We start from the raw sequence: 57,671 nt of genomic DNA on the forward strand, positions 1-57,671 counted from the left end.
TCGCCGGAACCGCCCTGGACCGGCCGGACTGGCGTGCCGACGCGGAGGCCGCGCTGCGCGGTGCGCTGACGGTGGCGAGCGACGAGTCGATCCGCGACTCCGCGCTGTGCCACGGCTGGGCCGGGCTCCTGCAGATCGCGCTGCGCACCGCCGAGGACACCGGCGACCCGGAACTCCACGCCACCGCCGACCGGTTGGCGGCCCGCGTGCTGGAGGGATTCGACCCCGGTTCGCCGTTCGGCTTCCGCTACGCGCACGCGCTCGCGCGGAGACCGCTCGACCGCCCCGGCTTCCTGGAGGGGGCGGCGGGCATCGCCCTGGCCCTGCACACGTACGCCACCGGCCGTGCGCCGGTCACCTCCTGGGACAGCGCCCTGATGCTGAGCTGAGCGCGGTCGTACGCCGGTGCGATAGTAGGGGCCACCCCGTCAGGCCCCGACCGGAGGAATCGCCCGTGCACTACGAACTCGCCGACCGGCTGGTCATCGGGATCGCGTCCAGCGCCCTGTTCGACCTGTCCGAGTCGGACGCCGTCTTCCGGGAGCAGGGCGAGGAGAGCTACCGCGCCTACCAGGAGAAGCACGTGGGCGACCCGCTCCGCCCGGGCGCCGCGTTCCCCTTCATCCGCCGGCTGCTGTCGCTGAACGACCTCGGCGAGGTGAACGACCCCTTGGTCGAGGTGATCGTCCTGTCCCGCAACGACCCCGACACCGGGCTGCGGGTCATGCGTTCCATAGAGAGCCACCACCTGCCCATCAGCCGGGCCATCTTCACGCAGGGCCGCTCGCCCCACCGCTTCATGCCCGCCCTCAACATGTCCCTGTTCCTGTCGGCGCACGAGGGGGACGTCCGGGAGGCGGTCGCCGCCGGACTGCCCGCGGGCCACGTCCTGGGCGCCCCGTACGAGGACGACGCGGACGACCACGACCTGCGGATCTCCTTCGACTTCGACGGGGTCCTCGCCACGGACGCCTCGGAGCAGGTGTTCCAGGAGGGCGGGATCGAGAAGTTCCGCGCCCACGAGGTCGCGAACGCCGCCGTCCCGCACGACGCCGGGCCGCTGCGGGACTTCCTGGCGAACGTGAACCGGATCCAGCACCGGGAGGAGCAGGAGCGCCGGAAGGATCCCGACTACCGGATCCGCCTGCACGTCTCCATCGTCACGGCACGCAACGCGCCGGCGCACGAGCGGGCGGTGCAGAGCCTCAAGGGGTGGGGTGTGACCGTCAACGACGCGTTCTTCCTCGGTGGCATCGACAAGGGCCGGATCATGGGCATCCTGAAGCCGCACATCTTCTTCGACGACCAGCAGGGTCACCTGGCCAGCACCTCGCGGACCACCCCGAGCGTGCACGTACCGTTCGGCAAGCTCAACGAGCCCGCGGCCACCGCGGTCCCGGACGCCTGAGCGCGTACGGGACCGCCGGTACGTGTACGGGACCGCCGCCCGCCCTCAGCGCGGCGACCCCCGCCACAGGTTCCGCACCCGCAGCCACACATCGCGCGCCTGGCGGCCCGCCGCCGTCCGGCTCCGCGCCACCAGCTCGCGGGCCTGCTCGGGCGTCTCCACCATCGGGCCCGAACCGCGCAGCGGCCGCCCCGCCGTCTCGTGCAGGAAGAAGGTGGCCACCAGACCGATCACCCCGGCCACCATCAGGTAGTAGGCGGGCACCATCTCGTTGCCCGTGGCCTCCACCAGACCCGACGTGAACAGCGGGGTCGTACCGCCGAACAGCGACACCGAGATGTTGAAGGCGATCGACAGCGCCCCGTACCGCAGCCGCGTCGGGAACAGGGCCGGCAGCGTCGAGGCCGCCGTTCCCGCGAAGCAGACCAGCAGCAGCCCGAGCACCGCGCACCCGAGGGCGGGCAGCAGGATGCCGCCCTGCCGGATCAGCAGGAAGGCGGGCGCGGCCAGCGCGATCAGGGCCACGCTGCCCGCCATGAAGACGGGTCTGCGGCCCCACCGGTCCGAGGTCCGGCCCACGGTGGTGATGAGCAGCACCACCAGCAGCATCGTGCCGAGCACCAGCAGCTGCGAGGTGGTCTCCGGCTCGCCCAGGGTGGAGGACATGTACGTGGGCAGATAGGACGTCACCATGTAGTTCGTGACGTTGTACAGCAGCACCAGACCCATGCAGATGAGCACGGCCTCCCAGTGCTTCGTGAAGATCTCCTTGAGCCGTCCCTTGCCCGACTGCCGGGCCTCCTCGACCGGATCGTCCCCGGAACCGGAACCCGAGCGCTCGGCGGCCTGATAGGCCTCCTCCTTCTGGAAGGCGGGCGTCTCCTCCAGCTTCAGCCGCATGTACAGCCCGATGATGCCCATCGGGCCCGCGACGAAGAACGGGATGCGCCAGCCCCAGTCCGTCATCCCGTCCGTGCCGAGAACGGCGGTGAGCACGGTGACCAGACCCGACCCCAGCGAATAGCCGACGAACGTGCCGAAGTCGAGCCAGCTGCCCAGGAACCCGCGCCGCTTGTCGGGGGCGTACTCCGCGATGTACGTCGTGGCGCCCGCGTACTCGCCGCCGGTGGAGAAACCCTGCACCAGGCGGCAGACCAGGAGCAGCAGCGGGGCGGCGAAGCCGACGGCCGCGTACGTGGGCAGGAACCCGACGGCGAAGGTGCTCGCCGCCATCATGATCATCGTGAGCGCGAGAACCTTCTGCCGCCCCACCCGGTCGCCCAGAGGACCGAAGACCAGACCGCCCAGCGGGCGCACCAGGAAGGCCGCCGCGAAGGTCGCGAACGTCGACACCACCTGGGCGCCCGGCGAGCTGGAGGGGAAGAAGACCTTGCCGAGCGTGCCGGCCAGATAGGCGTAGACCCCGAAGTCGAACCACTCCATGGTGTTGCCGAGGGCCGCCGCCGTCACGGCCCGCCGGACCTTCGGCGGATCGGTGACGGTGACGTCGTCCTCCTGGTACGACTTCTTCCGCCGCCGGATGAGGGTGCGGACCATGCGCTCCACGGCCACGTTGTCACGTTCGCGCCGGGGAGTACGCCCCCGGCGTGCAGGTCCCGCCATCGGTCCGCCCTCTCCGCCCGCGAGGACGGCCGCCGCGGTGGGGCACGGGGCGTCCCGGAGCTCAGCGCCTCCGATTCTGGCCCCGCCGCCGCGACCCGGCCTCCCGGGCGGTGCGCATGGGTGAGGGGTGCGGGGGAGAGGAGCGGCGACGCGCCTACTTCACGCTGCCCGCCGTGAGCCCCGACCGCCAGTACCGCTGGAGCAGCAGGAACGCGACCACCAGCGGCAACAGTGCCAGGAGCGAACCGATCACCATCAACGGGTAGTAGTCGGGGTTGATGGGGGCGGCCGCGTTCCAGCTGTACAGGCCGAGGCTGAGTGGATACAGCGACTCGTCGGACAGCATCACCAGCGGCAGGAAGAAGTTGTTCCAGATCGCGGTGAGCTGGAACAGGAAGATCGTCACATAGCCGGGGGCGATCATCCTGAGACCGACCGAGAAGAAGCTCCGCAGCTCGTTCGCCCCGTCCACCCGTGCTGCCTCCAGCACCTCGTCCGGCACGTAGGAAGCGGAGAACATCCGGGCCAGATAGACGCCGAAGGGGTTGAAGAGCACCGGGATCAGGACCGACCACACCGTGTTGGCGAGGCCCAGGTCGGAGGCGAGCAGATACATCGGCAGCGCGAGGACGGTCGCCGGGACCATGACGGAGATCAGGATCAGCGCGAACAGCGGACGCTTCCCGGTGAACTCGAACTTGTCGAAGACATAGCCGGCGGCGGTGCTGATCAGCGCCCCGACGGCCGCGCCGCCGACCGCGTACAGCAGGCTGTTGCCGTACCAGCGCAGATACGCCCCGTCGTCCTGGGCGAGCAGCGTCCCTATGTTGTCGAACAGCGCGAAGTGGGACAGGTCGAAGAATTCGGAGGCGAACAGCGCCTCGGAGTCCACCGCGGAGGCGACGAGCAGCCACAGCAGCGGCAGGAGCGCGTAGAGGGCGCTGACCCCGACCACGAGGTTGGCCGCCGCCGGGCCGTACCAGCCGGTCCGGCGCGGGCGGCCCGGCGGACGCCCGGTCGCGGGCGAGGAGTCTGCCGACGCGGCCGGCGCCGGCGGGGTGGTGCGGACCGACGTACTCACGGGCGGGCCTTTCTCGAAGAGGTGACACGTGTCTTCCGTCGCGCCGAACCGGCCGAACCACGCGTCACGGCGAAGGACAGGGCACAGCAGACGATGAGGAGGAGGACGGAGGCGGCGGAGGCCAGGCCGTAGTTGTTCCGGGTGAACGCCGCGTCGAAGATGTACATGTTGGGCGTGTAGCGCGGGCTGATCAGCGGGGTGGCCTTCGCCAGCAGCATCGGCTCGGTGAACAACTGGAGCGCGCCGATCGTCGTGAAGATCGCGACTGTCGAGAGCGTGGAGCGCACCAGCGGCACCTTGATGGTCAGCGCGGTGCGCACCGGGCCCGCCCCGTCCATCGCGGCGGCCTCGATCAGCTCCCGGGGAATGGCCTTGAGCGCGGCGAAGAAGATGACCGCCGTGTAGCCGAGGCCGCTCCACAGCGCGATGTTCACCAGCGACGGCACGATCATCGTCAGGCCCAGGAAGTTCACCGTGATGTCGACGCCCTGGAGGGCGTCCAGCACGGGGGAGATCCCCGGGGTGTAGAGGTACAGCCAGATGACCGTGGCGATGATGCCCGGCACCGCGTGCGGTACGAACAGCACCGTCTGGGTGAGCTGCCGCGCCCGGATCAGCCCCGAGTCGAAGAGCAGCGCGAGGGCGAGGGCGCCCACCAGGACCAGCGGGATGAAGACCACCGCGTAGAGCAGGGTGATCCCGACGCCCCGGACGAAACTCGGGTCGGACAGGACGGCGGTGTAGTTGCGCAGCCCGGCGAAGGCCGTGCGGGCGTTGCCGAAGCCCAGGCCGCTGTGCGAGGTCGAGAAGAAGCTCAGGTAGACGGCGTACAGGGTCGGGACGACGAACACCGCGACCAGCAGGACGCCGAACGGACCGAGAAGGGTGGAGACGGCCAGCCGCTGCGGGCGGCGCGCAAGGCGGGAGTCGGTGGCTGTCATGCCTTCGGTGGCTGTGCTCATACGGTCGGCGGCGGTGCTCATGCTTGCCTCACAGAAAGACCCAGGCTGCGCAGGTCGGGCAGCGTCTCGGATTGGGCGGTGCGCAGCGCCTCGGTGATGGTCGTGCCGTACTCCAGCCGGGCCAGCCCCTGGTGCAGCGAGGTCGCGGTCGCCTGCATACGCGGACCCCACGTCCAGCCGGTGCGCAGCAACCTGGCTTGCTGCTCGACGAGTCGGTAGACGTCCTGGCCGCCGTAGAACACCGTGTCGAACTCGCGGGAGGCGTTGGCCACCAGACCGGCGTCTGCCGGCAGGATGCTGGAGCGGCCGCCGGAGAGGCGGGCGGTGATCGCTTCGGGCGCGGTGGTCATCCACTCCAGGAACCGCATCGCGCGTTCCTTCTTGTCGCTGTCGGCGGTGATGGCGTGCACGGAGACCCCGTCGGTCCCCACGATGTCCTCGCCGCCCTCCCAGCGGGGCAGCGGGGCCACCCGCCAGCGCCCCGACGTGCCGGGCACGGACCGGACGAGGGCGGCGAGCCCCCACGGCCCCACGAGATGCGAGGCGACCGCGCCCCGGGCGAGCGCGGACAGCCACTGCTGGCTGGAGCCGGGGGCGAACATCAGCACCTTCTCGTCGACCAGGCCCTGCCAGAACTCCGCGACCCGCCGGCTCGGTCCGCCGAGGAAGTCCAGCACCCAGGCGTCGTCCTCGATGGCGAACCACTGCCCGCCGCTCTGCATGGTGTGCCCGGCCAGCACGTTGTACGCGTTGGGGTGGAAGGTCGCGAGGTCGACGCCCGCGTCCCGCTTCAGCCGGCGGGCCGCCTCCCCGAACTCCTCCCAGGTGGTGGGTGGTTCGATACGGTGCCGGGTCAGGATGTCCTCGCGGTAGGCGAAGAGCATCGGCCCGAGGTCGACCGGAATGCCGTACGTCCGGCCGTCCAGCACCCCGTTGGTCCACGCCTGCGGACCGAGCCGTTCACGCAGCCGGGGCGTGACGAGACCGGTCAGGTCCGCACAGACGCCGTCGATGGCGAAGGACGGCAGATCGGCGTCGACGAGCGTCACGATGTCCGGCGCGTTCCCGGCCCGCGCGGCGTTCGACAGCTTCGCGTTTCCGCCCGCGAGCCCGGACGTCATCGGGGAGAAGTCGACGGGCTCCTCCGGGTGCAGTTCGTTCCAGGCCGCGACCAGGGTGTCCGTGCCGCGCAGTGCCGACCACAGGGTCAGTGGGCCGTCGGGGCCGCTCGGCCCCGCATCGGATCCACCCCCGCACGCGGTGGCGGTGACGCCGGCCAGGGCGGTCCACAGCCCGGCGGAGAGCAGGCGCCGTCTGCCGAGCGCCGGGCTAGCCATGACGGACCCCCGGCGCGAGAACGGCGACGATGGGACAGGAAGAACGCATGGGGGATCCCCTTTTCGTGGGAATGGGAAGGGAGATGAGGACGGAGACGGGGGTACGCGCGCCGTCAGGCGGCGTCGAGGACCCGGTGGAAGGCGGGGAGCGCCTCGGCGAGCGGAGCCGCCTCGGGGTACCAGGCGCGCTCCCATTCGAGGCTGATCCAGCCGTCGTAACCGAGACGGCGGAGCTGTTCCAGTACATCGCCGAGCGGGAGCACACCCCGGCCGGGCAGGACCGGCCGCAGATCGGTGGGCGAGGCGACGTCCTTGAGCTGTACGTGGCGGAGCCAGGGCCCCAGCAGTTCCGCGGTGCGCTCCGGGCTCTCGCCCGCCCGCCACGGGTTGACCGCGTCCCACACGGCCCCCACGGCGGGAGAGCCGACGGCCTCCAGCACCTCGGCCACCTCGGCGCCCGTCAGGAACTCGTCGTGGGTCTCCAGCGCGATGCCGACCCCGGCCGCGGCGGCGAGAGGCGCGGCCGCGGCCAGATGACGCACCGCCCGCTCCCGCCGTCCCCTCGGCAGCCCGGCCCCGCCGCCGAAGACCCGCACCTGGCCCGCGCCGAGCCGGGCCGCGAGGGCGATGTGCCGGGCCAACTGCTCGACGATGTCCGGCCCGTCGGCGGCGACCTGGACGTACGAGGCGAGCACCGGCACCGCGAGATCTGCCCGGCGCAGCGCCCCCGCGATGCGGTCCGCCTCGGCCGGATCCGAGTCGGGGTGAATCAACTGCCCATCGGCGCAACGGAGTTCGACTCCGGAGCAGGGGCCGGTACGGGCCAGTCGGACCACCTCGTCCAGGTCGGCGCCGGGGCAGCCCAGGGTGCTGAACGCCCGGGGGTTCACGGGGCCACCCGCTCGGCGGCCACGTCGACCCGTTGTCCCCGCTCCGCGGAGTCGTACACCGCGAGGGCGGCGGCGACGACACCGCGCCCGTACGCGCCGTCGACGTAGTGGCCGGGGCCGCCGCGTGCCGCTGTCACGAAGCCGTCCAACTGGGCACGGAAGGAATGTTGTTGGTGGCCCGGGTCGGCCTTGAGGAGGTGCGTGGCCTGCCCGTCGCGGAGGACGAAGAGCCCCTCGGTCGCGGATATGCGCAGCGTGGCCTCGTCGAGCACGACCTCGGTCTCGTCGAAGTACGGCATGCCCCGGCTGGTGAGCGCGATGCTGGCGTTGATGCCGTTGTCGAGCTCCACCAGCGCCAGGGCGTCGGTCTCCACCTCCAGTCCGGGGCGGCCCCGCACGACCCCGCTGACGCGGCGGACGGCGGAGTCGGCGAACAGCTGGATGCGGTCGAGACCATGGGTGCCGACGTTGAGGACGATGCCCCCTCCGGCGACCGCCCGGTCGAAGAACCACGGAGGGCGGGAGCCGGGCTCGTAATGGGAGGAGCGCCGGTGCGTGATGAGCAGCGGCCGTCCGTAACGCCCGGAGGCGATGAAGGTCCGGGTCTCGCGGACGACCGGGTCGAAGTGGATGACATGGGCGACCGCCAGCAGCACACCGGCCGCCTCGCACGCCTCTGCCATCAGGGCGCAGTCCTCGGTGGTGGTGGCCATCGGCTTCTCCACCAGGACGTGGAGTCCGGCCCGCGCGGCCTCGACGGTCATCGGGGCGTGCAGCGCGTGCGGTGCGGCGATCACGACCGCGTCGAGACCGGCCTCGGCGAACATCACCCGGTGGTCGCTGTAGGCCGGCACGGCGGCTGACTCCGCGAGTGCCTGGGCCGCCGGGCGGTTGGTGTCGCAGATCGCCGCGATCTCGTAGTCGGGGGCGCCGGCGGCCGCGTGCACATGCGCGGCGCCGACACCTCCCGCGCCGAGGACGCCGATACGGAGCCGGCCGGCGGACGGGGCGGGGGGCATGGGGATCTCCAGGTGAGGTGAGGTAAGAGGCAGGTCGGAAGAAGGGGGAGGCGGGGTCAGCGGTCGCCCGGCGCCGCGCCGCAGGAGGCGCGGACGATCAGGCGCGGCTGTACGTCGACCCGGTGGGACACCGCGCCGGACCCGAAGTCCATCCGGCTCAGCAGCAGTTGGGCGGCCAGCGCTCCGACTTCCTCCTTCGGCGGGGAGATCGCCGTCAGCGGGATGTCGCCCACTTCGGTGACCTCGTCGTCGTACGCGACGACGGCGAGGTCCTCGGGGACCGACAGGCCGTGCCGCCGGGCGGCCACCACCAGGGCCGCCGCGTCCCGGTCGCCGTGGCAGAACACCGCCGTGATGCCCGCGTCGACGCAGTGCCGCGCGTAGGCGGCGATACCCTCGGCGGACCAGATGTCCGCGCGGGCCACCGCGCCCTCCACCACATCAGCGCCCAGCAGTGCCGCGGCCTCGTCGAACCCGCGCGCCACGGCGTCCGACGTCCCGGTGCGCAGCCGCCCCAGATGACCGATCCGCTCATGGCCGAGCGAGCGCAGATGGCGGACGGCCAGAGCGACCCCGCCGGGGTGGTCCGTGGCCACGTAGGACGTGGGATCGTCCGGTGCCGGAGAGGGCGGACGCCGCTCGACGAGGACGTACGGCACGGTGAGCCGCCGCAAGTCGTCCACGTACTCCTGCGGTTCGTCCAGCAGATGAAGATTCGGCACGAGCAACAGCCCCTGCACACCGCTGTCGAGCATCGCCCGCACCTCGTCGCGCTCGATGCCGAGGTCGTATTTCGAGGAGGCGAGGACGACTCCGACGCCGGCGTCCCGCAGCACCCGCTGGATGCCGTCGACGACCCGCGGATAGTAGTACGTCGTCGACGGGACGAGCACGCCCACCAGACGGCGGCCCTTGGGTGAACCGGCCTCCGCGGGAGCGGCTTCCGGCAGCGGCGACACGAACGTGCCCGCCCCCTGCCGCCGTTGCACGATGCCCTCGTCGACGAGTTCGCTGACCGCCCGACGCAGCGTGTTGATGCTGACCGCGAGCGTGTCCGCCAGCTCCCGCTCCACGGGCAGCTGCGCCCCGGGCGCCCAGGAGCCGCTCGTGATCTCCCTGCGCAGCCGCTCGGCGACTTGCAGGTATTTGGGCCCGCGAAGGAATGAATCCTTCTTCTCTGCCGATTTCATGCCGGTGAGATTGCAGCAATCAATCTCTTGCGTCAAGCACTTGGCGGTGCTTTTGTAACCCCAGCGTCAAGAAATGCAGAAATTCATTCCTTTTAAGGGAATGAATTGGGCGGGAGAATGCGATGAAGGAAATCCGGATCGGCGTCCCGGACCTCGAAGAGGAACTGGGCCGCCCGGGACCGGCGCTGGCGGCCGAGGCCGCCGACTGGTCCGGTGACGTGGTGGTCCTGGGAGCCGGCGGCAAGACGGGGGCGGGCATCGCCTCGATGGCCCGCCGGGCACTGGACGCGGCGGGCCGCGAGGAGGTCCAGGTGCTGGCGGTGTCCCGGTGGACGGACGCGCGGGGCCGGGCCGGACTGGAGAAGCTCGGCGTACGCACGGTCGTCGCCGATCTGTCGGACCCCGCCGCCGTGGACGCCCTGCCGGACGCGGCGGTCGTGATCCACCTGGTCGGCGCGAAGTTCGGCACCGCCTCCGCGCCCGAACAGGCCTGGATGACCAACACGGTGCTGCCCGCCTTCGTGGCCCGGCGCTACCGGAGCGCCCGTGTCGTCGCGCTCTCCACCGGCAACGTCTACGGCATGACCGCCCCGGTCACCGGCGGCTCGCGCGAGGGCGACGAACCCCGCCCCGTCGGCGACTACGCCGTCACCTGCCGGGGCCGGGAACAGGTCTTCACCCACGCCGCACGCACCGAGGACACCCCCGTCGCCCTGATCCGCCTCAACTACGCGGTGGAGCCCCGCTACGGCGTCCTCGCCGACCTGGCCCGCACCCTGCTCGCCGGACAACCGGTCGACCTCGGCGCGGGCGCGGTGAACGTCGTCTGGCAGCGGTACGCCAACGAGGTCGTCCTGCGCAGTGTCGGTCACGCGGCCGCACCCGAGCCGTTCGTCCTCAACCTGACCGGGCCCGAGACGGCGGGTGTACGCGCTCTCGCCACCAGGCTGGCCCACCACCTCGACGTCGTACCGGGGTTCACCGGCGAGGAACCCGCCACCAGCCTGCTCGCCGATGGCACGCTCTGCCACACCCTCTTCGGCTACCCGGACCGCACACTCGGCCAACTCATCGAACTCCAGGCCCGATGGATCACCGAGGGAGGCGAACTCTGGGACAAGCCGACCAAGTTCGAGCGACGGGACGGGTGGTTCTGATGCCCGCCCCGATGGCTCCGGCGACCGCCGCACTCCTCCACCGGGGAACCGTCATCCCCGCCCACCCCCTCGCACTCACCGCCGACCGCACCCTCGACGAACGGCGGCAGCGCGCCCTCACCCGCTACTACCTGGAGGCGGGCGCCGGGGGAGTGGCGGTGGGCGTGCACACCACCCAGTTCGCCATCCGCGACCACGGCCTGTTCCGGCCCGTCCTCGAACTCGCCGCCGAGGAAAGCGCGTCGGCCGCCGCGAGCCGCCCCTTCTGCCGGATCGCCGGAGTCGCCGGACCCGTCCGCCAGGCCGTCGAGGAGGCCGTCACGGCCCGCGCACTGGGCTACGACGCCGTCCTCGTCTCGCCCGCCGGGCTCCCGCACGCCACGCTCGACGACCTCCTGGACCGCAGCGCCGCCGTCGGTGAGATCCTCCCCGTCATCGGCTTCTACCTCCAGGAAGCCGTCGGCGGCCGCGAACTGCCCCGCGCCTACTGGCGAGCGCTCGCCGACCAGGAGTCCACCGTCGCGGTCAAGGCCGCCCCCTTCGACCGCTACCGCACCCTCGAACTGGTCCAGGGCATCGCCGACTCCGGCCGGGGAGCCGAGGTCGCCCTCTACACGGGCAACGACGACACCATCGTCGCCGACCTCCTGACCCCGTACCACGTGACCACCCCCACCGGCCCGGCCGTCCGCCGCTTCGTCGGCGGGCTGCTCGGCCACTGGGCCGTCTGGACCCGCTCGGCCGTCCGGCTGCTCGCCGATGTCCACGCCGCCGACGCCGGGGACGAAGCGGCCCGGCAGCGGGCGCTGGCCCGGCTCGCCGGGGACACCGACGCCAACGCCGCCGTCTACGACGTCCGCGGCTCCTTCGCCGGAGTCATCGCGGGCGTCCACGAAGTGCTCCGCCGCCAGGGCCTGCTGAACGGCGTCTGGTGCCTCGATCCCGCGGAAGGCCTCTCGCCCGGACAGGCGCGGGAGATCGACCGCGTGCACACCACCTACCCCTGGCTCGCAGAGGAGGACATGTTCGTCGCCGGCGCCCTGCCGCGCTGGCTCGCCTGACATCACCCCGCACCCACCCACGGGGAGACGCCCGCCCCACCGGGCATCCCCACCCCACAGGGAAGAGGAACGATGAAGACGAAAACCCTGCTCCTGACCGCCGCGGCCGCGCTGCTCGTCCCCGCCGCCGTCCTGGCCCCGCAGGCCACCGCCGGACCCGCCCCGGCGGCGAAGGCGCCGACGTACAAGGTCAACACCTTCGAACGCCCCGCCGCCGGGAACGGCTACCCGCTCGGCCAGTGGGCCACCGACGGCTGGACCGCGCCCTGGCAGCAGGGCATGGAGACCCGGGCCCGCATCGACAACACGACACCCGCGCACGGCGGTTCGAAGTCCCTGCGCATCCACTACCCCAAGGGCAAGATCGGCCCCGAGGACTCCGGAGCACAGGCCCCCTTCGCCCTCACCAAGGCACGCGAGTACTACCTCTCGTTCTGGGTGAAGTTCAGCGGGGACTTCAGCTGGGGCACCACCGAGTACGCCGGCAAGGTCGGGCTCGGACTCGCCGGCGGGGCCTCCTGCTCCGGCGGACAGGTCTGCGACGGCACCAACGGCTTCAGTTCCCGCATGATCTGGCGGCAGAACAACGGCCAGGCGGCCGTGTACTACTACCACATGGGCCACGCGGGCCAGTACGGCGACTACGCCGTCCTCAAGAGGAACGGCGCCGACATCCACTGGCCGAAGAACCAGTGGGTCAACGTCGCCCAGCGCGTCAAGGTCAACACCGTCACCGGCGGCAACGCCAACCCCGACGGCGAGATCGAGGTCTTCTACAACGGCCGGTCCGCCGCCAAGGTGACCGGCCTCCGCTTCGTCACCAACAACGACCAGGTCGACCGCGCCTACTTCTCCAGCTTCGCGGGCGGCGCGACCCCCTCCTTCGCCCCGAACAACGACAACAGCTTCATCTGGTACGACGACCTCAAGGTCTCCACCGACCGCAACGACATCTGCGAACTCAGCTCCTGCACCTGACCCGCACGTCGTCGGGTGGCGCGGGGCTCCGGCCCCGCGCCACCCGGCCACACCTCCCGCCCCAGCACCCCGGAGCCCCACCGTGCCCGTCACCCCCTTCCCCGCCCCGCGCTCCCTCACGACGACCCCCGGCGGCGCGGCCCTCGACGCCCCGGTCCACGTCACCGCCGACCCGGACCTCCCGCCCCAGGGATACCGCCTGCGCACCGGCCCCGATGGCGTCACCGTCGACCACCGCGACGCCCTCGGCCTGCGCTACGCCCTGCGCACCCTGGACCAGCTCCGCGCCGGACACGACTACACGTCCACCGGCTACGACATCAGCGACCACCCCGACTTCCCCGTACGCGGCTTCCTCCTCGACATCAGCCGCGACCGCGTCCCCACCCGCCGCACCCTGGCCCGCTGGATCGAGATCCTGGCCCTGGCCCGCTTCACCCAGCTGGAGCTGTACGGCGAGCACACCTACGCCTTCCGCGGCCACCGGGACGTCTGGCAGGACGCCTCTCCGCTCACCGCCGAGGATCTCCGCTGGCTCGACGCACGCTGTGCCGCCGCCGGCATCGAACTGGTCGCCAACCAGAACACCTTCGGCCACATGGAACGCTTCCTGCGCCACCCCCGCCACGCCCACCGCGCCGAGAACCCCGAAGGCTTCGAACGCGGCGGCGCCCACCGCCCGCCCAGCACCCTGCAACCCACCGACGACAACGCCGCCTTCGCCACCGCCCTGGTCGCGGAGGTCGCCCGCGAGGTCCGCTCACGGCGGCTCAACATCGGCGCCGACGAGCCCTTCGAGCTGGGACGCGGACGGTCGGCGGAGCGGGTGGCCGAACAGGGTGTCGGCGAGGTCTACTTCTCCTTCGTCACCCGGCTCATGGCCCCCTGGCTGGAGGCCGGGTACACCGTCGAGTTCTGGGCCGACGTCTTCGCCGAACACCCCGAACTGATGGACCGGGTCCCGCCGGGAGCCGTCCCCGTGGTGTGGCAGTACGACGGGCCCCGGCTGCTGTCCGAGGTCATCGACGGCGACACGCCCGAGGCCCGCACCTGGCAGCGGCTCGGCGCCGACCTCGACAACCTCCGCGAGGGCTTCCGTTCGCGCGGCAAGCTGCTCTCCGAGGCCGGAGTGCCCTTCTGGGTCGCCCCCGGCGCGAGCAACTGGAACTCCCTCCTCGGCCGGATCGACAACGCCGTCGACAACATGCTGGACGCCGCCGAGACCGGCCGCGAGAACACCGCCCAGGGATTCCTGCTCACCTCCTGGGGCGACCACGGCCACTGGGACGCGCCCTCGGTGGCGTACGGCCCGGTCGTCTTCGGCGGGGCGGTGAGCTGGTCCCTGGAGGCCAACCGGGACCTCGACATCGCCGCCGTACTCGACGACCACGTCCTGCTCGACGAGGCCCGTCTGACGGGCGGCGTCCTGATGCGTCTCGGCCGGGTCCACCGGGACCTGGGGGTGCCGCTGCTCAACGGTTCGCCGATCGCCCGCGCCCTCTTCCCCGACCCCGCCGTCCCGCTGCCGGCCCTTCCGGCGCCCGATGCGTTGGACCGGGTGGCCGTGACGCTCGCCGCCTGCCGGGACGACCTCACCGCCGCCGACCCGGCCGCCGCCGACGGCGACGTGGTGCGGCGCGAGCTCCACCACGCCGTCGCGCTGGCTCAGTTCGCCCTGGACGTGCTGCGCGCCCGCGCCGCCGTAACGGCCGACGCCGGCTCCGTGCCCGACGCCGACGCGATCGACCCGGCGACCGCGCGCCGCCTGCTGCGCCGGATCGAGCCGCTGCTCGCCGAGCAACGCGCCTGCTGGCTGCTCAGGTCCCGCCCGGGCGGCCTCGACGACAGCATCCGCGAGCTGGACCGGCTCCGCCACCAGCTCACCGCGGCGGCCCACGCATGACCGGGCCCGCGGAACGTCCCGCCGCCCCGGAAGCCGCCGCAGGGCAGTGGCTGGCCACTCTCGGCGGACAACCCGCCGTCACCACCGTCGCCGACCCGACACCGCCGACCGGTGCGGAACTGGCCGAGCGGATGGACCTGCTGGCCGTCCCCGCTCAGGACCGGGAGCCCGTGGCCGCCGGTCTGCCGGACCCCGCGCGCGGCCCCGCCCGGTGGGAGGCGCTCGTCCGCTGCCACCAGCAGCTCTACGCCGATCCCGGCCCCGACGCCCCGTCGACCGTGCCCGACTGGCCGACCGCGCCGGTCGCCCTCGGCAGCGCCGGCCGGTACTTCTACGTCCACCTCTATCTCCTGGCCCTCCCGCACGCCCTGGAGCTGCAACGCCGCCTCGGCATCCCGGACGACATCGTCGCCGCCACCTTCGCCGACCTCGGCGCGAAGCTGACCACGTACCGGCTCGGCCACGGCACCGGCGGCTTCGACCGCCAGGGGTGGATGGTCCGCCACTTCCGGGGCACCCTGCACCGGCTCGGCCGCCTCCAGTTCGAGCGGGGCGTCCTCGACGCCGGCGCCTCGGGCGGAGACGCGGCGGCCGCCGGGGGCCCCGCCCACGGCGACCCGGTCCTCCAGGTGCACATCCCCGGCGACGGCCCGCTCGACCCCGCCGGCTGCGAGGCCTCCTTCGCCGCCGCCAGGGAGTTCCAGGCCCGGCACTTCCCCGGCGCCCCCCACCGGCACGCCACCTGCCACTCCTGGCTCCTGGACCGGCAGCTCGCCGACCACCTCCCCGCGGGCTCCAACATCCTCGCGTTCCAGCGCCGCTTCACGGCCTTCGGAGCCCGGCCGGTGGGCGACGACGACGTGCTGGAGTTCGTCTTCCACACACCGCCGGGGACGGCCGACCTCGACCGCCTGCCGCAGACGACGACCCTGCACCGCGCCCTGGTCCGCCACCTGCGAACGGGAGACCACTGGCGTACGGCCCACGGGTGGACCGAACTGCCGTGAGCCCGCTCCCCGGCGGCCCACCCGGCTCGACCGGGAGGAGGCCGGCGTGGGAGATTACCTCCCTGCGGAACCGGGGGGTTCCGGGTACGGGGGAGGGGTGGACCGTGGATCTGTTCGACGGGGAGCTGGGCGGTCGGGACGACCAGGGGCTGGACACCGGAGGCGGCTGGTCGTGGTGCGGCGTCATCACCGTCGGGATCTTCATCCTGCTCGCGGTGCTGATCAGCTGGATCTTCGGCCTTGTCGGCCGGATCTTCTGAGCGTCCGCCCTGCTGCCCGCTCGCGGGTGCGCCGCCCCACGAACACCGCGTGACGGAGCGCGAGGTACGGTCGCCGGCAGGGGGCCGGTCGTCGTACGTCCGGCCAACCGCCAGGTATGGCAAGCGGGTAGAGGAGAACCATGAGCGTCGACGACGAATTCCGCCGCAGGATCCGGTCCGACATTCCCCACTCGGCGCGCGTCTGGAACGCGTGGCTGGGCGGCAAGGACCACTACCCGGTGGACCGGGAGCTGGCCGAGGTGGTGAGCGCGGCCTACCCGCAGATGGTCGATATCGCCCGTGCCTCCCGCGCCTTCCAGATCCGTGCGATCCGCTATCTCGCCTCGGTGGGGGTACGTCAGTTCCTGGACGTCGGCACCGGGCTGCCGGTGGCGAACAGCACCCATGAGGTGGCGCAGAGCATCGCGCCGGAGTCCCGGATCGTCTACGTCGACAACGACCCGATCGTCCTCGCCCACGCCGAGGCGCTCCTGACCAGCGCGCCCGAGGGGCGTACGGCCTATGTGGACGCCGACCTCTCCGCGACGGACGCGGTGGTGGACGAGGCGGCGAAGACCCTCGACCTGTCCGAGCCCGTCGCCGTGCTCCTGCTCTCGACCCTCGGGCATCTCGTTCCGGCCGAGGGCATCGAGGTCGTCCAGCGGTATCTGGCCCGGATGCCGTCGGGAAGCCATCTGGTGCTCTGCGACACGGTGAAGACCCCGCAGACGCTCGCGGCGCAGGAGGCGTACGCGTCGGGCGACAACCCGCCCTATCTCGTGCGGGAGCCGGAGGAGATCACCGGCTGCGCCGAGGGCCTGGAGCTGGTCGAGCCGGGCTTCGTCCCGATCGACCGCTGGCGGCCCGAGGAGGACGGCGCGGTGCCGGTCGACCAGTGGGGGCTCGTCGCGCGCAAGCCTTAGCCGGCAGCCGTACGGCTGTTTCTCGCCCAACTGCTGGACTGAGGCCAGGACCCGGGTATGACTTGCCCTGCGGCGGGCATGCGAAGAGCACCTGACCTTGATCCACCGCTGTCCGCCCCCGCGCCCGCTCGACGACGAGCCGCGGGGGCGAACAGCGTGTCGACACGAGCAGTACGGACGAGAAGGGCTGCCGCCACGATGACCCACGAGCCTCGGAACGCCGGCGCACCGATGGACACGACTTTTGGCCTGCTGTTGGAGAAGATCCGGTACGAGGGCGCCTACCCGACGCGCGAACGCGCCGAGGAGAGCCTGCGTGCCGTACTGGGCGCGCTCGGCCGCCAGATCACCGGCGACGAACGCGTCGCCCTGGCCGCCGCCCTGCCCGAGGAGGCCGCCCGCGTCTTCACCGCGGACGTCCCGGCCGTGAAGCAGCTCGCCGGGGCCGCCTTCGTCGGCGAACTCGCCGAGCGCACCGGCGGCACCCAGGCGACCGCCCGGTGGGACGCCGGGGTGGTTCTCAGCCAGATCGCCGCCCTGGTGGGCGACGACCTCGCCGCCGAGGTCGTCGGATGCCTGCCGCCCGGCTACGCGCTCCTCTTCGGCCGTGCGGAACTCCTCGCCCAGGCTGCCTGATCCGACCGTACGGGCCCGCCCGCTCCTGCTCGGAGCAGGCGGGCCCAGGAACGTACCGGGGACCAGAGGACTACTTGAGACCGTTGTTGATCGCCGTCACGAGTTCGCCGTTGGCCGTGTCTCCGTTGAACTCCCAGAAGAACGCGCCTCCCAGGCTCTGGCTCTTGGCCCAGGCCATCTTGGTGCCGACGGTCGCCGGGGTGTCGTAGCTCCACCAGTCGTTCCCGCAGTGGGCGTACGCCGTGCCCCCGACCGTGCCGGTGGCCGGGCACGTCGTCTTGAGGACCTTGTAGTACTGGTTGCCGGGCTCGATTCCGGCCGCCGGGCCGGTGGCGGTACCGCCGGGAGCCGACTGGGTGACTCCCGTCCAGCCACGGCCGTAGAAGCCGATGCCGAGGAGCAGCTTGGAAGCCGGGACGCCCTTGGCCTTCAGCTTGGCGATGGCGTCCGCCGAGTTGAAGCCCTGTGCCGGGATGCCGGGGTACGAGGTCAGCGGGGAGTGCGGGGCGGTCGGGCCCTGCGCGGCCCAGGTGCCGAAGTAGTCGTACGTCATCACGTCGTACCAGTTGATGTACTGGGCGGCGCCTCCGTAGTCGGCGGCGTCGATCTTGCCCCCGTTGGAGCCGTCCGCGGTGATGGCGGCGGTGAGCAGGTTGTTCGGGCCGAACTTGGCCCGCATGGCCTGCATCATGTTCTTGATCGCGGCCGGGCCGCTGGTGTCGCAGGTCAGACCACAGGCGTTGGGGTACTCCCAGTCCAGGTCGATGCCGTCGAAGACATCGGCCCAGCGGGGGTCCTCGACCAGGTCGTAGCAGGACTGGGCGAAGGCGGCGGGGTTCTGGACGGCCTGGCCGAAGCCGCCGGACCAGGTCCAGCCGCCGAACGACCAGAGGATCTTGATGTGCGGGTACTGCGCCTTCAGCTTGCGCAGCTGGTTGAAGTGGCCCCGCAGCGGCTGGTCCCAGGCGTCTGCCTTGCCGTCGACCGACTGGGCGGCGGTGTAGGACTTCTCGTAGTCCTCGTACGCGTCGCCGATGGTGCACTTGCCGTTCTGCACATTGCCGAACGCGTAGTTGATGTGGGTGATCTTCTCGGCGGAGCCGGAGGTCACGAGGTTCTTCACCGTGTAGGAGCCCCAGTTGGTGAAGTAGCCCAGGTTGATCTTCCCGTTGCCGCCAGGGTTCTCGCCGCCGCCTCCGCCACCGGTGGTACGGACCGTCGTGGCGGCCGAGGCCGGTCCGGTCTGGTCGGCGGTGTCGCGGGCCACCACGGAGTAGCCGTAGTCCGTGCCCGCGGTCAGGCCGGTGTTGGTGTACGTGGTGCCGGTGACGGTCGCGACCGTGGCGCCGTCGCGCTTGACGTCGTAGTTCTTGATGCCCTTGTCGTCCGTGGCGGCCGCCCAGGACAGCTTCACCGAGGAGTTGGTGATGTCGCTCGCGGTGGGCTTGCCCGGAGCGGAGGGGGCGTTGTCACCGGGGTTGGTGGAACCGCCGTCGCACGGGCTGCCGTTGAGCTTGCAGCCGGAGGGCGCGCCGGAGCCGGAACCGTTGAACCCGAAGGAGACGGACGCGCCGGGGGCCAGGGTGCCGTTCCAGCCGAGGTTCTTGGCGGTCCAGTGGTTCGCGGAGTTGGTGACGGTGGCGTCCCAGGCGGAGGTGACCTTGGTGTTCGCCGGGAAGTCCCACTCGACGGTCCAGGTGGAGAGAGTGGTGGTGCCGGTGTTCTTCACCGTCCACTTCCCCTCGAAGCCGCTACCCCAGTCTGATGCCTTGGTGTAGGTGGCGGTGGCCGAGGCGGCTGCCTCCGCCGGGGTCGCGAGTCCCACCATGGCGGCCAGCGGCACGAGAAGCGCAGTGGCTCCCGCGACGAGCCTGGACCGCTTGCCGGGGGAGGCGCTCTGCGGAGATCCGGTACGGCGCCATCGTATTTCTGTACTCAAGGCTGCTCCATGAATGGCTCCATGGGGAACAGGGGAATCCCTGGCCCGTCAACCCTGCGGGCCCATGAGTGCAGGACTCTGTCCAGCAACCGCGCAGTGTTGCCGTGACCCTAAGAAGGCCTAGACCAATCGTCAAGAGGTCTGTACCAAAGAAAAGTTGGGTTCTGGGTATGGGCCGCAGTGTCACCGGGGCCTCTCGTTCGACCTGAACGAGAGGCCCCGGTCGGGCGACTACTGGCGGATCGTCACCGGCTCGATCTCCGCGTTGTTGTGCCGGCGCGCCCAGTTCTCCAGGGCGACCCGGCAGGCGTGGTCGAGATGGCGCAGTCCGGTGAGGTCCAGCTCTATGGGCTGGTCCTGCGGGAGCTTCTCCAACTGCTCCAGGATGCGGGGCAGTCGGAGGAAGGTGGCGTTCCCCGTGAGGGTCACCACGACCCGGCCGCCGGTGAGCTCATGGGTGGTGAGCTGGACGTGCGAGGTCTCCCAGGCCGACTTGACGACCGCCAGCAGCAGGCCGAGCACGACCCCCTCGAAGAGGTTGGTCACCACGATGGCGATCGCGGTGATCGCCAACAGGATCGCCTCCCCGCGGTGTTCGCGCCACAGCGGTCCGAACTCCTTGGCGGGCACCAGCTTGCACCCGGCGTGCACGAGGACTCCGGCGAGCGCGGCCAGCGGGATGATCCCGACGGCGGCCGGCAGCAGCGCGGCGAAGAGCAGCAGCCACAGACCGTGGGCGACCCGGGAGAGCGCGGTGGTCGCCCCGGCCTGGACGTTGGCGGCGCTGCGGACAATGACCGCGGTCATCGGCAGGGCGCCGAGCGCCCCGCAGATGGTGTTGCCGACGCCCTGGGCCACCAGTTCCTTGTCGTAGTCCGTACGGGGGCCGTCGTGCATCCGGTCGATGGCCGCCGCGCTGAACAGGCTCTCGGCCGAGGCGATCAGAGCGAAGGCCAGAACGGTGCCGATGACCGCCACATCGGCGAGCCGGGAGAACTCCGCCCCGCCCGGCAGATCGATGGCGTTCAGCAGCCCGTTGACGTCGGCCACCGCGGGCCGCAGCCCGGCCAGCGAGGCGACGGCGGTGGCCAGGGCCACCGCGGCGAGGGGCGCCGGGACGATCCGGGCCCGGGCCGGGAGCTTCGGCCACAGCAGCAGCACGGCGATGGTTCCCGCGCCGAGGCCGAAGGCGGTCAGGGCCTCCTGGTTCGTGACGATGTCGACGGCGAGACCGGGGAGCCCGGCCAGTTTGGCGAGTCCGCTGCCCGGCTGTTCGAGGTCGGCCATGGCATACACCTGGCCCAGCACGATGATCAGGCCGATGCCGGCGAGCATGCCCTGCACCACGGAGACGGAGATGGCGCGGAACCAGCGGCCGAAGCGCGCGACGCCCAGCACGACCTGGAGCAGTCCGGCCGCGAGCACGATCGGACCGAGCGTGCTCAGGCCGAATTCCCTGACCGCTTCGAAGACGAGGACGGTGAGTCCGGCGGCGGGGCCGCTGACCTGGAGTTTGCTTCCGGGGAGGAGGCCGACGACGAGTCCGCCGACGATGCCGGTGACCAGGCCCAGTTCGGCCGGGACTCCGGAGGCGACGGCGACGCCGACGCACAGCGGCAGTGCGACCAGGAAGACGACGAGTGACGCCAGCAGATCACGGCGTACGACGTGGGGGTTCTTGAGGTCCTTCGCGGAAATCACGATGGCTTCCCTTGTGGGGTACGGTCGCGCCCGGCCGAGGCCGAGCGCGGGGACGTGGGGGGAGGGAGAGCCGTCAAAGGCGGGCGAACTCGGTGCCGCGCTCGGGCCGGTGGACGCTGACGGAGCCGGTGTGCACTTCGTAGTACCAGGCGTGCAGGCCGAGGGAGCCATCGGCGAGCCGCTCGCGCACCGCGGGGTAGCCCCGCAGGGTGTCGAGCTGCGCGAGGGCGTGGGCCTGGACCGCGCCGGGGAGATCCCCGGCGTCGGCGGGGGGTGTGCGGCCGTCCGTTGAGTGCTCCAGCCAGTGGCGGACGGCCGGCATGGCGGAGAGGTCGTCACCGCGGAGGATCGCGCCCACCGCGCCGCAGTGGGAGTGCCCGCAGACGATGATGTCGCGCACCTGGAGCACGCACAGCGCGTACTCGATGGTGGCGGCCTCGCCGGTGGGCCGGTCCCGGCCCGGATAGGGCGGGACGATGTTGCCCGCGGTACGGAGTTCGAAGAGCTGACCCGGGCGGGCGCCGGTGATCAGCGAGGGGACGACACGCGAGTCCGAGCACGTGACGAACAGTGCTTCGGGGGTCTGGCCGTCCGCGAGACGTTCGAAATCCTTTGCGTTCGCGGCGACGTGCTCGGTGAATGTCCGGGCGTGTTCTACGAGGGACTGCATGGTGGCCTGCCTCCTGCATCCGGCGGTGCCGGGGAGCGGTGTGGTCGGGTCATATTGACGAATGCGCTAGTTGTATCCGTATACGTGTTCGGAATAGATGAAGGGTTCCTCACCTTGCGGTTTGCCGGATGGCAGCCGTGATGAGGTCTGCTCCGGCCGCTCCGTACGGATACGACTACAGCCCAGCATATAGACCAGAACTTTGCTATCGCATTACCTTCTCGTGAAGGAACGTGAATGCGCCACCCAAGTCATTCATTCGGCTTGTTCTTTGTGATAGCCAATGGGTGGAGAGTTCCGAGAGGTATGCCTGCGCCGTCAGATGCGTCGGCCGTGCACGAAGACGTGCGGCTCGGGTGCGCCCGCCGGATGGTCCGGGGTGAACAGCGCGCTGAGCGTCCACTCCACGGCGACCCCCGCCCGCGCGATCAGGGCGGTGAACTCCTCGGCGCCGAAGCTGGAGACCCGGACCGGCTGCCCCATGAACACCGCGTCGACCCCCGCGACGTCCACCGGCACCGTCGCGGCGACCAGCAGCCCGCCGGGGCGCAGCGACCGCACGAGCCGCTCCAGCAGCCCGGCCTGCTCGCCGCGCTCCAGCTGCAGCAGCGAGAAGTACACACAGACCGCGTCGAACTCGCCCTCCGCCAGGGGGAGATCGCGGACGTCGGCGCACCGGAACTCGGCCCCCGGAACCTGTCGGCCCGCCAGTGCGGTCATCACGGGAGACACATCGACGCCCAGCACCTGATGCCCCGCCTCCGCCAGGGTCTGTGCCGTGGGCCGGCCCGTCCCGCTGCCCACGTCCAGCACCCGGCTGCCCGGGGCGAGATCCGTCAGCAGCCGCTCCAGCGACTCCCGGTGGGCGGCCGAAGCGGCGAAGGCCCGTTCGTACTCCGCGCCCAGCGCGTCGAACACGGCCGCGGCCGGACTCCCGTGACCCTCGCCCGCACGTCCCTGGCTGTCACCCATCGAGGCGGTCCTTCCGTGGTCCGGCGGCCGGCCGGGAGCCATGTGCCCGGCCGCTGTGAGCGTCCCCCGGCGAGCGCCTGAGTATGCCGGTCCTCCGCTCCTGAGTACGTTCCCCGATGTCCGGCTTCCCGGGCCGCTGTTCGATGGTCGTATGACCTCCGAAGCGCCGCGCCGCCCCCGTATCGAGCACGTCACCACCGCCGGCTCCGCCCTGGCCGTCACGCTGCTCCCGCTGGTGGTCGGCGTACTGCTGGCCAAGACCATGGCGGCGGACCCGATGACCTCGGTGAACGCGCTCGTCACCAACGGGCACCGCCCGCGCGTGTCGCCGAAGGAGTGGAGCCGGTGCGGCGGCCACGCCCTGCGGCGGCTGCGGACCGCCGAGCGGCCTTCCTTCGCCCGCATCGGCACGCGCTGACGCCGCCCGGCCGGTGAGGTCCGGCCGGGCGGCGTCAGCGCGCGTCGACACGGCCGTGGGCCCCGGCTCAGCCGACCGGCTGGACCGGGCGCTCCCCGTCCGAGGACGGCCGCTCGAACTGGGTGCGGTACAGCTCCTCGTACCGTCCGCCGGCCGCCAGCAGTTCCGTGTGCGTGCCGCTCTCGACGACCCGGCCCGCCTCCAGCACCAGGATCCGGTCGGCCGCCCGTACGGTCGAGAGCCGGTGGGCGATCACCAGGGCGGTCCGGCCCGACAGGGCCTCGGCCAGCGCTTCCTGGACGGCCGCCTCCGAGGTGGAGTCGAGGTGCGCGGTCGCCTCGTCGAGGATCACGACCCGCTGACGGGCCAGCAGCAGCCGGGCGATGGTGAGGCGCTGGCGCTCCCCGCCGGAGAGCCGGTAGCCGCGCTCGCCGACCACGGTGTCGAGGCCGTCGGGCAGCGAGGCGATCAGGCCGTCGAGCCGGGAGCGGCGCAGGGCGTCCCAGATCTCGTCCTCGGAGGCGCCGGGCCGGGCGATCAGCAGGTTGGCGCGCACCGACTCGTGGAAGAGGTGCCCGTCCTGGGTGACCATGCCGAGCGTGTCCCGGATCGAGTCGGCGCTCAGGTCGCGGACGTCGACACCGTTCAGCCGTACGGAACCGGCGTCCGCGTCGTACAGCCGGGGCAGCAACTGCGCGATCGTCGACTTGCCCGCGCCCGAGGAACCCACCAGCGCGATCGTCTGGCCCGGTTCGGCCCGGAAGGACACCTGGTGCAGGACCGGCGTGCCGCCCCGGTCGTCGAGCGTGGCGACCTCCTCCAGCGAGGCCAGGGAGACCTTCTCGGCGGTGGGGTAGCCGAAGGACACCTCGTCGAACTCCACGGAGACCGGCCCTTCGGGCACCCGGCGGGCGTCCGGCCTCTGCTCGATCAGCGGCTTCAGGTCCAGGATCTCGAAGACCCGCTCGAAGCTGACGAGCGCGCTCATCACCTCGACCCTGGCCCCGGCGAGGGCGGTGAGCGGCGCGTACAGCCGGGTCAGCAGCAGCGCCAGCGCCACCACGGCCCCCGGGTCCAGGCTGCCGCGCAGGGCGTAGAAGCCGCCTAGCCCGTAGACCAGGGCCAGCGCCAGGGCGGAGACCAGGGTGAGGGCGGTGATGAACGCCGACTGGGCCATCGCCGTACGGACGCCGATGTCACGCACCCGGTCGGCGCGGGCGGCGAACTCGGCCGACTCGTCCGAGGGGCGGCCGAAGAGCTTGACGAGCGTCGCGCCGGGGGCGGAGAACCGCTCGGTCATCTGGGTGCCCATCGCGGCGTTGTGGTCGGCCGCCTCCCGCTGCAGTCCGGCCATCCGGGCTCCCATCCGGCGGGCCGGTACGACGAACACCGGGAGCAGCACCAGCGAGAGCAGGGTGATCTGCCAGGAGATCGTGAGCATCACCGCGAGGGTCAGCAGCAGCGTGACGAGGTTGGAGACGACGCCGGAGAGTGTGTTGCTGAACGCCCGCTGTGCGCCGATCACGTCGTTGTTGAGCCGGCTGACCAGGGCGCCGGTCCGGGTCCGGGTGAAGAAGGCCACCGGCATCTTCTGCACATGGTCGAAGACGGCGGTGCGCAGGTCCAGGATCAGGCCCTCGCCCAGCGTCGCCGACAGCCAGCGGGTGAGCAGGCCGAGCCCGGCCTCGACGACGGCGATGAGCGCGATGAGCAGGGCGAGCCGGGTGACCGTGCCGGTGTCCTCACCGTTGACGATCGTGTCGACGACCTTCCCGGCCAGCAGCGGAGTGGCCACCGCGAGCAGCGCGGTCAGGACGCTCAGCAACAGGAAGCGGTGGATCCGCCGTCGGTGGGGCCGGGCGAAGAGCATGATGCGGCGCAAGGACGCCCGGGAGAAGGGGCGGCGGTCCTCCTGGGCGTTCATCGCGCTGTGCAGCGAATGCCACGCCGTGACTTCCATGTCCATGGGGCGCTCCGAAATCGATGGCCCCCGGATCGCCCGACGGCCTGCGGATCCCCGTCGGCCGTGCGGCCCCGGGGTCACTGAGAACGCTAAAACCTGAAGTTTGCTTGAGGTCAAGACCGATGGGCGTGGCGGGGACGGGAGTGCGAGCCTGGCGGGGACGGCGACGGCGAGCGGATGAGGGAGAGAGCGGCGTGCGTATCGATCTGACAGGCAGGAACGCTGTGGTGACCGGGTCTTCGCAGGGCATCGGCCTCGCCATCGCCACCGGACTGGCCGGGGCGGGCGCCGGGGTCGTCCTCACCGGGCGGACCCCGGGGCGGCTGGACGAGGCGGCGCGGTCGGTCCGTGCCGCGGTGCCGGACGCCTCCGTGGCCTCCGTGGCCTGCGACCTGACCACCGAGGAGGGCGCCGGGCTGCTGTACGCGGCCGTGCCCGCGGCCGACGTCCTCGTCAACAACCTCGGCATCTTCGGATCCCGGCCGCCGCTGGAGATCACCGACGCGGAGTGGAAGACCTACTTCGACACGAACGTGCTCAGCGCCGTGCGCCTCATCCGCCACTACCTTCCCGGGATGACCGGGCAGGGCTGGGGCCGGGTGCTGAACATCGCCAGCGACTCCGCGATCGTGATCCCCGCCGAGATGATCCACTACGGCATGTCGAAGACCGCGCTGCTCGCCGTCTCCCGGGGCTTCGCCAAGGAGGCCGCGGGCACGGGCGTGACGGTGAACTCCGTGATCGCCGGACCCACGCACACCGGCGGCGTGGAGGACTTCGTGTACGAGCTGGTCGACAAGGAGCTGCCCTGGGACGAGGCGCAGCGCGAGTTCATGCGGCTGCACCGGCCGCAGTCCCTGCTCCAGCGGCTCATCGAGCCCGAGGAGATCGCGAACCTGGTCGTCTACCTCAGCTCCGCGCAGGCTTCGGCGACGACCGGGGCGGCCGTGCGGGTCGACGGCGGTTATGTGGACTCGATCCTGCCCTGACCGGGTGCCGGGGCGCCCCGTGGCCGGTCGGAGCGGTCATGCGGGGCTGGCATGATCGAGGGATGAACGAGAGCATCATCGCCGCGTGTGACGGGGCGTCGAAGGGAAATCCGGGACCGGCCGCCTGGGCGTGGGTCGCGGCCGACGCACAGGGCAACCCGGTGCGCTGGGAGGCCGGTCCGCTCGGCACCGCGACGAACAACGTCGCCGAGCTCACCGCCCTGGCGGAGCTGCTGGAGTCCACCGACCCGTCGGTGCGCGTCGAGGTGCGGATGGACTCGCAGTACGCCATGAACGCCGTGACCAAGTGGCTGCCGGGCTGGAAGCGCAACGGCTGGAAGACCTCCGGCGGCAAGCCCGTCGCCAACCGTGAGCTGGTCACCCGCATCGACGCCCTGCTCGCCGACCGCTCGGTGACGTTCCGCTATGTTCCCGCCCACCAGGTGAACGGCGACCCGCTCAACGCGATCGCCGACCAGGCGGCCAGCGAAGTGGCGGTCACCCAGCTTCCGGCCGGTACGGCGCACGGTGCGACGGCTCTGCCGGTGCCCGCGCCCGCGCGGTCCACGAAGGGGCGTACGGAATCGTCCGGGGCGGCGGGCGGCTCGAAGGGGAGGAGCGCCGGGGGCGCGTCCCGGAGCGGGCGGTCCACCGGCACGATCAAGGCGCGCTTCGCCGGCCGGTGCCACTGCGGCAAGCCGTACGCGGCCCAGGAGCCGATCGCGAAGAACCCGAACGGCTGGGGTCACCCGGAGTGCCGTACGGTCCCCGCCTGATCAGGAGGGGACGCGGGCGGGACGGAGGAAGTCTCAGAGATCGGCCCAGACGAGCCGGCCCGCCAGTGCCGCGCGGGTGCCCCAGCGGGCCGCCAGCGCGTCGACGAGCAGCAAGCCCCTGCCGTCCTCGGAGAGGTGGTCGAGCGCGTCGTCGCCCGCGAGGTCGGCCGCTGCGGGGACCTGGCCGACGGGAAGGCCGGCCGAGTCGGCCGGGGAGGCCGGGGCCGGTATCCGGGCCCGGCCCCGGTTCCACACGCAGATGCGCACGCCCTCCGTTGAGCGCAGGAGCCGGCAGCGGATCCGCCGGGTGCTGGTGTGCTGCACCGCGTTGGTGACCAGTTCGGTCACTATCAGAGCCGCCGCCTCGATCCGTTCGGCCGGTTCGCCCCAGGCCCGCATGGCCTCCTGGACCCGGTGCCGGGCCTCCGGCACACCCCCGGGCAATCGAGGAACCCACCAGCTGTGTGCACCTCGGGCACCTCGGACACCTCCGTCATCGGGGGCACGCTCCGCGCAACTGACTATTTCCGACATGTATGCACTCTCGACGCAAAACGCATACTTTGCAACCGACAGAGTGTGTAATGCTCCGCCACGGGGCTCGACGAAGAAGGTATGCGCATGCGAGCCCGGTCCGGCCCCACGGTGGAACACCGCGTCCTCGCGGTCCGCCTCCGCATGCTGCGGGAACGCGCGGGCATCAGCCTGCGGACCGCCGCCGAGGCGCTGGACGCCCACCCCGCCACCGTACGGCGTATCGAGCGCGCGGAGACCGGACTGGATGCCCGGCAGGTCGGCGAACTGCTGCGCTGCTACGGCGTACCGCCCGCCGTGGCCGGGCCCATCATGGCCGGGCTCGCGGCCGCGAACCTGCCCGGCTGGTGGCACCGCTGGCGGGACGCGATGGAGACCTGGCAGCAGGAGGTCATCGGCGTGGAGTCCTCGGCGAGCCTCGTGCGGACCTGGCACCCGGCGCTCGTGCCCGAACTGCTGCGCACCCCGGCGTACGCCGCCGCGCTCTACCGCACGCAGTACCCCGGGGACAGCCCCGCCCGCCGGGAACGCCGGGTCGAGCTGCTGCGCGAGCGCCGCCGCCGGCTGTGCGAGCGCGGGGCCGACCTGTGGGCCCTGCTCCCGGCCGCGGCCCTCCATACGCGGGTCGGCGGCCCGGACACCATGGAGGGGCAGCGGGCCGCGCTGACCGAGGCCATGCGGGAGCAGCACGTCACCGTCCAGGTGGTGCCCATGGACCACCCGCCGCACCCCCTGACCGGCGTACCGCCCCTGCACATCCTCCGGGTGCCCGCACCCGAGATCGGGGACCAGGCGGTGCTGGAGACCCCGGGCGTCCGGGTCGACCTCATCGACGATCCCGAGACCGTGATGGCCCACCGCATCCGGCTCGACGCCGCGTGCGCCGCCGCGCCGGGACCCGGGACCCCGCTGCCGGAGTGACCGCGTCCGGCCCGCCGCCGGGATGCGGCGGGACCCGACCCCGTACAGCGTGGGGGAGTGGTGCAGCTGCGCAGGGCCAAGTGGATCCCGTTGGGGGTCATCGTGCTGGGCGTCGTGCTGGACCTGGTGACCCCGACGGACGTCACCTCGGCGCCCCTGCTGATGGCGGCGCCGGTCGCCGCCGCGCCGCTGCTGAGTCTGCGCGGCATCATCGCGATCGGGGCGCTCGCCATGGCCGTCCACGCGCTCCTGGCCTGGCACGACGGCACCTTCGGCTGGCAGCGCGGCGTCGCCAACCAGCTCACCCTTCTGGCCGTAACCGTGCTGGCCGTCCTGATCAACCGCTCGCTGGAGGGCCGGGACGCCCGTACCCGGCGCGCCCGCCATATCGCCGCCGTGGCCCAGAGCGCCGTCCTGCCCCGGCCCCCTTCGCGCCTCGGGGAGCTCAGGATCGCCGCCCGGTACGTGCCCGCCGAGGACGAGGCCATGATCGGCGGCGACCTCTACGTCGTCCAGGAGACCCCCCACGGGGTGCGCGTGATGGTCGGGGACGTCCGGGGCAAGGGCCTGGGTGCGGTGAGCGCGGTCTGCGCGGACCTGGGGGCCTTCCGTTACGCCGCGGACGAGGCGGAGGACCTGCCCGGGCTGGTCGCCGCGCTGGAACGGGCCCTCCAGCGCGAGGGCGGCAGGCGCGGCGGCCAGGAGCAGGAGGAAGGGTTCACCACCGCGCTGATCGCCGAGTTCGCCGATGACCTCGGCACCGTACGGGTCGTCAACCGGGGGCATCCACCGCCGGTACTCCTGGACGCCCAGGGCCGGGCCACCGTCCTCGAACCCTCCGAGGAGGCGCCCCCGCTCGGCATGAGCGGCCTGGGGACCTGGTCGTGCCCGGTCGACACGTTCCCGTTCCCGCCCGGCGCCACCCTCATCTGCTACACGGACGGGGTCACCGAGGCCCGTGACGAGTCCGGGGTCTTCTACGACGCGTCCGTCCGGCTGCCGTTCCTCGTCCACCACCGCGCGCTGATCGGCGACCCGGCCTCCCCGGCGCAGATCCTCCACCTGCTGATCGAGGACGTCGGCCATCACACCGGGGGCCGGATCCAGGACGATCAGGCCCTGCTCGCCCTCCATCGCCCCCCGGTCCCCCCGCACGCGTAGTCGGCCCTACGCGCTCCGGCGGCCGGTTCTGTCCGCCCGATACGTGTTTGAGGCGTCGATCGTCGGTCACCCGCACGGAAGACACGTACGGCAACCGACTTACGACATCACGACATTCGGGAGTGAGCAGAGTTGAGCAGCACGGAGAACTGGCGCCTGCACGCCGCCTGCCGCGAGGAGGACCCGGACCTGTTCTTCCCCATCGGGAGCACCGGCCCCGCGGTCGTCCAGACCGAGGAGGCCAAGGCCGTCTGCCGGACCTGCCCCGTCCAGGCCGCCTGCCTGGAGTGGGCCCTGGAGAACGGACAGGACTCGGGTATCTGGGGCGGCCTGTCCGAGAACGAGCGACGCGCCCTGAAGCGCCGCAGCCGCAGGCGCGCGGAGGCCCGGGGACGCGGCGCGGCCTGACCCGTACGCCGCGGAGTGCCGCCCGGAGAGGTGTTCGTGATCCGGGAACGAGTGGGTACACGATGAGCCATGGACACCACCGCTTGGCTCGTTCTCGGCGCCGTGGCCGCGCTGATCATGCTGGCCCTGGCCGTCGTGCTGCTGGTCCGCGTCTTCAGGGCCAGGAAGCTGCTGGTCGACGCCGGCATCCCGCTGCGCAGCAAGGCGCTCGTCTGGGCCGCCGTCATCTACACCGTGTCGCCCGTCGACCTGCTGCCCGACCCCGTCTACCTCGACGACATCGGCTTCCTGCTGGTCGCCCTGCGTTCCCTGCACTCGGCGGCAGCCGCGGCCGGAGTGCGTACGGGAACGGGCACGCGGGCCAAGACCCCGGCGGCCCCGGTGGAGCGCCGCCCCGACGCCGTGGGCTGAGGGGCGGGCGGCCACCGTCTTCCTAACCGGCTCAGCCGAAGGCGGGCGCGCCCGGCGGGGGCGTCCCCGCGCCGGGCTCCTGCGGGGCCCCGGTGTCCGGGGCGGGCGGCTGCGGGGCGGACTGCGAGTCGGGCGAACCCGGCGGGTCCTCCGGCGCGGGCTCCGTCCCCGGGTCGTCGGGCGGCGGCTCCGAGGTCGCCGGGTCGTCCGGCGGGGGCTCGGACGTCGCCGGGTCCTCACCGGGCTGCGACGTCCGGTCGTCCGGCGCCGGCTCCGACGGGGTGGTGGCCCCGGACGAGGTGGGGCAGGGGTCCGACCCGGGCGGGCAGGGGGACTCGGAGGCGTTCTTCGGAGGATCCGTCTTCTCGTCGCCGTCGCCCGTGTCACCGGCCGGCCGCTTGAACCAGTCGCCGTTCTCCGGATCGACCATCACGAACTCTTTCACCGGCTTCTCCGACGGCTCCACCACGACCACGTCGGAGGCCCGGTAGCCCGGCCACGCCTTGCCCGTCTGCCGCGGGTCGTCCTGGGCTACGGGCGGCAGCAGCGGATTCCCGCACGCGCACCGCACCCTGGGGACGCCCCGGTCGTCGACGAGGACGGCCGTACCCGCCTGGAGCACGGCCTGATAGGCGTTGGCCTCGCCGTCCTGGTAACCGTGGTTGGTGACCCTGGTGTCCATGCGCAGCGTCACGGGGGTGAGCCCGCGCAGATAGCCGGGGACGGCGGACGGCTCGATGTCCTGGACCGAGGCGAACGCCCGGTTCTTGTCCGGCGCCGCCCGCAACACCTTGACCTGCTGCTCCACATCGCAACTCGCGATCTTCTGCGTGCCCCCGTACAGCCCCGGGGCCGCGCCGTCCACGCCCCGCGTCACCTGCGCGCCGGTCTTCGACGGGCTCGGCGCGACGGAGGGGCTGGCGGCCCCGGGCGCGGGGGCGTCGTCGTTCGCCGTGGACTCCGTGAACGGATCCGGCCCGGACTCGCCCGCCGCCTGGAGGAAGACCTCGCCGCCCTCCTTCGACCCGCCGCCCTCGGGCCGGGTCAGCACGACCACCAGCACCACCGCGGCGACCAGAGCCGTCGCGATCGCCGCGATCCGGGGCACCGAACGCCACCAGGGCCGGTCGGGGCGGGGACCGGGGGCCGCACCCGAGCCGCCGCCCGGACCGCCGGGGCCACCACCGGAAGCCCCGGAGCCGCCCCCATCGCCCCCGTCACCCGAACCGCCCGAGCCACCGGGGCCGTTCGGCCCACCGTGGTCGCCGCCGCTGGGCGGGCCGGGCGGCGGGCCCGAAACGGTCGGAGGGGGCGGGGTGGGGCCGGACTCCGAGGGGCCCGAGAGCGGGCCGGACGGCGGTCCTGTGGGGCGGCCGGAAGGCGGCGGTTGGACACTCACGGGCTCTGCTCCCCGTTGTCGGTACCGCCCCGGAGTCCCCGCCCGACCCCGATTCCGTACCGGGGCCAGAGAGTGACGATCCAGGGCATTTCGCACCATTGTCTGCTCCGGCCCGGCGGTCCCCGCAAGCGGAGGAGACAACCGTTTCCTCGGGGAGCGAAGCGTCCGGTCCCTGCTTAGCGTGAGGGCGTGAACGTCCGGGCGAGCAACGACGAGAACACCGCACGCACCCCGCACGGCTGGCGCGACGCGCTCCTTGCGGTCCTCACCGGCGTGCTGGCCATGGTGGTGACCGCGGCGCTCGGCCTGTGGGCCGCCGGTGCGGCCGGGCTGCCCGGCGGCGCCTTCCCGGCAGTCGTCGCCGCGGTGGTGGTGATGGCGGCGGGCGGCTCGGTCGGGCTGTCCGGGGACGCCGGCTCCCTCGTGGGGACGCAGGCCGACCTCTCGGTCCTGCCGCTCTCGGTCACCCTCGTGGGCGCGCTCCTCGTCGCCCGGGGCTTCCTCCGCCCGCTGCACCACCGGGCCGTCGCCGGAGGCCGCGAACTGGCCGGCTGGGCGGGCCGCGTCGCCGCCCTGTGGATCGTCGCGCTGATCGTCCTCTCGCTGATCGCCCGGCACACCTTCACCCTCTCGGCCGAGGACCTGACCGGCAGTGAAGCCGGGGACCTCCTCGGCGGGGACCCGAAGATCGGATTCCGGGCGGAGATCCCCCTCACCCTGGTCTTCGGGCTGCTGTGGCTGGCCGGGGTCCTCGTGCTGGCCCTGATCGTCTCGCGCCGCGCCCCGCTCCCCGCCCGGCTGCTGCGCTTCCAGGAGGCGGTGCGCCCGGCGGCGTTCGCCATGGTCGTGCTGCTCCTCGCCTGCGTCGCGCTCGGTGTCCTCGCCGGAATCATCGTGATGATCACGCGCGGCCATCCGGCCGAGACCGCCGCGGTGATCCTGCTCGGACTGCCCAACCTGGTCTGGCTCGCGCTCACCCTCGGCCTCGGCGCGTCCTGGGAGGGCAAGGTCGAAGGCCCCTTCGGGCTGCCCATGCCCCAGGTCCTCGACACCGTCCTGCGCACCCCTGACCTCTCCACCCTGAACCTGAGCACCCTCGCCGAACAGGACGGGCGCGTCCGCTGGCTCGTGGTCGTCGTCGCCGTGCTGGTGCTGGCCGCCGCGTTCCTCATGGCGGCGAGGTCGCCCGCCCGGACGCGCCTGTGGCAGCACGCGGTCCACATGGCGGTGGCGCTCACCCTGACGGTGCTGTTCATCTGCCTCACCGCCCGGATCTCCGCCCACTACGGGCTCTCCCTGCTGGGCCTGGGGGACCTGGGCGGGGGACTCGGCGGGGAGGTGTCGCTGCGCGCGAAACTGTGGACGGCGCTCGGGTTCGCGGTGCTGTGGGGCCTGGTCACCGGCTTCCTCGGCGGCCTGGCGGCCACCCGGGTGCACCGGCGCGGCGAGGTCGTGGACCGGGAGCCGGGCCCCGGCCCCGGCTCCGGCTCCGACGCCTGAACGGGCGTCGTTCCTGCGCTCAGCCGCTTCCCGGGAACACCGGGGCGGCCCAGCGCGGCGGGGCGGGCGGCGGTTCGGGGGTGGCCGACCAAGAGCCGGCCGGTGCGTCCACCCGGGTCGGCGAGTGCTCACCGGGCCCGATGCCCGCCGCCGCGGCCCGCAGCGCGGCGACGAACCGCAGGCAGGTCTCGTAACGGTCCTCCGGCGACTTGGCGAGCGCCTTCGCCAGTACGCCGTCGACGGTGGCGGGCAGCCCGGGCCGCAGCCCGCTCGGCGGGGTGGGCGGGTCGTACTGGTGGGCCCACAGCAGCGCCATGTCGTCGTCCCGCTGGAAGGGCGGCGCCCCGGTCAGGGTCTCCTGGACGACGCAGGCGAGGCTGTACACATCGCACCGCCCGTCCACGGGCCGCCCGGAGATCTGTTCCGGCGCCACGTAGTCGAGGGTGCCGACGAACTGGCCGACCGTGGTGAACCCGGTCAGCGACAGCGACTTCTTCGTCAGCCCGAAGTCCGTCAGGTACACGTGCTCCGGATGGTCGCTGTCGGTGCCCGCGGCCACCAGGATGTTGCCGGGCTTCACATCCCGGTGCACCAGGTCGTGGTCATGGGCCGCGTCGAGCGCGGACGCGACCTGGGCGGCGATCCGGACGGCGGCCGTCAGGTCCAGCGGCCCGCGCCGGTCGATCAGGACGCGCAGATCCGCGCCCGCGACGAACCGCATGGCGATGTAGAGCAGCCCCTCCGTCTCGCCCGCCTCGAACACCGGCACGATGTGGGGGTGGTCGATCGCGGCCGCCACCCGCGACTCGTGTGTGAACCGCTGCCGGAAGGTGTCGTTACGGGCCAGCTCGGGGGCGAGCAGCTTCAGCGCGACGATCCGGTCGAGCCGCAGGTCCTTGGCGCGGTAGACGACCGCCATGCCGCCGCGGCCGATCTCGGCCTCCACGAGATAGCTCGCGATCCGCTTGCCGACGAGATCGTCCTCGCGCCCGGTGGGCACCCCGGCGTCGTGCGACGGGGGAGGCGGCGGCGCCATCGCCGGTCACCGCCCCGCATCGCCCGACGCCCCGCCGCCGGACGGTTCATCGGGCCCGGCGACGGTGATCGCGCGGGTGGGCTCGGGGGCGACGAGGCGTGTCGGCTCGGGCTCGTCGGGCGTACGGCCTTCTTCGTCCGGGGTCACCACCCGCGTCGGTTCCGGCCCTGCGGGCGGCGCGACGGGGGCGGGTCCGGCCTCTCCCGGCGTAACGAGGCGTGTCGGCTCGGGGCCTTCGGGCGGTGCGACGCGGGTGGGTTCGGGTTCATCGGGTGCGACGAGGCGTGTCGGCTCGGGTTCCTCGGGCGGGACCACTCGTGTCGGCTCGGGTCCGTCGGGCGGGACCACTCGTGTCGGCTCGGGTCCGTCGGGCGGGACCACTCGTGTCGGCTCGGGTCCGTCGGGCGGGACCACTCGTGTCGGCTCGGGTCCGTCGGGCGGGACCACTCGTGTCGGCTCGGGTCCGTCGGGCGGGACCACCCGCGTCGGCTCGGGCTCGTCGGGCGGGACCACCCGCGTCGGCTCGGGTCCGTCGGGCGGGACCACACGCGTCGGCTCGGGTCCTTCGGGCGGGACCACACGAGTGGGCTCCGGCCCGTCGGGCGGGACCACCCGCGTCGGCTCCGGCCCCTCACCGCCCGCTACGCGAAAGCGCTCCGGCGTCTCCGCCTCCCCGGACGCCGAGACCGGTGCCGCCGCTCCCGGCCCCGCCTCCGCCGCGTACGTGCTCAGCCGGGCCCCGTCGCAGAACACCCACCGCTCGTGCTCGGCGTCGTACAGCCACACCGACTCCCCGTCCACCACCATCCCGACCCGCAGCCCTCGCGTCCGCTGGCGGAAGCCCTCCCCGTCGCTGCGGCCCTCGGCGAGGTCCTGGGCCGCGCGGCGGTACCGGCTCAACGACTCCTCCGCCCGGGCCAGTAGCGGTCGCGGGTCCGCGGTGCGTGCCATCGGCGCCCCGGGGGCCGGGGGCGTCTGCGGTACGGAGACGAGGAGGCGGCCGTCGACCCAGGCCGACCAGCCGTTGGAGCAGGCGACGTACGCCCAGTCCCCGCGCCGGTCCCGCAGCTCCACCGGCAGCAGCGCGTCCAGTGGATCGGTCGGGCGGGCGACGTCGGGGGACTCCCACGCGGGCAGCCCGTCCGGCGGGACGACGTGCGTGGGGCGGAATTCCGGGGTCGGGGTCGCCATGGAACCAGCTCACTTCCGCATGACCGCGGGCTCGTGCCGCCTCAGCAGTTTCGCGACCACGTATCCGAAGAGGAGCGAGAGGACGACCATCATGCCCATGTTGAGCAGCCAGATCCCCGCCGCGTGCTCGAAGAGCGGATCGGAGGTCAGCTCGCCCGGCACGATCCGCGCCAGATCGATCGTCCCGGCCATCGCGCCGAGCGCCCACCGCGACGGCACCAGCCAGGACAGCTGCTCCACGCCCGGGACACCGTGCAGCTTGAGCAACGCGCCGCAGAAGACGACCTGGACGATCGCGAGGAGGACGAGCAACGGCATCGTCACCTCCTCCTTGCGCACCAGCGCGGAGACCAGCAGACCGAGCATCATCGCGGTGAAGGACAGCAGGGCCACGGCCAGCGTGATCTCGACGAGTGGCGGCAGGAACACCCCTTCGCCGCCCGGTGCGCCGAGATCGACACCCACCAGACCCACGAGGGTCAGCACCACGGCCTGGAGCACGGTGATGGTTCCGAGCACCACGATCTTCGACATCAGATACGCGGATCTGGACAGGCCGACGGCTCTCTCGCGCTGGTAGATCACCCGTTCCTTGACCAACTCCCGTACCGCGTTGGCCGCTCCGGTCAGCACTCCGCCCACGCACAGGATCAGCAGCGCGTTCATCGCCGTCTCCTGGGTGAGCCGGCTGCCCGCCAGTGCGCGGGCCATGGCGCCCATGACGAAGGGCAGCGCGATCATGATGATCAGGAACGTCCGGTCCGCGCTCAGCGCGGAGGCGTACCGGCGCACCAGAGTGTTCAGCTGCGCACCCCAGTTACGGGTCTTGGGCGGAGGCGCGACCATCGCTCCGGGCGCGGCGGGCGGCAGATGCGGCTGGGCCGTGGCGTTGTCGATGTACTGCCGGCGGAAGGGCGAGCCGGCATAGGTCGCCGCCCAGTCGCGGTCGCGGTCGTTCTCGAACGCCTCGAACGCCTCCGGCCACTCCTCGAAACCGAAGAAGGCTAGGGCGTCCTCGGGCGGGCCGTAGTAGGCGATGCGTCCGCCGGGCGCGAGGACGAGCAACCGGTCGCAGACCTCCAGGCTCAACACGCTGTGCGTCACCACGATGACGGTGCGGCCGTCGTCGGCCAGTCCGCGCAGCATGTGCATGACCGACCGGTCCATGCCGGGGTCGAGCCCCGAGGTCGGCTCGTCCAGGAAGAGCAGCGAAGGCTTCGTCAGCAGCTCCAGGGCCACGCTCACCCGCTTGCGCTGGCCGCCCGAGAGCGAGTGGATCGGCTGGTCGGCGCGCTGTTCGAGGCCGAGTTCCTGGATCACCTCGGTGACCCGTGCCTGCCGCTCCGCCTTTGCGGTGTCCTGAGGGAAGCGGAGCTCGGCGGCGTAACCGAGGGCTTTGCGCACGGTCAGCTGCGCATGCAGGATGTCGTCCTGCGGTACGAGGCCGATGCGCTGGCGCAGCTCGGCGAAGTCACGGTAGAGGTCACGGCCGTCGTAGAGCACCGTGCCCCGGTCGGCCGGGCGCTGGCCGGTGAGCGCGTTGAGCAGCGTGGACTTGCCCGCACCGCTGGGCCCCACCACACCGAGCAGGCACTTCTCGCCGACGGGGAAGGAGACCTTGTCCAGCAGGGTCTTGCCGCCCTTGCCCGCGCGGCCGACCGTCACCTCCAGGTCCTGGACGTCCAGCGACACCTCGCCGGTGTCCACGAACTCCTGGAGGGAGTCGCCGACCAGGCAGAACGCCGAGTGCCCGATACCGACGATGTCACCGGGACCGACGGGGCCGCGGGCGACCGGCTGGCCGTTGAGGAAGGTTCCGTTGTGGCTGCCGAGGTCGACGATCTCGTACGTGCCGTCGGCCAGGGCCCGCAGTTCGGCGTGGTGGCGCGAGACGACCAGATCGTCGATGACGAGGTCGTTCCCGGCGTCGCGGCCGATCCGTACGGTCCTGGCGGGCAGCGGCCGTACCGTCGTCGGCCGGCGGAAGGTGCCGGTCGCCGCGGGCATCGAGACGGCCGAGGGGCGGTCGGCGGAGGGCGTCGCGGCGGGCGCGGGAGGCTCCCGGCCCAGCAGGACGGCGCGTGGTCCGTCGCTCGGATTGCCGAAGCGGATCTCGCTGCCCGCGCCGACGTCCGAGGCGTGGACGCGCCGGCCGGCGGTGTAGGTGCCGTTGGTGCTGTCCTCGTCCTCGAGCGTCCAGTGGCCGTCCTCGGGATGCAGGATCGCGTGGTGCCAGGAGACCCGGTCGTCGTCGATGACGATGTCGCTCTCGGGATCGCGCCCGACATGGTAGTCCCGGCTCGGACTCATCACCGTGGAGCCCAGATCGGTCTCCAGAACGAGTTCGGGCGCAGTCGGCGTCGCAGGCCGCTCTCCCATGTCTGAATTCTATCGATATGTACCGATCGGCGCCCGCCGTCGAGGTTCTGGGCACCCGTCGTAGGGGAGTCCCTCCGGTATTCCGGGAGCGGTCCTCAGCGTGGCACGGTGGCGAGGATGACCTTCCCGCCGCCCACCGTCTCGCGGACCCGCACCTCCTGGGCCAGCCGCTGGACCATGGGCCAGCCGAATCCGCCGGCCCGGCCGGTCAGGTCGGGCGTCCGGTCCTGTGGGTGCGCCGGGCTCGGGTCGGTGACCCGGACATGGACGCCCCTGCGGTCCGCGGTCAGCCACAGCGCGGTGACGGCCCCCGCGTGCCGGACGGCATTGGTGACCAGCTCCGACACGAGGATCAGGAGGTTCTGGACCATGTGCGAGTTCGGCGCGGGATGCAGCCGGGCGACGAAGGCGCTGACCGCGTCCCGCGCGTCGGCGGCCCTCTCCGGCCGGCAGACGAAATCGGTACGGGTCTCGCCGTCCGGTGAAAACGTCATCAGGATGCGGTCGTTCATTGCGTTCACCCCGTCGCGTGAGCCTTCTGTCTGGCCGTTCGCGTACCCCCGAATCGGCATTTCATGGAGACCCGGCGGCGGAAGGTGCGCTCAGTACGCCGATCGGCCCAGCCTTCGCCCCGCCTCGGCCGGTTCCTGCGGTCGCATCGTTCCTGGTGTGAGGCCTGCTCTTTCTATCGTTGAAAATTTCGTGTGCACGACCGTTGTGCAGTGTTTGGTGTTGTGGCTCAATGTTCGACTATGTGCAGTGCCTCGCAGGTTGGAGGCACCCCCGGCTCTTCGACGAGGACGACGCCTTGAGACGACAACACCCGCGCCCCCGTGCCCTGTTCAGGGCCCTGACCTGCGCTGCGGCGCTGCTCGTACCGGTCGGTGCCACCTTGGTCCCGACGGCGGCCGCCGCACCCGCCGTACCGGCCGAAGCCACCACGAAGGCCTTCACGGCCGACGACCCGGTCACCGATGTCCACGGGCTGAAGGGCGAGTACTTCAGCATGTCCGCCCCGGGCGCCCGTGACTTCGCCGAGCTAGGCGCCACCACCCTCGACCCCGACATCAACTTCCCCGGACTCACCGGTACGTTCGAGTCGGCGACCGGGAAGACCGAGCACACCACGGCCCGGTGGACCGGCCAGATCGAGGCCCCCGAGACCGGCGAGTACGTCTTCTCCGCCATCGGCGACAACGGGTTCCGGCTCTTCCTCGACGGCAACGTTGTCATCGACCACTGGGAGCCGGACTGGGACAAGGAGCAGCGCAGCGAGCCGATCTCCCTGAAGGCGGGGGAGAAGCACGACTTCAAGCTGGAGATGTTCCAGGACACCGGCGGCGCCAGCATGTTCCTCCGCTGGGAGGCCGACGGACTGAAGAAGCAGATCGTCCCCGAGTCCGCGTTCACCCCGCCCGCCGACTTCGAGGTCTACCCGGTCGCCCTGAGTGTCGCGCAGAACGGCAAGCGCCTCCAGGCCACCTTCAGGGACCGGGTCGCGGACTACCGGAAGGTGAGAGAGCACCTCAAGATCGAGGTCGACACCTCACCGATGCCGGTGAAGTCGGTCAACCGGGCTTCGAACAACCCGAACGCGCTGGTCATCGACCTCGCCGCACCCGTGCAGAAGGACCAGCGCGTCAAGGTCGCCTACGACGGCAAGGCCGGTCTGAAGTCCGGGTCCGAGATGGTCCCGGAGATCGGCCGCACCGCGAAGAACCTCTCCACGCACCGCCTCACCACCCCCTGGGGCGACAAGCTGGACAAGAACCACCCGCTGCCCGAGTACCCCCGGCCGCAGCAGGTCCGCGACCAGTGGAAGAACCTCAACGGCCCCTGGGAGTTCGCCGGGGCCACCGAGGGCGAGCAGCCGGTCTTCGGCAAGAAGCTCGACGAGAAGATCATCGTGCCGTTCCCGGTCGAGTCCCAGCTCTCCGGCCTGGAGCGCGACGAGGACCACATGTTCTACCGCAAGCTCGTCACCGTGCCGAAGAACTGGTCGATCGGTAAGGGCGGTAAGGGCGCGTCCGGCAAGGACAAGCGGCTGAAGCTCAACTTCGACGCCGTCGACTACCGGTCCACCGTCTGGGTCAACGGCACCAAGGTTGCCGAACACACCGGCGGCTACACCGGGTTCACCGCCGACATCACCGACGCGCTCAAGGGCAGCGGCCCCCAGGAGATCGTCGTCGCGGTCACCGACAAGACGGGCCCCAACCAGCCCAAGGGCAAGCAGTCCACCAACCCCGGCGGCATCGTCTACACCCCGACCTCCGGCATCTGGCAGACCGTGTGGATGGAGCCGGTCGCCCCCGCCGCCATCGACTCCCTGACCACCACCCCGGACATCGACACCGGCCGCCTCGCGGTCACCGTCAACTCCGCGAAGGCGTCCGCCGACGCCCGGATCACCGCCGTCGCCCGCGACCGCAAGGGCAAGGTCGTCGGCACCGTCAGCGGCCCCGCCAACCGCAAGCTCAGCCTCCAGCTCAAGAACCAGCACCTCTGGTCGCCCGACGACCCGTACCTGTACGACCTCGACGTCTCGCTCACCGACGGCCGCTCCAAGGACAGCGTCGAAAGCTACTTCGGCATGCGGCAGCTGAAGGTCGACAAGGTGGGCGGCTACCAGAAGCTCGTCCTCAACGGAAAGCCGTTCTTCTCCCTCGCCATGCTCGACCAGGGCTTCTGGCCCGACGGGCTGTACACCCAGCCCAGCGACGCGGCCCTCACCTTCGACCTGAAGGCCCAGAAGGACCTCGGGTTCAACGCCGTGCGCAAGCACATCAAGGTCGAGTCGCCGCGCTGGTACTACCACGCCGACCGGCTCGGACTTCTGGTGTGGCAGGACTTCGTCAACGCCGACATCGACAACGACGTCGGCAAGAACGCCTTCCTCACCCAGGGCAAGGAGTTGATGAAGCAGTTCCACAACTACCCCTCGATCAGCGGCTGGATCGTCTTCAACGAGGGCTGGGGCGAGTGGGACCGCACGGAGACCGGCAAGATCGCCGAGGACGTCAAGGCGCTGGACCCGTCCCGCGTGGTCAACGCGCACAGCGGCGTCAACTGCTGTGCCTCCAAGGGTGATTCCGGCAAGGGCGAGATCATCGACCACCACGACTACGTGAACAACGACCCGGCCTTCCCGGACGAGCACCGCGCCGCGATGGACGGCGAGCACGGCGGCTTCACGCTGCGGACGCCCGGTCACATGTGGCCCGGAGCCCCGGCCAACATCTACTCCGGCGTCGCGGACAAGGCCGCTCTCACCGCCAAGTACGTCGACAACACCCGTACGTACTACCTCGCGGCCGCCGGCGCGGAACTGTCCGGCTCCGTCTACACCCAGGTCAGCGACCTGGAGAACGAGCTCAACGGGCTCTGGACGTACGACCGCCGGGAGATCAAGGTCGACCCGAAGAAGGTCCGGGAGATCAACCGCCAGGTCATCGCGGCCGGGGCCAACGCCGGTGAGCGCGACGAGCTGAAGGGCGGCGGTTCCTGGTCGCTCGACGAGAACAAGGGCACGACCGCCCGGGACAGCGGCCCCAACAAGGCCGATCTCACCCTGGAGGGCGGCTCCTCCTGGGCCCCGGGCGTCACGGGCTCGGCGCTGAAGTTCGACGGCGAGGGGCAGTACGCGCAGAGCGCCGGTCCGGTCGTGGACACCACCAAGGACTACACCGTCTCCGCGTGGGCCTCGCTCGACGCCGTACCCGGCAACTACGCCACCGTCGTCAGCCAGGACGGCCGGCGCACCGAGAACCCCTTCTACCTCCAGTACGGCCAGGGGGCGTTCGCCTTCTCCACCCCGGGCGGCAAGCGCGCCCGCCTGGAGATCACCCCGGAGACCGGGAAGTGGTACCACCTGGTCGGGGTCCGCAAGGGTGACGCGATCACGCTGTACGTCGACGGGAAGCCCGCCGCCACCACCGAGGCCGGGCCGGCCGATGTGAGCACCGGCCCGCTCTCCGTCGGCCGGGCCCAGTACGACGGCGCCAAGGTCGACTTCTGGAACGGCTCCGTGGATCAGGTCGAGGCGTACGACAAGGCCCTGACCGCCAAGGAGGTGTCCGCGCTGCACGGCCGTCAGAAGCCGTAACCCGCAAGGACCGGGGGGACCCCCTTCCGGCGCATCCGGAACCTCCGGGCGCGCCGGGAGGGGAGCGGACCCCGCAATGGCGTGAATGGTTCTCCAACTCGCGGACCATTCACGCCTTTTGCCGTCATTCCCGAGACGTAGAGGAGTTGGGCCCCCGGGAGGGATACGCAGACGTACACAGGTCCGACAAGATCCTCCTGTCCGAACATGCGACCGGAAGGATCGATATCGTGCGCAGACGACGTCTCGCGCCCCTGGTGGCCGTGAGCGCCCTGGCGACGCTGGCCCCGGCGTTCGCCGCCTCGACGGCCACCGCGGCCCCGGCTGCCGCCCCCTCGGCCGGGACCCCCTCGGCCGTCTCCTCGCCCGCCGCCAAGAGCGTGCTCGACCGGTACGCGAAGCAGAAGCCCGCGTGGAAGCGGTGCGACGCCGAGACCTCGGCGGCCTACCAGTGCGCCACCGTCAAGGTGCCGCTGGACTACCGCAAGCCCGGAGGCAAGCGGATCGACGTGGCGATATCCCGGATCAAGACCGCCGAGCCGGGAAAGCGGCGCGGCATCCTGCTCTCCAACCCCGGCGGCCCCGGCGGCGAGGGGCTGTGGATGCCGCTGATGATGAAGGAGGAGCTGCCCAAGTCGGTGCTGAAGAGCTACGACCTGGTCGGCTTCGACCCGCGCGGTGTCGGCCGCTCCAGCCCGGTCTCCTGCAACCTCACGCCGGAGCAGGAGAACTGGCTGCGGCCCTACAAGGCGGAGACTCACGCCAAGGACGTCGCCTGGGCGCGCACGGTGGCGGACAAGTGCCGCAAGAAGATGGGGGACCGGCTCCCGCACATCACGACCCGCAACACCGCGCGTGACATGGATCTGGTGCGGGCGATCCTCGGCGAGAAGAAGATCTCCTACTTCGGTTACTCCTACGGCACCTATCTGGGGGCCGTCTACGCCCAGCTCTTCCCGGCCCGGGCCGACCGGTTCGTGCTGGACAGCGCGGTCGACCCGCAGCGCGCCTGGCGCGGGATGATCCAGTGGTGGGCCGAGGGCGCCGAGCCCGCGTTCGACCGGTGGACCGAGTGGGCCGCCGCGCGCTCGAAGACGTACGGCCTCGGCGACACCCCGAAGAAGGTCGACCGGACCTTCTGGGATCTCGTCGCGCGGGCCGACAAGGACCCGATCGAGGTGGACGGACAGCCCACCAACGGCGACGACATCCGCCAGGGGATGCGCGCGCTGGCCTTCACCCCGCAGTCCGCGTCCGAGGCGGTCGTGGAGCTGAAGAAGGCCGCGGCCGGCAAGCCCGCCTCCGCGAAGAAGCTCGCCCGGATCACCGAGGGCGGCGGGACCCCGGCGCCCGAGTGGGCCGGGAAGGCCGCACTCGCCGCCGAGACCCCCGCCGACAACATGACGGCCAGCTTCTGGGCCGTGGTGTGCGGCGACAACTCGGCCGTGTGGTCGAGTGATCCGGAGACCTACCGGCGGGACGCCATCGAGGACAAGGGCCGCTACCCGCTCTTCGGGGACTTCGCGTCCAGCATCAAGCCCTGCGCGTTCTGGGGGAAGTCCGCCGAGCCGGTGACCGTGGTCAAGAACAAGGTCGGCTCCCTGGTCGTCCAGAACGAGTGGGACTCGCAGACCCCGCTGCCCAGCGGCCAGGCCCTGCACGCCCAGCTGAAGGGCTCGAAGATGGTCACCGTCCTCGGCGGCGAGGGCCACGGTGTCTACCCGAGCGGCAACACCTGCACGGACGGCGCGGTCAACCGCTACCTGTCCACCGGCAAGCTGCCCGCGAAGGACGTGACCTGCAAGGCGACCGCCGCGTCGAACGCGCAGGCCCGCCAGAACGAGAAGCCGGACGCGCTCCCCGGGTCCCCGGTCCCGGAACGTGCCCCGAACCGCTTCTGATCCGCTGAGCCCGGCCGCACGGCTCCCGTAAAAGGGGCCCGGCGGCGGCGGAGGGTATGTCCTCCGCCGCTGCCGGGCCCCTGCCCGTGCCCCTCCTCAGGTCAGGTCACGGCGCCCACGGCGCGTCCACCGCCCACGTCGTGTCCTCGGTGAACAGCGCCGGGTTGTCGAAGGGCTGCTTGCCGCCGGGCGTTGCGAGCCACACCTCGGAGTCGATGTGGCGCAGATAGCTGCCGGGCAGATTGGCGCTGGTGAACCGCACCCCGCCGGTGCCCGCGACCGCGCACCACGTCGCATCCGCCTTGAACAGCGCGGAGTTGTCGTTGGCGTCGCGGCGGACCCGGAACTCCCGGTGCCGGAGGAACTCGCCGGGGTAGTTCCGGGACTCGAAGGAGTAGCAGTTGCTGTTGGCGAGCCCGGGGACGATCTTCCAGGTGGCGTCCGCCTTCAGGACGGCCGGACTCCCGCTGTTCACCACCTCGGTGAAGGCCAGCCCGTCGTAGTGGCGCAGGTGCTTGGTGGTGTGCCCGGAGGTGGTGACCCGCAGCGACCTGTTCTGCCCGGTGGGGAGGTTCACCGGGGGAGCGGGGTTGCGGGACGCCTGGATGAGGGCCTGGTTGGCGGCCTTCACCCGGGCCGTGTCCACCTTCACGACCTGGCGGTCGTACGTCAGCAGCCCGTTCGCCTCGTTCTCGACGTCCGTGATCTCCGTGTAGACCGACGCGGAGAGCCCGGCGGGCAGTTGGCCGATCCGGATGGCGTCCAGGAGACCGACGAACCGGTTGTTGAGCGCGGCGATGCTCGGCTGGTCCTCGTAGCTGAAGCCGCCGCCCGGATACCACTCGTGGCCCGGCACCTTGTAGCCGAGCCCGCCGAACTCGCCCAGCACGGCCGCCCGGGTGGCGCTCGGCGCGGTGTTCCCGGGGCCGACGTAGATGTGGTTGTCCACCACGTCGCCGTTTCCGCCGTCGACCGAGCCGCAGCAGTTGACCCCGCTCATGTTGTTGACCAGACGCGAGGGGTCCTGGGCCTTCACCTCGTCGGCGATCCTCGCCTGGTCGTACTGCCCCCAGCCCTCGTTCTGGTTGACCCACATCACCACCGAGGGCGAACTGCGGTGCTGGTCGATGATGTTGCGGTACTCCGCCTCCCACTGGGTGCGGGCCGGCCCGTCCGGCACCTTGCCGGTGTCCATCGACGGCATGTCCTGCCACACCAGCAGACCCAGCTTGTCCGCCCAGTAGAACCACCGCTGCGGCTCCACCTTGATGTGCTTGCGGACCATGTTGAACCCGAGGTCCTTGTGCGCCTGGAGGTCGTACTTCAGCGCGGCGTCGCTCGGCGCGGTGTAGATGCCGTCCGGCCAGTACCCCTGGTCCAGGGTGCCCGTCTGGAACACGAACTTCCCGTTCAGCACCGGCCGCAGGATGTTGTCGACCTTGGCGATCCCGATCGACCGCATGCCCGTGTAGCTGCCCACGGTGTCGGTGACGGCCGAACCGTCGAGGAGATCCGCCTTCACGTCGTACAGGAACGGATCCTCGGGCGTCCACAGCCGCGGATTCGGTACGGGTACGGAGATCTCGCCGCTCACCGCGCCGGTCGCCGTGCCCACGACCGTACCGCCGGAGGAGACCGTGATCCGGGCGCTCCGGCCCGCCGCGCCCGCCGTCTGGACCTTCACCCGCAGGGTGTTGTTGCCCAGGTTCGGCGTCATGTCGAGGCGGGTGATGTGGGCGGAGGCCACCGGTTCCAGCCAGACCGTCTGCCAGATGCCGGAGGCCGCGGTGTAGAAGATCCCGCCGCCCGGGTGCGGCTTCACATCGTTGATGCGCTGCTTGCCGACCGCCTGGCCGCCGGTCTGGCTCGGGTCGTAGACGGAGACCACGACCGTGTTCGTCCCGCCGTTGAGCTGCGGGGTGATGTCGTACGCGAACGAGTCGAACCCGCCCTTGTGCGCGCCGACCTGGGTGCCGTTGACCCAGACGGTGGTCTGCCAGTCGGAGGCCCCGAAGTGCAGTTTGACCCGGCGGTTGTTCCAGTTCGCGGGGACGGTGAAGGTCCGCTTGTACCAGAGCTTGTCGTTCTCGGTGATGCGGCGCTGGATGCCGGAGAGCGCGGACTCGGCGACGAACGGGACCCGGATCTGCTCCGGGAACGTCGTCGGCTGCCCGGCGTCACGGCCGGTGACCGCGAAGTCCCAGATGCCGTTGAGGTTCGTCCAGTCAGGGCGGGTCAGCTGCGGACGCGGATACTCCGGCAGCGGCTTGTCGACGGGGACGCTGTTCGTCCACGGCGTCGTCATGGGCGCGGGCTTCGGCTCCCACGCGGCGGGTGCTGCGGCGGCCGGGGCGGTGCCGGTCCCCACGAGGGCGGTGGCCACCAGGGCGAGCAGGCCGGTGGTGGCCGTTAATCTCCGCCACCAGGTGCGGCGGCGGGGTGCGGGTGCTGGTCGCATGGACATCCCTTTCTACGGTCGTACGGGGCTGGAAGGGCGTACGTCGGGGAGGGGAGGGGAAGGGAGCGCTCAGAGCAGCAGCCGCCAGAGATGGTCGGCCGTCCCGTTGTCGTCGTACTGCACGACGTGCGCGCTGTCGGCGGTGGACATCCCGTCCACGCCGAGCACCTTGTCCGAGTTCCGGTTGCGGATCCGGTACCAGCCGCCCCCGTCCGGCACGAGCTGCCACAGGTGGTCGGCGGTGTCGTTGTCGTCGAACTGGACGACGTGCGCGCTGTTCGCGGTGGACATCAGGTCGACGCCCAGCACCTTGCCCGAGTGCCGGTTGCGGATCCGGTACCAGCCGTCGCCGTTGGCGACCAGCCGCCACAGATGGTCCGCCGTGCCGGTGTCGCCGAACTGCACCACGTGGGCGCTGTTCGCGGTCGACATGCCGTCCACGCCGAGCACTTTGCCGGAGTGCCGGTTGGCGATCCGGTACCACCGGTCCGCGAGCCACGGTTCGGCGTTCGGGGCGGCCGTCGGGAACGACGTGATCCGCAGCCGGGCCGCGCCCATCGGGACGAGGGTGACCTCCTCGACCGGCTCCGTCGAGCGCGCCGGGCTCGGCTGGAGGGGCGCCACCACGTGCTCGTGGTCCGCCGTCCACTCGGGGATGCGGCGGGCGCGGGCGGTCATGGTGAGCGGGGTGCCGTCCAGCGTGAACGGGTTGTCGCCGGGGGCCCGGCCCGTGGAGCGGTGGCGCAGGGACGCGGCCGGCCGGGCGCTGTCCAGGACGAGACCGTAGTTCCACGGGCTCGTGGCGTGGACCGCGTACTCCGGGAAGGTGTCACTGCCGCCGATCCGCTCGTACTCCTCCCCGATCCGCAGGGAGTACGTGAGCGGCCCGTGGTCCACGCTGACGGAGTCGTGGTTCTCCGCCCAGGTGCGTACGGTGGTCCGCTGCGGCAGCCGCAGGGTGACCCGGTCGCCGCTGGACCAGGTCCGCTCGATCCGGGTGAAGGCCGGACCTGCGGGCGCGGCGACCCGCTGCCCGTTGACCCGGACGTCAGGCTCGGCGCACCAGGCAGGGACGCGCAGGACGAGCGGGAAGGCCAGCGGCTTCGGGGCGGTCAGGGTGAGCTCGACCGTGTCCGTGAAGGGGTAGCCGGTCTCCTCGACGAACGTCACCTCTGTTCCGTCCGCGACCTTCGCGGTGACCTCGCTGGGCGCGTACATCGCCGCCGCGAGCCCGCCGTCGGGGGTGGCGAGCCACAGCTCCTCGGTGAAGTACGGCCAGCCCATGCCGTAGTTGTGGGGGCAGCAGCGGTACTGGTCCACGCCCGGCAGATACGCCAGCATCGCGAACGGGTTCTGGAACTGGCGGTCGCGCTTGGGCTCGTTGTCCAGGTCCACGCTGTTGGCGCAGGTGATGTAGTGCACCGCCTTGCCCGACGGGTCGAGCGAGGCCGGCAGCGAGTTGAACGCCAGCTCCTCGCAGCGGTCGGCCCACAGCGGGTCCCCGGTGATCCGGGTGAGCAGCTGGTGGCTCGCCATGAACTCGACGATCCCGCAGGTCTCGAAGCCCTGGCGGGGGTCGCCGTGCCCGGGCCGGGCGTTCTCGTCGCCGGCGAACCCGCCGCCGGGGAACTGCCCGTAGGCGTCCATGGCCTTCGTGTACGTGCCGTAGGTGTTCCGGGTGTCGGTGGCCGAGCCGCTGCGCAGCGCGAACTGGGCGGGCTCCCGGAAGCCCTGGGCGATGTTCACGTTGTGCGGGTTGACCAGGTTGTCGCCCCAGTCGGCCCCGTACCGGTGGATCTTGTCGACGAGGTCCAGGAGGAAGGCGTCGCCGGTCCGGTTGTAGAGCCACATGACGCTGTCCAGGCCGTCGCCCCAGCGCAGGGCGATCCAGCTGGTGTCGAAAGCTCCCGGGCCCTGGGCGTTCATGTAGCGGAAGAAACGGCTGAGGAAAGGGATGATCCGGTTGTCCTCCGTGTACTCCTGCCAGGAGCGCAGGGCCTGGATCAGGGGGAGGAACGGCCAGAAGTCGGGCCCGCCGTTGAGCGAGGTCCGCAGCGCCTTCGGGCCGAAGAAGCCGTCGCTCTGGCCGGTGGCGAGGATCGCGTCCATCCAGCGGCGGGTGGTGGCCAGCGCGGTCGCGTCACCGGTGACGATCGCGAGATCGGCGTAACCGCGCAGCCAGTACGGGACTTCCTCCCAGCCGCCCCGGTCTGGGCGGACCCAGCCGGTGGCCGTGAAGTCGAGGAAGTGCGAGAACTCCTCGTACCGGCCGCACAGCCCCTCCAGTTGGAGCTTCAGCTGTCCGGCCAGCCAGCCGTGCGCCGTCACCTTCCCCGGGGGCAGCTTCAGGAAGGCGGTGGGGTGCAACGGGGCGGCGTTGGGGGAGTAGTGGCCGCCCCGGGCGGCCTGGACCCGGTGGCGGTCGGGCGTGGCGGCGGTCGCCCACCGGCTCGTGACGCCGGTGGCGACGGCGGTGGCCACCGCGGTGGTGATGAGCTGCCTGCGGTTCAGGGGCATCGGTGCGGCTCCTGCTCTCGGCCGCGGCCGCCTGTGCCGCGGCCGGGCTCGGTGGGGGTGGCTGCACGGCACGGTGGCCGTGCAGGGCGGGGCTGCCGGTGGTACGCACGTGACCTGAGGTGCGGGGCGGAGCGGCGGGCCGAACGGCCGGGCGCATGCCGAGGACCGCCGTCGCGCGGCGGGGCGGTCGGACAAGAGCTGTTCTTGCAACGTTAGAAATCAGGCGTCCGGCGGTATGACAGCACGGTGTCGGGCGGGTGTCCAGACCCCGCGCAGAGCCTGTGCCGCGCGGCGGGTCGCCGGTCGCGGAGCGGCCTGGGCGGTCGGCCGACACTTTTTGGAAACGCATCGACAACGCTCTTGCCGCCCGTGCCGCACCGCCTATATAACGTTGTAAACCGAGCCGCCGACAGGCTGTGCAGGCTCTCACGACCGCTGTTCCCGCAGTCCGGAGCAGGGGTGTGAGGAATGCAGTGGCATCAGCTGCCCCGTGGCCGATGCCTCGTCCCGCATGTCCGACCGCACGCCGATCAGCGTGCCGTCAACCCGCCAAGGAGCGTTCCGCGCATGATGATCCAGCGTCGATCCCGTACCCTCGCCGTGGCCTGCGTCCTCGCCGCCACCACGCTGGCCGCCGCCGGCTGCGCCAAGTCGGAGACCTCCAACAACGCGGGCGGCGACAGCAGTCAGGCGGCCCAGGAGGCCAAGACCCCCGAAACCTCGTCCGGTTCGGGCTGCACGCTGGAGACCTACGGCGCGCCCAAGCTGGACCTGAAGAACGCGGTGGTCGGCTTCTCCCAGTCGGAGAAGGAGGCCAACCCCTTCCGGATCGCCGAGACCCAGTCCATCAAGGACGAGGCGAAGAAGATCGGCGTCAAGAAGCTCCTCACCACCAACGCCCAGTCCCAGCTGTCCAAGCAGATCAGCGACATCCAGGACATGCTGTCCCAGGGCGCGCAGTTCCTCATCGTCGCTCCGCTCAACTCCGACGGTCTGGAGCCCGCGTTGAAGGCGGCGGCCGCCAAGAAGGTCCCCGTCCTCACCATCGACCGCAAGGTCAACTCCACCGCCTGCAAGGACTACGTGGCCTTCCTCGGCTCCGACTTCGTCGAGCAGGGCAAGCGCGCCGCCGACGCGATGATCAAGGTCACCGGCGGCAAGGGCAAGGTCGCGATCCTGCTCGGCGCCTCCGGCAACAACGTCACCACCGACCGCACCAAGGGCTTCGTCGACCAGGTCAAGGCGGAGGCCCCCGGGCTGGAGATCGTCGCCCAGCAGACCGGCGAGTTCGCCCGCGACAAGGGCCAGCAGGTCATGGAGCAGCTCATCCAGTCCAAGCCCGACATCACCGCCGTCTACGCCGAGAACGACGAGATGGGCCTCGGGGCGGTCACCGCGCTGAAGGCGGCCGGCAAGAAGCCCGGCAAGGACGTCAAGATCGTGTCGGTCGACGGCACCCGCAACGCCGTCCAGGCCCTGGTCAACGGCGAGTACAACGCCGTCATCGAGTCCAACCCGCGCTTCGGTCCGCTCGCCTTCGCCACCGCGCAGAAGTTCTACGCCGGTGAGGAGATCCCCGAGAACGTCATCATCACCGACCGCGAGTACGACGAGGCCAACGCGAAGGAATCGCTCGGCGGAGCGTACTGACCCGGCCGGCGCTCCCACCGGAACCCGCACCGGCACTCCGACCGGCACTCCGGCCGCCGCCTCGACCCCGGGCCTCCCCCGGGGCGACGCGGCGGCCCGGGACCGTTCCCGTACCACCGGAAGGCCAGGATTCATGGCACCCACCCACGCGACACCCTCGCACCCGGAGACCTCCGGGGCCGGGGTCGCTGTCGCCGAACCCGTCCTCGAAGCCCGCTCCGTGAGCAAGCGGTTCCCGGGCGTCGTCGCCCTGGACGACGTCTCCTTCGCCCTGCGCGCGGGCGAGGTCCACGCGCTCGTCGGCGAGAACGGGGCCGGCAAGTCCACCCTCATCAAGGTTCTCACCGGCGTCTACCAGAGCGACGAGGGCGAGGTGCGCGTCAGCGGCGAACCCGTCCGCTTCGCCCGCCCCTTCGAGGCGCAGCAGGCCGGGATCTCCACCATCTACCAGGAGGTGAACCTCGTCCCGCTGATGAGCGTGGCGCGCAACATCTTCCTGGGCCGGGAGCCGAAGAACCGTTTCGGGCTCATCGACTTCCCCCGGATGAACCGCGAGACCACCGAACTCCTCGACGGCTTCGGCGTCCGCGTCGACCCCAAGCGGCCCCTGCACACCCTCGGCATCGGCACCCAGCAGATGGTCGCCCTCGCCCGCGCCGTCTCCGTACAGGCGCAGGTCGTCATCATGGACGAGCCGACCTCCTCGCTGGAGCCCCGCGAGGTCGAGACCCTGTTCCGGGTCATCGAGAACCTGCGCGGCCAGGGCATCGCCGTCCTCTACGTCAGCCACCGCATGGACGAGCTCTACCGCATCTGCGACCGGGTCACCGTGCTGCGCGACGGCCGCCACATCCACACCGGCGAACTCGCCCCGCTGGAACGCATGCAGCTCGTGTCGATGATGCTCGGCCGCGACATGGCCGAGGTCCGCCGCGACGGCCTCACCGGCTTCGCCGCCGAGGGCCACGACGCGGCCCGCACCCCCGTCCTCACCGCGACCGGCCTCGACCGGCGTCATCAACTGCACGACATATCCGTGGAGTTGTACGCCGGTGAGGTGCTGGGACTCGGCGGTCTGCTGGGCTCCGGGCGCAGCGAGACCGCGAAGGCGCTGACCGGAGCGCTGCCCCTGGACGGCGGGGAGATCACCGTCGACGGCAAGCGCATCGGCCGCCCGACCCCGGCCGCCGCTATCCGCGCGGGCATCAGCATGCTCCCCGAGGACCGCAAGGCCGAGGGCATCGTCCCCGGGCTCTCCGTCCGCGAGAACATCGTGCTCGCCGCCATGCCGCGGCTCTCCAAGGCCGGGATCGTCTCCCGCGCCAAGCAGGACCGCATCGTCGACATCTTCATGAAGCGACTGCGGATCAAGGCGTCCAGCCCCGAACAGAAGGTCGGCGAACTCTCCGGCGGCAACCAGCAGAAGGTGCTGCTCGCCCGCTGGCTCTGCCTGGAGCCCAAGGTGCTGCTGCTCGACGAGCCCACCCGGGGCATCGACGTCGGCGCCAAGGCCGAGGTGCAGTCCCTCATCGACGAACTCGCCCGCGAAGGGCTCGCCGTGCTGCTGATCTCCTCCGACATCGAGGAGCTGATCGAGGGCGCCGACCGCATCGTCGTCCTGCGCGGCGGCGCGGTCGCCGGTGAACTCGCCGGCGACGAGGTGGACGAGAGCCGCCTCCTCGAAGTGCTCGCCGACCACACGCCCGGCGCCGTCCCCGCCGACCGCACGCCCGACGATCACACCCCCGGCGCCGCGCCCGCACACCCCGTGCCCGAACCCGGCGGGAAGGTCCCGGCCGGCCAGGAGGACCCCCGATGACCACCCAGGCCACCCTGCCACGCCCCGCGAAGCCGCTGGCCCGGCTCCGCGACCCCGCCTGGTACCAGGAGTACGGGGTGTACGCGGCCGTCGCCGTCGTGCTGCTGTTCAACGCCCTGTTCACCGAACACTTCATGACGGCCGACAACCTGCGCACCCAGCTCGTCCAGGTCGCGCCCATCGTGATCGTCGCGCTCGGCATGGCCCTGGTCATCGGCACCGAGGGCATCGACCTCTCCGTCGGCTCCACCATGGCACTCGCCGCCGCCCTGCTGCCGCTCTACCTCGGTTACGGACTGGTCCCCGCGCTCCTGATCGCCCTGCTCGCCGGGGCGGTGGTCGGCGCGATCAACGGGACGCTCGTCTCCCTCGTCGGGCTGCAACCCATCGTCGCCACGCTCGCCCTGTTCGTCGGCGGCCGGGGGCTCGCCCTCGTCATGGCGGACGGCCAGCTCAAGCAGATCGTCAACCCGGACATCCTCGCGCTCGGCACCGGCTCCTTCCTCGGCATCCCGACGGTCGTCCTCATCGCGGGCGTCCTCGCGCTGGCCGTCGCGTTCCTGGTGCAGCGCACCACCTTCGGCCGGCAGATCGTCGCCATCGGCGGCAACCGCTCGGCCTCCGCCCTGTCCGGACTGCCCGTCAAGCGCGTCCTGATCGGCGTCTACATCCTCTGCGGGGTGATGGCCGCCCTCGCCGGCATCCTCGCCACCGCGCGGCTCACCGCCAGCGACCCGTCATCCCTCGGCACGCTCATGGAGCTGTCCGCCATCACGGCGGTCGTCGTCGGCGGCACCCCGCTGAACGGCGGCTCCATCCGCGTGCTCGGGACCGTCGCCGGAGCCCTGCTGATGCAGCTGCTGCGCGCCACCCTCGTCAAGCACGACCTGCCCGACTCCACCGCACAGATCGCCCAGGCGGCCATCATCATCGCCGCCGTCTACGTCGCCCGGGAGCGTAGGTCCCGATGAACAAGACCACACCGGCCACCGTGCCCGCGGCCGAGGCCCCGGCGCCCCTGAAAAGCGCCCCCTCGCGCCCCGAACCCCGCCCCGAGCGCTCCACCGGCTCCCGGATCGGGGAACTCGTCCAGCGCCAGGGCGTCCTCGCGGTCCTGCTGACCGTGATCCTCATCGCCTCGTTCGTCTACCCGACGTTCGCCAGCCTCGACAACGCGCGGGGCGTCACCGTCCAGGCGTCGTTCCTCGCGATCGTCGCGCTCGGCATGACGCTCGTCATCATCACGGGCGGTATCGACCTCTCCGTCGGCTCCGTCTTCGCCCTCGGCGGTGTCCTCGCCGCCTGGGCCTCCCAATGGGGCTTCCTCGCCGCCCTGCTCGTGCCCCTGGTGGTCTGCGGCGCGATCGGCCTGGTCAACGGTCTGCTCATCGCCCGCGCCAACATGGCCCCCTTCATCGTGACGCTCGCCAGTCTCCTCGCGGCGCGCGGCATGCTGCTCGCCTTCACCGACGAGGGCGCCACCACCTATCTGGTGCCCAAGGACTCCGCCTTCGCCGAGCTGGGCCAGGGCAGCGTCTGGGGCTTCGGCTATCCGATCCTCATCGCGCTGGCCCTCTTCGGGGCGGGCGGCCTGCTCCTCCAGCGGACCTCGTTCGGGCAGACGCTGTTCGCGGTCGGCGGCAGCAGCGACGCGGCGACCCTCATGGGGCTGCCCGTCGCCCGGACGAAGATCCTCGTCTACACCCTCAGCGGGCTGCTCGCCGGACTCGCCGGAGCGCTCAACGCCGCCCGCCTCTCCTCCGGCGTCACCATCGTCGGCGTCGGCATGGAACTGGACGCGATCTCCGCCGTCGTCATCGGCGGCACCCTCCTCATCGGCGGGGCGGGCTCGATCAGCGGCACCCTCTGGGGCGTCCTGCTGCTCGCCGTGATCCAGAACCTGATCAACCAGATCGGCTCGCTCAACTCCTCGTACCAGTCGGTGGTCAGCGGCGGCTTCCTTATCGTTGTCGTGGTGGCGCAGCGTTACCTCGCACGCAGCCGGAGAACCACCTGAGCCGTACGGATCGGGCCCAGTCGAACCAAGAAAAACAAGGAGTGCCGTGGGCGTCAGCCTCAAGGACGTAGCTCAACGGGCGGGCGTGTCCATCAAGACCGTGTCGAACGTGGTCAACAACTACCAGCACGTCACCCCGAAGATGCGGGCCAAGGTGCAGCAGGCGATCGACGAGCTCGGCTACCGGCCGAACCTCACCGCCCGTCATCTGCGCAAGGGCCGCACCGGCATCATCGCGCTGGCCGTCCCCGAGTTCGGCAACCCGTACTTCGCGGAGCTGGCCGGCGAGGTCGTCGACGCGGCGGCCCGGCACGACTACACCGTCCTGGTCGACCACACGGCGGGCCAGCGCGAGAAGGAGCTGCTGGTCTGCCAGGGATTCCGCTCCCACGTCATCGACGGGCTCATCCTCAGCCCCATCCACCTGGAGACCGAGGACCTGATGGCCCGCACCGAGACCGCGCCGCTGGTGCTGCTCGGCGAACGCGAGTACGAGGCCCCGTACGACCACATCGCCATCGACAACGTGGCCGCCGCCCGCGAGGCCGTCGCCCACCTCATCGCGCTGGGCCACCGGCGTATCGCCTTCCTCGGATCCCGCACCGGGCGGGAACGCCAGCCCGCCCACCTCCGGCTGCGCGGCTGGCGCGAGGAGCTGGCCGCCTGCGGCATCACCCCCGACGAGTCCCTGGTCGTCGTCACCGACGGCTACGGCCGTGAGGACGGGGCCGCCGCGATGGCCTCCCTCCTCGACCGGGGGGAGCGTCCCGACGCGGTGTTCGCGTACAACGACCTGATCGCGATCGGGGCCATGCGCACCATCACCGAACGCGGCCTCACCGTCCCGGACGACATCGCCGTCGTCGGCTTCGACGACATCGAGGAGAGCCGGTACGGGGCCACCACGCTCACCACCATCGCCCCGGACAAGGCGGCCATCGCCCGGCTCGCCGTCGACAGCCTCGTCGAACGCCTCGCCGGCACCCCGGTCGCCGAACCCCGGCGGCCCCGCCCCGGCTACCGCCTCGTCGTCCGCGAATCCACCACGCCCCGCGATGCCTCCGGCCCAGCGAGCTGACGCACCCTCGCGAGGCCCCTTCCGCACCCCCAAGGAACTCCTCATGCCCACCGTGCACCGCAAACCGTTCGGCCGCGCCCACGGGCAGAGCGAGACCGACCTCTGGACCCTCGACTCCGGCACCGGCGTCCGGGCCGAGATCCTCACCTACGGCGGTGTCCTGCACAGCCTCACCGTGCCGGACACCGCGGGCGAACCCGGCCCGGTCGTCCGCTCGCTGCCCGCGCTCGACGACTACACCGACAAGAACCCGTACTTCGGGGCGATCGTCGGCCGGTACGCCAACCGCATCGCCCACGGCCGCTTCACCCTCGACGGCACCACGCACCACATCCCCGCCAACGACCGCGGCCACGCCCTGCACGGCGGCCCCGACGGCTTCCACACCAAGATCTGGGAGGCCGCCGGGCACCGCACCGACACCGCCGCCGTCCTCCGGCTCACCCTGCACAGCCCCGACGGCGACATGGGCTTCCCCGGAGCGCTCGACGTCACCGCCACCTACACCCTGGACACCACCGGCACCCTCGCCGTCGACTACACGGCCGCCACCGACCGGCCCACCGTCGTCAACCTCACCAACCACTCCTACCTCAACCTCGGCGACGACGACATCCTCGGCCACACCCTCCAGGTCGACGCCGACGCCTACCTCCCCGTCGACACCGGCTCCATCCCCGAAGGACCGCCCGCCCCGGTGACCGGCACCCCCTTCGACCTCACCACCGCGCACCGCATCGGCGAACGCCTCGCCCACCCGGACGCCCAGCTGGGCCAGGCCGGCGGCTACGACCACTGCTGGGTCCTGCGTCCCGCCGCCCCCGGCACCCTGCGCCGCGCCGCCCGCCTCACCACCCCCGGCGACCGGCGCACCCTGGAGCTGTGGACCACCGAACCGGGTCTCCAGATCTACACCGCCAACCAGCTCGACGGCGCGTTCACCGACGGCACCGGCCGCCGCCACCAACGCCACGGCTCGCTCTGCCTGGAGACCCAGCACCTTCCGGACTCACCCAACCGCCCCGACCACCCGAGCACGGTGCTGCGCCCCGGCGAAACCCTGCGCAGCCGCACCGAATGGCGCTTCCCGCACCTGCGGGCGGGTTAGGCGCGCATCCGGGCGGCCGGGCCGGCCGGGTCCGCTACTTCAGGTACGGCCCCGCCGCGCCGACCTTCCCCGGCGCGGCGTTCTTTCCGCCGAGGTCCAGGACGTACACGCGCAGGTTGCCCTTGCCGGGGGCCGGGACCGTGAGGGTGCCGCCGGTGACCTGCTTGGTGTCACCCGTGACGGCGTCCTTGTACGTCCCGTTCGGGATGCCGGTGTACGTGGCGCTCCCGGAGACCGTCACCAGGGCGAAGCTGTCCGTGCCGCTCGCCGCGTCGGTGTAGCGGCGCTTGTACGCCATCGAGCCGCTGATGCCCTCCGTGGAGTACTGGCCCATCTGGAGCGCGGGCACGGCCCGCCGGATCTCGTTGAGCCGCTGGAGGTGCTTGGCCAGCGGGGCGGCCAGGGTGTCGGCGACCTTGCCGGTGGCCGAGGAGACCTTGCCGAAGTCCGAGGCCGTCACCTCACCGGCCAGGTGGTCCCCGAAATAGGCCCGTCCGGTCGTCGCCAGCGGACACGTCGGGCCGCAGTCGATCTTCTTCCCCTTCTGGAACTCGATCTCGGAGCCGTAGTAGAGCGTCGGGATGCCCCGGAAGGTCCACATCAGCGACATGTTCTCGGCCCAGGCGTCCGAACCGCCGGTGTAGCGCTCGCTGCTCTTGTTGGGACCGTAGTCGTGGCTGTCGACGTAGACCACGTTGTACGTGGGGTCGTTGACCGCGTCGTCCGAGTCCTTGCCGTTGTGGAACGCGTTGTTCGCGTCCCCGAAGTTCATGTGCATCCGCATGTCGATGATGTTCATCCCGGAGAACCGGCTGCGGTCGGGCGCGTGGTAGGCGTTGCCCTTGAGGAACGCGTTGTCCGAGACGGGCTGGGCCGCCGTGCCCTGCTGCTGCTCGTAGTCGTACATCTCCAGAGCGGCCTTCTCGTCGTCCGCGCTGTACTCCTTGCGCTCCTTCCAGGTGAAGAACTGCGCCGAGTGGTTGACCGAGCCGCGGTTCCACTTGTCGTTGACGAAGGCCGCGACCTCACCGAAGACGAAGAAGTTCTTCGCCGCCTCCGCGCCGAACCGCTGCGTGACGCGCTCCTGGATCGCGGGCAGGAAACGGCGGTTCCAGGTGGTGCGGGGGATGTGCACCGCAGTGTCCAGCCGGAAGCCGTCGACACCCATGTCGATGTACTTGTTGTACGCGCCGATCAGATAGTTCTGGACCTGGG

The 57,671-nt window shown here is 71.5% G+C and carries 47 protein-coding genes (2 of these 47 cut by a window edge); 26 read left to right on the forward strand and 21 right to left on the reverse strand.

All coding sequences use genetic code 11. From position 1 onward, the window contains the following. Window positions 1–389, forward strand: partial view of a lanthionine synthetase C family protein gene (locus IE134_RS23230; RefSeq protein WP_098017218.1) — the 3' portion only. Its footprint begins 1,021 nt before the window's first position; the window shows 389 of its 1,410 coding nt (coding positions 1,022–1,410); its start codon lies beyond the left edge, outside the window; it ends in the stop codon at window positions 387–389. Window positions 390–454: 65 nt separating this feature from the next. After that, on the forward strand, window positions 455–1,408 hold the full coding sequence (locus IE134_RS23235) for a 5'-nucleotidase (protein ID WP_030712834.1): 954 nt from the start codon (window positions 455–457) through the stop codon (window positions 1,406–1,408). Between the two features lie 45 nt (window positions 1,409–1,453). On the opposite strand, the gene proP is transcribed toward IE134_RS23235, so the two are convergent. The 7 genes from proP to IE134_RS23270 all read right to left on the reverse strand — a co-directional run bounded on the left by proP (window position 1,454) and on the right by IE134_RS23270 (window position 9,510). Continuing rightward, window positions 1,454–2,965, reverse strand: coding sequence for a glycine betaine/L-proline transporter ProP (gene proP, locus IE134_RS23240; protein WP_030712837.1), 1,512 nt, complete (start codon window positions 2,963–2,965; stop codon window positions 1,454–1,456). Window positions 2,966–3,185: 220 nt separating this feature from the next. Continuing rightward, window positions 3,186–4,112 carry a carbohydrate ABC transporter permease gene (locus IE134_RS23245; RefSeq protein WP_050513669.1) on the reverse strand — a complete coding sequence of 309 codons (927 nt, stop codon included), beginning with the start codon at window positions 4,110–4,112 and terminating at the stop codon, window positions 3,186–3,188. Continuing rightward, window positions 4,109–5,095 carry a carbohydrate ABC transporter permease gene (locus tag IE134_RS23250; protein ID WP_189431576.1) on the reverse strand — a complete coding sequence of 329 codons (987 nt, stop codon included), beginning with the start codon at window positions 5,093–5,095 and terminating at the stop codon, window positions 4,109–4,111. The genes IE134_RS23245 and IE134_RS23250 overlap by 4 nt, the downstream gene beginning before the upstream one ends. Further along, window positions 5,092–6,411 carry an ABC transporter substrate-binding protein gene (locus IE134_RS23255; RefSeq protein WP_098017216.1) on the reverse strand — a complete coding sequence of 440 codons (1,320 nt, stop codon included), beginning with the start codon at window positions 6,409–6,411 and terminating at the stop codon, window positions 5,092–5,094. The genes IE134_RS23250 and IE134_RS23255 overlap by 4 nt, the downstream gene beginning before the upstream one ends. Window positions 6,412–6,524: 113 nt before the next feature. Continuing rightward, entirely contained in the window at window positions 6,525–7,301 is a 777-nt protein-coding gene (locus IE134_RS23260) for a sugar phosphate isomerase/epimerase family protein (RefSeq protein ID WP_098017215.1), read from the reverse strand. Next, window positions 7,298–8,320, reverse strand: a complete 1,023-nt coding sequence (locus IE134_RS23265; RefSeq protein ID WP_098017214.1) for a Gfo/Idh/MocA family protein — start codon at window positions 8,318–8,320, stop codon at window positions 7,298–7,300. The genes IE134_RS23260 and IE134_RS23265 overlap by 4 nt, the downstream gene beginning before the upstream one ends. 56 nt (window positions 8,321–8,376) lie before the next feature. Continuing rightward, a complete protein-coding gene (locus IE134_RS23270) occupies window positions 8,377–9,510 on the reverse strand; it encodes a GntR family transcriptional regulator (protein ID WP_189431578.1) in 1,134 nt (377 codons plus the stop codon). 122 nt (window positions 9,511–9,632) lie between these two features. Between IE134_RS23270 and IE134_RS23275 the strand changes: the two genes are divergently transcribed. From IE134_RS23275 to IE134_RS23310, 8 genes are all read left to right on the forward strand, one after another. Beyond that, entirely contained in the window at window positions 9,633–10,667 is a 1,035-nt protein-coding gene (locus IE134_RS23275) for an NAD-dependent epimerase/dehydratase family protein (RefSeq protein WP_189431580.1), read from the forward strand. Further along, entirely contained in the window at window positions 10,667–11,728 is a 1,062-nt protein-coding gene (locus IE134_RS23280; RefSeq protein ID WP_189431582.1) for a dihydrodipicolinate synthase family protein, read from the forward strand. Before IE134_RS23275 ends, IE134_RS23280 begins: the two co-directional genes overlap by 1 nt. A gap of 72 nt (window positions 11,729–11,800) precedes the next feature. Beyond that, on the forward strand, window positions 11,801–12,706 hold the full coding sequence (locus tag IE134_RS23285; protein WP_189431586.1) for a polysaccharide lyase: 906 nt from the start codon (window positions 11,801–11,803) through the stop codon (window positions 12,704–12,706). 82 nt (window positions 12,707–12,788) lie between these two features. Next, window positions 12,789–14,609, forward strand: a complete 1,821-nt coding sequence (locus IE134_RS23290) for a glycoside hydrolase family 20 zincin-like fold domain-containing protein (protein WP_098895318.1) — start codon at window positions 12,789–12,791, stop codon at window positions 14,607–14,609. Beyond that, entirely contained in the window at window positions 14,606–15,616 is a 1,011-nt protein-coding gene (locus IE134_RS23295; protein WP_030712873.1) for an acyltransferase domain-containing protein, read from the forward strand. The genes IE134_RS23290 and IE134_RS23295 overlap by 4 nt, the downstream gene beginning before the upstream one ends. Window positions 15,617–15,720: 104 nt before the next feature. Beyond that, on the forward strand, window positions 15,721–15,876 hold the full coding sequence (locus IE134_RS23300) for a hypothetical protein (RefSeq protein ID WP_010069856.1): 156 nt from the start codon (window positions 15,721–15,723) through the stop codon (window positions 15,874–15,876). Between the two features lie 140 nt (window positions 15,877–16,016). After that, window positions 16,017–16,799 (forward strand): SAM-dependent methyltransferase, encoded by a 783-nt coding sequence (locus tag IE134_RS23305; RefSeq protein WP_030712874.1) that lies wholly within the window; start codon window positions 16,017–16,019, stop codon window positions 16,797–16,799. A gap of 198 nt (window positions 16,800–16,997) precedes the next feature. After that, window positions 16,998–17,435: a DUF2267 domain-containing protein gene (locus IE134_RS23310; RefSeq protein ID WP_032788724.1), complete on the forward strand. Its 438-nt coding sequence runs from the start codon at window positions 16,998–17,000 to the stop codon at window positions 17,433–17,435. A 70-nt stretch (window positions 17,436–17,505) separates the two neighbouring features. Here IE134_RS23310 and IE134_RS23315 read toward each other — a convergent pair whose 3' ends face one another. The 4 genes from IE134_RS23315 to IE134_RS23330 all read right to left on the reverse strand — a co-directional run bounded on the left by IE134_RS23315 (window position 17,506) and on the right by IE134_RS23330 (window position 22,717). Then, window positions 17,506–19,374, reverse strand: a complete 1,869-nt coding sequence (locus IE134_RS23315; protein WP_030712875.1) for a glycoside hydrolase family 18 chitinase — start codon at window positions 19,372–19,374, stop codon at window positions 17,506–17,508. Window positions 19,375–19,605: 231 nt separating this feature from the next. Then, complete coding sequence (locus tag IE134_RS23320) at window positions 19,606–21,075, reverse strand: SulP family inorganic anion transporter (RefSeq protein ID WP_030712877.1); 1,470 nt, start codon at window positions 21,073–21,075, stop codon at window positions 19,606–19,608. Window positions 21,076–21,148: 73 nt separating this feature from the next. Further along, window positions 21,149–21,745 (reverse strand): carbonic anhydrase, encoded by a 597-nt coding sequence (locus IE134_RS23325; protein ID WP_010061759.1) that lies wholly within the window; start codon window positions 21,743–21,745, stop codon window positions 21,149–21,151. A 318-nt stretch (window positions 21,746–22,063) separates the two neighbouring features. Then, complete coding sequence (locus IE134_RS23330; RefSeq protein WP_030712880.1) at window positions 22,064–22,717, reverse strand: class I SAM-dependent methyltransferase; 654 nt, start codon at window positions 22,715–22,717, stop codon at window positions 22,064–22,066. A 151-nt stretch (window positions 22,718–22,868) separates the two neighbouring features. Here IE134_RS23330 and IE134_RS23335 point away from each other — a divergent pair, with 151 nt between their 5' ends. Next, window positions 22,869–23,135, forward strand: coding sequence for a hypothetical protein (locus tag IE134_RS23335; RefSeq protein WP_030807802.1), 267 nt, complete (start codon window positions 22,869–22,871; stop codon window positions 23,133–23,135). Window positions 23,136–23,202: 67 nt separating this feature from the next. Here the strand turns inward: IE134_RS23335 and IE134_RS23340 are convergent, their stop codons facing one another. Continuing rightward, window positions 23,203–25,101 (reverse strand): ABC transporter ATP-binding protein, encoded by a 1,899-nt coding sequence (locus IE134_RS23340; protein ID WP_030712884.1) that lies wholly within the window; start codon window positions 25,099–25,101, stop codon window positions 23,203–23,205. Window positions 25,102–25,292: 191 nt separating this feature from the next. Between IE134_RS23340 and IE134_RS23345 the strand changes: the two genes are divergently transcribed. Together IE134_RS23345 and IE134_RS23350 are read left to right on the forward strand one after the other, a co-directional pair. After that, window positions 25,293–26,087, forward strand: a complete 795-nt coding sequence (locus IE134_RS23345) for an SDR family NAD(P)-dependent oxidoreductase (RefSeq protein ID WP_189431588.1) — start codon at window positions 25,293–25,295, stop codon at window positions 26,085–26,087. 62 nt (window positions 26,088–26,149) lie between these two features. Further along, entirely contained in the window at window positions 26,150–26,863 is a 714-nt protein-coding gene (locus IE134_RS23350) for a ribonuclease H family protein (RefSeq protein WP_030712887.1), read from the forward strand. A 33-nt stretch (window positions 26,864–26,896) separates the two neighbouring features. Here IE134_RS23350 and IE134_RS23355 read toward each other — a convergent pair whose 3' ends face one another. Then, window positions 26,897–27,307, reverse strand: a complete 411-nt coding sequence (locus IE134_RS23355; protein WP_078614384.1) for an ATP-binding protein — start codon at window positions 27,305–27,307, stop codon at window positions 26,897–26,899. 177 nt (window positions 27,308–27,484) lie between these two features. Here IE134_RS23355 and IE134_RS23360 point away from each other — a divergent pair, with 177 nt between their 5' ends. From IE134_RS23360 to IE134_RS23375, 4 genes are all read left to right on the forward strand, one after another. Then, a complete protein-coding gene (locus IE134_RS23360; RefSeq protein ID WP_189431590.1) occupies window positions 27,485–28,318 on the forward strand; it encodes a Scr1 family TA system antitoxin-like transcriptional regulator in 834 nt (277 codons plus the stop codon). 57 nt (window positions 28,319–28,375) lie between these two features. Continuing rightward, a complete protein-coding gene (locus IE134_RS23365) occupies window positions 28,376–29,479 on the forward strand; it encodes a PP2C family protein-serine/threonine phosphatase (protein WP_097983602.1) in 1,104 nt (367 codons plus the stop codon). 132 nt (window positions 29,480–29,611) lie between these two features. Continuing rightward, window positions 29,612–29,887, forward strand: a complete 276-nt coding sequence (locus tag IE134_RS23370; protein ID WP_010061749.1) for a WhiB family transcriptional regulator — start codon at window positions 29,612–29,614, stop codon at window positions 29,885–29,887. A 69-nt stretch (window positions 29,888–29,956) separates the two neighbouring features. Then, complete coding sequence (locus tag IE134_RS23375) at window positions 29,957–30,298, forward strand: YkvA family protein (RefSeq protein ID WP_010061748.1); 342 nt, start codon at window positions 29,957–29,959, stop codon at window positions 30,296–30,298. A gap of 31 nt (window positions 30,299–30,329) precedes the next feature. On the opposite strand, the gene IE134_RS23380 is transcribed toward IE134_RS23375, so the two are convergent. Then, entirely contained in the window at window positions 30,330–31,697 is a 1,368-nt protein-coding gene (locus IE134_RS23380) for a DUF6777 domain-containing protein (protein WP_229823706.1), read from the reverse strand. Between the two features lie 189 nt (window positions 31,698–31,886). Here IE134_RS23380 and IE134_RS23385 point away from each other — a divergent pair, with 189 nt between their 5' ends. Next, window positions 31,887–33,197 carry a streptophobe family protein gene (locus IE134_RS23385; RefSeq protein WP_050513670.1) on the forward strand — a complete coding sequence of 437 codons (1,311 nt, stop codon included), beginning with the start codon at window positions 31,887–31,889 and terminating at the stop codon, window positions 33,195–33,197. 19 nt (window positions 33,198–33,216) lie between these two features. Here IE134_RS23385 and IE134_RS23390 read toward each other — a convergent pair whose 3' ends face one another. From IE134_RS23390 to IE134_RS23405, 4 genes are all read right to left on the reverse strand, one after another. Beyond that, window positions 33,217–34,233: a serine/threonine-protein kinase gene (locus IE134_RS23390; RefSeq protein ID WP_030712902.1), complete on the reverse strand. Its 1,017-nt coding sequence runs from the start codon at window positions 34,231–34,233 to the stop codon at window positions 33,217–33,219. A gap of 6 nt (window positions 34,234–34,239) precedes the next feature. Continuing rightward, on the reverse strand, window positions 34,240–35,424 hold the full coding sequence (locus IE134_RS34690; RefSeq protein WP_444545692.1) for a hypothetical protein: 1,185 nt from the start codon (window positions 35,422–35,424) through the stop codon (window positions 34,240–34,242). A 9-nt stretch (window positions 35,425–35,433) separates the two neighbouring features. Further along, window positions 35,434–37,803 carry an FHA domain-containing protein gene (locus IE134_RS23400; protein ID WP_030712905.1) on the reverse strand — a complete coding sequence of 790 codons (2,370 nt, stop codon included), beginning with the start codon at window positions 37,801–37,803 and terminating at the stop codon, window positions 35,434–35,436. 95 nt (window positions 37,804–37,898) lie between these two features. After that, window positions 37,899–38,315, reverse strand: coding sequence for an ATP-binding protein (locus IE134_RS23405; protein ID WP_030712906.1), 417 nt, complete (start codon window positions 38,313–38,315; stop codon window positions 37,899–37,901). 230 nt (window positions 38,316–38,545) lie between these two features. Between IE134_RS23405 and IE134_RS23410 the strand changes: the two genes are divergently transcribed. Together IE134_RS23410 and IE134_RS23415 are read left to right on the forward strand one after the other, a co-directional pair. Continuing rightward, complete coding sequence (locus IE134_RS23410; protein WP_189431592.1) at window positions 38,546–41,908, forward strand: LamG-like jellyroll fold domain-containing protein; 3,363 nt, start codon at window positions 38,546–38,548, stop codon at window positions 41,906–41,908. 230 nt (window positions 41,909–42,138) lie between these two features. Then, complete coding sequence (locus tag IE134_RS23415; RefSeq protein ID WP_229823708.1) at window positions 42,139–43,809, forward strand: alpha/beta hydrolase; 1,671 nt, start codon at window positions 42,139–42,141, stop codon at window positions 43,807–43,809. A 106-nt stretch (window positions 43,810–43,915) separates the two neighbouring features. Here IE134_RS23415 and IE134_RS23420 read toward each other — a convergent pair whose 3' ends face one another. Beyond that, a complete protein-coding gene (locus IE134_RS23420) occupies window positions 43,916–46,267 on the reverse strand; it encodes a glycoside hydrolase family 2 (RefSeq protein WP_030712910.1) in 2,352 nt (783 codons plus the stop codon). A gap of 69 nt (window positions 46,268–46,336) precedes the next feature. Beyond that, complete coding sequence (locus IE134_RS23425; protein WP_189431594.1) at window positions 46,337–48,784, reverse strand: RICIN domain-containing protein; 2,448 nt, start codon at window positions 48,782–48,784, stop codon at window positions 46,337–46,339. A 567-nt stretch (window positions 48,785–49,351) separates the two neighbouring features. Here IE134_RS23425 and IE134_RS23430 point away from each other — a divergent pair. The 6 genes from IE134_RS23430 to IE134_RS23455 all read left to right on the forward strand — a co-directional run bounded on the left by IE134_RS23430 (window position 49,352) and on the right by IE134_RS23455 (window position 56,456). Further along, window positions 49,352–50,434 (forward strand): ABC transporter substrate-binding protein, encoded by a 1,083-nt coding sequence (locus IE134_RS23430; RefSeq protein WP_030712914.1) that lies wholly within the window; start codon window positions 49,352–49,354, stop codon window positions 50,432–50,434. Window positions 50,435–50,567: 133 nt separating this feature from the next. Further along, window positions 50,568–52,253 (forward strand): sugar ABC transporter ATP-binding protein, encoded by a 1,686-nt coding sequence (locus IE134_RS23435; RefSeq protein ID WP_189431596.1) that lies wholly within the window; start codon window positions 50,568–50,570, stop codon window positions 52,251–52,253. Then, complete coding sequence (locus IE134_RS23440; RefSeq protein WP_030712918.1) at window positions 52,250–53,224, forward strand: ABC transporter permease; 975 nt, start codon at window positions 52,250–52,252, stop codon at window positions 53,222–53,224. The genes IE134_RS23435 and IE134_RS23440 overlap by 4 nt, the downstream gene beginning before the upstream one ends. Beyond that, complete coding sequence (locus IE134_RS23445) at window positions 53,221–54,270, forward strand: ABC transporter permease (protein WP_030712920.1); 1,050 nt, start codon at window positions 53,221–53,223, stop codon at window positions 54,268–54,270. Before IE134_RS23440 ends, IE134_RS23445 begins: the two co-directional genes overlap by 4 nt. A gap of 46 nt (window positions 54,271–54,316) precedes the next feature. Then, window positions 54,317–55,348, forward strand: coding sequence for a LacI family DNA-binding transcriptional regulator (locus IE134_RS23450; protein ID WP_189431598.1), 1,032 nt, complete (start codon window positions 54,317–54,319; stop codon window positions 55,346–55,348). A 43-nt stretch (window positions 55,349–55,391) separates the two neighbouring features. Then, a complete protein-coding gene (locus IE134_RS23455; protein WP_030712924.1) occupies window positions 55,392–56,456 on the forward strand; it encodes an aldose epimerase family protein in 1,065 nt (354 codons plus the stop codon). Between the two features lie 34 nt (window positions 56,457–56,490). Here IE134_RS23455 and IE134_RS23460 read toward each other — a convergent pair whose 3' ends face one another. Next, window positions 56,491–57,671: the final stretch of a carbohydrate binding domain-containing protein gene (locus IE134_RS23460; RefSeq protein WP_189431600.1), read on the reverse strand. 1,849 nt of this gene lie beyond the right edge of the window; 1,181 of the gene's 3,030 nt are visible here — the last part of the coding sequence; its start codon lies off the right edge, out of view; it ends in the stop codon at window positions 56,491–56,493.

Source organism: Streptomyces rubiginosohelvolus (assembly GCF_014649875.1).
In the GTDB taxonomy this organism is placed as follows: domain Bacteria; phylum Actinomycetota; class Actinomycetes; order Streptomycetales; family Streptomycetaceae; genus Streptomyces; species Streptomyces rubiginosohelvolus.

What these genes read in the sequence shown, in the direction of transcription:
- IE134_RS23255 (WP_098017216.1), bottom strand. Translation starts at nt 6,411, where the DNA reads ATGGCTAGCCCGGCGCTCGGCAGACGGCGCCTGCTCTCCGCCGGGCTG.
- IE134_RS23335 (WP_030807802.1), top strand. Translation starts at nt 22,869, where the DNA reads ATGACCTCCGAAGCGCCGCGCCGCCCCCGTATCGAGCACGTCACCACC.
- IE134_RS23420 (WP_030712910.1), bottom strand. Translation starts at nt 46,267, where the DNA reads ATGCGACCAGCACCCGCACCCCGCCGCCGCACCTGGTGGCGGAGATTA.
- IE134_RS23390 (WP_030712902.1), bottom strand. Translation starts at nt 34,233, where the DNA reads ATGGCGCCGCCGCCTCCCCCGTCGCACGACGCCGGGGTGCCCACCGGG.
- IE134_RS23350 (WP_030712887.1), top strand. Translation starts at nt 26,150, where the DNA reads ATGAACGAGAGCATCATCGCCGCGTGTGACGGGGCGTCGAAGGGAAAT.
- proP (WP_030712837.1), bottom strand. Translation starts at nt 2,965, where the DNA reads ATGGTCCGCACCCTCATCCGGCGGCGGAAGAAGTCGTACCAGGAGGAC.
- IE134_RS23325 (WP_010061759.1), bottom strand. Translation starts at nt 21,745, where the DNA reads ATGCAGTCCCTCGTAGAACACGCCCGGACATTCACCGAGCACGTCGCC.
- IE134_RS23295 (WP_030712873.1), top strand. Translation starts at nt 14,606, where the DNA reads ATGACCGGGCCCGCGGAACGTCCCGCCGCCCCGGAAGCCGCCGCAGGG.
- IE134_RS23360 (WP_189431590.1), top strand. Translation starts at nt 27,485, where the DNA reads ATGCGAGCCCGGTCCGGCCCCACGGTGGAACACCGCGTCCTCGCGGTC.
- IE134_RS23425 (WP_189431594.1), bottom strand. Translation starts at nt 48,784, where the DNA reads ATGCCCCTGAACCGCAGGCAGCTCATCACCACCGCGGTGGCCACCGCC.
- IE134_RS34690 (WP_444545692.1), bottom strand. Translation starts at nt 35,424, where the DNA reads ATGGCGACCCCGACCCCGGAATTCCGCCCCACGCACGTCGTCCCGCCG.
- IE134_RS23275 (WP_189431580.1), top strand. Translation starts at nt 9,633, where the DNA reads ATGAAGGAAATCCGGATCGGCGTCCCGGACCTCGAAGAGGAACTGGGC.
- IE134_RS23430 (WP_030712914.1), top strand. Translation starts at nt 49,352, where the DNA reads ATGATGATCCAGCGTCGATCCCGTACCCTCGCCGTGGCCTGCGTCCTC.
- IE134_RS23445 (WP_030712920.1), top strand. Translation starts at nt 53,221, where the DNA reads ATGAACAAGACCACACCGGCCACCGTGCCCGCGGCCGAGGCCCCGGCG.
- IE134_RS23250 (WP_189431576.1), bottom strand. Translation starts at nt 5,095, where the DNA reads ATGAGCACCGCCGCCGACCGTATGAGCACAGCCACCGAAGGCATGACA.
- IE134_RS23405 (WP_030712906.1), bottom strand. Translation starts at nt 38,315, where the DNA reads ATGAACGACCGCATCCTGATGACGTTTTCACCGGACGGCGAGACCCGT.
- IE134_RS23305 (WP_030712874.1), top strand. Translation starts at nt 16,017, where the DNA reads ATGAGCGTCGACGACGAATTCCGCCGCAGGATCCGGTCCGACATTCCC.
- IE134_RS23330 (WP_030712880.1), bottom strand. Translation starts at nt 22,717, where the DNA reads ATGGGTGACAGCCAGGGACGTGCGGGCGAGGGTCACGGGAGTCCGGCC.
- IE134_RS23410 (WP_189431592.1), top strand. Translation starts at nt 38,546, where the DNA reads ATGTTCGACTATGTGCAGTGCCTCGCAGGTTGGAGGCACCCCCGGCTC.
- IE134_RS23280 (WP_189431582.1), top strand. Translation starts at nt 10,667, where the DNA reads ATGCCCGCCCCGATGGCTCCGGCGACCGCCGCACTCCTCCACCGGGGA.
- IE134_RS23310 (WP_032788724.1), top strand. Translation starts at nt 16,998, where the DNA reads ATGACCCACGAGCCTCGGAACGCCGGCGCACCGATGGACACGACTTTT.
- IE134_RS23440 (WP_030712918.1), top strand. Translation starts at nt 52,250, where the DNA reads ATGACCACCCAGGCCACCCTGCCACGCCCCGCGAAGCCGCTGGCCCGG.
- IE134_RS23285 (WP_189431586.1), top strand. Translation starts at nt 11,801, where the DNA reads ATGAAGACGAAAACCCTGCTCCTGACCGCCGCGGCCGCGCTGCTCGTC.
- IE134_RS23270 (WP_189431578.1), bottom strand. Translation starts at nt 9,510, where the DNA reads ATGAAATCGGCAGAGAAGAAGGATTCATTCCTTCGCGGGCCCAAATAC.
- IE134_RS23455 (WP_030712924.1), top strand. Translation starts at nt 55,392, where the DNA reads ATGCCCACCGTGCACCGCAAACCGTTCGGCCGCGCCCACGGGCAGAGC.
- IE134_RS23400 (WP_030712905.1), bottom strand. Translation starts at nt 37,803, where the DNA reads ATGGGAGAGCGGCCTGCGACGCCGACTGCGCCCGAACTCGTTCTGGAG.
- IE134_RS23375 (WP_010061748.1), top strand. Translation starts at nt 29,957, where the DNA reads ATGGACACCACCGCTTGGCTCGTTCTCGGCGCCGTGGCCGCGCTGATC.
- IE134_RS23265 (WP_098017214.1), bottom strand. Translation starts at nt 8,320, where the DNA reads ATGCCCCCCGCCCCGTCCGCCGGCCGGCTCCGTATCGGCGTCCTCGGC.
- IE134_RS23435 (WP_189431596.1), top strand. Translation starts at nt 50,568, where the DNA reads ATGGCACCCACCCACGCGACACCCTCGCACCCGGAGACCTCCGGGGCC.
- IE134_RS23340 (WP_030712884.1), bottom strand. Translation starts at nt 25,101, where the DNA reads ATGGACATGGAAGTCACGGCGTGGCATTCGCTGCACAGCGCGATGAAC.